We start from the raw sequence: 45,425 nt of genomic DNA on the forward strand, positions 1-45,425 counted from the left end.
CTCACTCCTTGTCGACCCATGTAAATCCAGTATAGCCCTCAGGTTGGCGCGATGGCTGATCAACATGAGTAATCAGGAAACATTTAGACCGCGAGAATGTCCGCCAGGTACATCTCATCCAACGCGGCTTTCTTCTGTTTTCGCCGAATTCCACCCTTGAAACGCTTCTCGCCTTTCAGGTAATTCAGGGCAATATGCCGGACCCTGGCGAGGTTTTCGGCTGCCTGACCTCGGTGAATTTTACAGGCATCTTCTCTAAGCGCGACGTCGAGTGACCAGTGAAGCTTATTCTCGACATACCAATGCTGGCGAGCCGCCTCAGCGAGTTTTTTAGCACTGAGTTCCGCCGAGCTGATGTAATAGCGGATCATCGGGGCCTCAGGGGCTTCGTCACCTTCCTGGCGGAAACTCATCACGACACCCACCGTTTTCAAGCCAAGCCATTCGTAACTAAGCTCTTGAAAAACTTCAGTAAGGTCGCTGGCAATGTGGTAGCGAGTCTCCTGACGACCTCGGTTCTTCTCATCCGTGACGTAGGCATCCCCTTCGAAGTTGACCACCGTCGTCATGGGGAATGCTGCCTCAAAGGCGTCTGCCAACGCTGGTTGATTTTCCTTCACTGACAGCAGGTAATCAGCACCCTGCTTCAGGATCTGCGTTGCGATCTTTTTCTGGCAGCCCATCGCATCAATCGTCACCAGGCAGCCTTGGAGGTTCAACAGCTTGAGCAGCTCAGGAATCGCCGTAATCTCATTCGACTTCTCCGCTGTCTTGACCTGACCCAGCACCACCCCATTGGCCGCACTGAACGCGCTGACCATGTGGATATCGCCCTTGTTCTTGCCTCGGCAATAGGAGCCGCGCAGGGTCTTGCCATCAATGGCGACCACCGCCCCATCGGTGACGTCATGGCAGGCTTTCATCCACTCCGCAAAGGCGGTCTGAAGTTGCTGAGCATTCACCAAGGCCATCACCCGCGCCAAGGTGTCGTGGCTCGAGATGCCGGCGCCAAAATCGCCGTACTCGCAAAGAAAATCCTGCTTTGCGTGGCCAAAGTCCTCTATCTCGTCCCAACCCTCGGCACCGCAGATCACCGCACAGACGGTCATAAACAGGATATCCGATAGCTGATGCTGTATTTTCCAAGCCTAGCGGAAGTCGGGAATGATCGATAAATGGTGCGTAAGTGACGGTGTCAGCATGGGGCCATCCATGAGCAAAAGACATTAGATGACCACAGCACCTCCTATGGGTAAAGCGCTACGAAGCCCGTCAAAGCGCGGTTTTTCATGCGTTTTCCCTGATGCCCAATCACAACCACAGGGCAACGTTGACATACTAGAAGATGGGTAGTGCTGGAAGGAAGTGACACGCTTCTACCACGCCGATACCCTCTCGACGACAAGGTCACTACCTGGCGTGAACAACTCACGTCGTGGGGCCTGACCTGCTGTGCGCGCTTCGCGATGATCTCAGTGTCTAAGCACACGGCACTCAACTCCGGCCAACTCGATTACCAGTGGTGGCGACCGCTCCTGGTGGACACTGAGGGCGGATCATCACCCGGTCTCGGGACAGATACCAGAGGGTGGATGGCGTGGCGTCATTCATCGAACCTCTGGTTTTTTCATTTACATAACCGGAACCACCCCCGTAAACGATGCACTCTGGCTCCGTCCCGGAATCATCGATGTCTACCTGCCTTCGACTTCACATGATCGTTAACCAGAACTCACTTTTTATGCTGGGTGATATATGGGGGATTTTTACAAACCTCACACGCTCTGCTCAGAGCTTGAATTTATCTCGAGATCTTCTCACTGCACAGGTAAATACGATGTGCCAGCATCGCCTCTTGGGTGAGGCCTTTTCTGGCCTTGCGTATGGTATCGATGTGGCGTGTCAGACTGGGTAGTGAACCTGTGTGATTCATCACCCGGCCCATCATCTCCATCTGAATGATGTAAAGCGATTCTCTGCCCTGTATGGTCAGTGCATCAGGGGCTTCAGGTGCCAACATCTCAACGGGGCAGCTAGGCCGCTGTTTCAAGTATTGAGCGGCTATATCGAGCCCTGCCATATCATAGTCACAGAAGAGCCCGAGTCTATGAGTCGACGTAAGAGCTGACACCAACTCAGAGACTCGGCGTGCCGAGCTGTCATGGCCTCGATAGACATAGAGGGTCGCCTCTCGATATTCCGATGGCAGAATCGCCTCCATACCTTCCAGGTTCTCCATCATTGCTCCGTTCTCCACTATCAGCACTCGCTGATAGCGGCTCAGGTCGAGCATATCCGGATCCTTCAGCGAGAGGTAGCTGTTGGGCAACAGACATATGTCCTGATGCGCTGCCGTGGTGAAGATCCGCCCATGGCTAGCCCCAACCCTCAAAAATCCGCTAAAGACTTGTCGGGTCGAGGTCTTTTCATTCTCGGCGTACCTGGCCACTGCTACCCGATCCTGACTCAGGTCCAGACTGAGAGGTGCATGGCGGGTGCGTCGATCATACTCATCTTGAAGGCGATCATAGTCGTCACCGCTCAGGTAGAGATACTGATCCCCTGCCATCTGCCCCACGCCCATCTCATCATGAGTCTCTTGCCAGTGTCGTGTCAGCTTGACGCGTGAGCGCCGGGTCTTGAGCGCATTCTGGAGGGCTTGTGTCGTAATCATGCCGCCTTGGCCTCCACACGCTTACGAAACGCCAAATCTCGCAGCAGATGATTGCCGGAATAGCCGGTGACTGGTTCCGTCACATAGCGCATAAGGAAGGCTTCCGTCTCATCCTTGTCCATCTCGTAGAACTGATTCATGAGCGTCAGCAGCCAGATCTCCATCGTGGTATCGATATCCAGAAATTCATAAAACCATCTGCCGGACACCTCCTCCTTAGCCTCCAGCGCTAGTGACAAATACGCAAAGAACTCCCTGGCCGAGGCCTGCTCAGGCTCCTCCTGGCTGCTAGTGTGTAGGGTGCCATGATCCTGGACATCGACCTTCACACACTTTGAGCCACTGTCCTCGCGCTCCTGTCCCTCTTTTTCGCTCTGGACCTTGAGGACGGCACGGGTCGCCAGCTCGATGAGCTTCTCTTCCTGACGCGGATCTTGCAGATCCGGGTGACCTTCCATCGCAATCGGCTCCACCCCCATCAGCGCGTCCACCGGACGATCCTCGACAGGGAAGCTCGGAGTGAAGTCCGGATTGTCCTCATAGTGGCTGATGAACGCATTTATCAGGCGATTCTGGCGCTGGTACTCGGCGCTCTTCTTCACCAGCTGAGTCAGGCTGCGCTTCAACTGGTGGATCGCATCCAGTACCTCACGGGACAGGATGTCAATCTCCCTGGCCAGCTGCTTATTGAGGAGGTTGACCAGGTAGGGATCGGCACCAGCCATCTCGGCCAGCTGATCGTAAGAGATGCTCTCAAAGAGAGTGTTCATCTTTTCAGCCTCGGAGAGAGCGAACTCATTTTCCTTGATCTTGATCTCGATATCGCTGATCGAGCGGAAGTCGTTGTAGACATACTCCGAGAAGCGGGTGGCCACCTGACGCATAGTGTCGATCAGCTGGTACACCACCTCCCGGACAAGGCGGTGGTACTTCTCTTCCTCGGTGGCGCTGTGCTTCCCCTTGGCTATGTTGTACTGACTGACGGCCTGATCCAGCTCCCTCCATTTATCGCCGACCTCACCGCTGGCCACCCGGCGACGATGGCTCTGCGTGATGAAATGGATGAAGTCAGCCAGAGCACTGGTGACAATCACCTCCTCTTCCTCGTCGTTGAGATGGAAAGCCAGGCGATGGGCGAGCAATGCGTTGGCCGCCTTCTCAGTTTCCTCCGATAGGTAGAGCTTGCCCTGCTGCTGTAGGCAGGCATCTAGGATCACATCGAGGTGGCGATGGATACTCTGAATCGCCTTTTTGGCATCATCAGGTCGTGACATCAGAACAGTGCTCCCTGGTCTTCCTGAGCGTGAGTCTCGTCCTCATCGGCCTCCTCGATCATGATGCCTTCCTGGCGCTGCACATAGGCCATCTGCTCCATGAGTAGTGACCATAGTGACGTAGCTTTCCATGAGGCCCCGGAGACGCCCTGTGGCACGAGGTAGCCCTTGTCTTCCAGACGCTGGAGAATACCCTCCAGCTGGGACTTGGTGTCGCGCCTCCCTCCGGCCTTGAGACGCCTGGCGATCTTCTCCACGTCCTGCTGAGAACTGACTGAGTCCTCGATGCTTTCCAGTAGGCTTGAGAGTGTCAACACATCTCCGGCGTGAATCGGGTAGTGGTCATGGCTCACCTTGCAGGTCAGCCTGAGCCAGTAGCAAAGTCCCTCCCACTCCCCGGCAGCCTTCTCAAATCGGGTCTGTACCCGACGACGGCGTCCTGCATCGGACAGATCCTGGTAGACCGCATAATAGCCAACGCCATCCTCGGTCTGAGCCAACTGGCGGCCCATCAGCATCAAGGTGTCATTTAGGATGCGGAACTGATGGGGATCGCAGATAAGGTCAAACCCCTTGCGGAAGGCGATCTCGCAGATCACGTCGCCCGCTAGCAGGCGCTCCATGGTCTCGGCAAAGGTGGTGTTGTAACTCATGCCCGCGCCTCCAGGGCCTTCAAGGCGTCAGCAAAGCGGGGGTTCAGGGGCTCAGACTCATCATCTATGACGATCATGGCGCCCTTCCCCTTGTCCAGCATAATGCGGTTATCGAAGCGTCGCAGCGTCTCCGGTGTCGCCTTGGGCTGGGCGCAGAAGATATGGATGTTGCGTCGTTGCATCATCGCGAACAGGCGTTGTATGTTTTGGGGGTCGATCTTGCTGAGTTCGTCAATCGGCCAGGTGATAGCGATCTTCTCATTAGGGCACAGGTAGCGGGTCAACGCACTGAAGATGATCAGTAGCGCCATCAGGGAGAGTCCTGCACTGCTCGAATCGGAAAAATCCTTGTCATTGCGTATGGGCACCGTGCGCTCGTTCTCGCGGAGCTGGATCTCGATATCGACCAGGTCATCCACGTTGCCGCTGCCTCCACGGGTATTTCGATAGGCCTCATCCAGCTGGCGAAGCTCTGCCATCAGCGCATCATCTGGAAGGCTGGTTTCATGGCGTGCTAGCCACCTAACCCACTGCTCAGCAAACGAAGTGAGTGGCTTCCATTGGTCATCCTGACTTATCAGTGACACCAGCTGTACTTGAATATCGCTGATCGCCGGGAAGTCATGCTCCGTGTTCAGCTTGGTCTTCAGCTCACGGGAAACGCTGTTGATTTTATTGTTGAGGTTTTTGAGAGTGCTGCGATATTTGACCATGCGATCGGCGATCGCTCTGACTTCCTGGGTCAATACGCGCTCAATCTCGGGGAGGCGGTCATTCATCAGGTCGGATAGCGCTTTCATCGACGCAATGGCCAGCTCAACGGAGTGACTTTCGAACGCGTCATCTTCAATCAGGCGCTGGTACATGTGCTGCCACGCTTGATGCACCTGGGTATTGGGGTGCTCGTTGATGATGCCCCGGCATTTATCCGAAACGCGGCGCAGGGCATCCGTCTTCTTGATGATTTCGCGGGACAGCATGTCCAGATGCTGGGCTACCTGCTCGCCTTCACCGAGATGCTGGGGGGCAATGAGAGGCTGGGTGTCGCCATGGTTCGGGACCCGTGCCAGTGCCAAGTCACCCTGCTCAATCAGGTTCCTCCATGCCTGTTCCTTGCGGGACAGATCATTGTTGTTCTTCTTGAGTTCGTTGCGCGCAGCCTTAAGCTGCGCTAGCGTCTTCTCGGACTCCTGGGTCAGGGTAACCAGCGCCTTCTCCTGACTGTCGATCTGTGACTCGACCTCGCGCAGCGACTGGGATTTGTTCTCCACGGCAGGGTACTGGTACCGGCGCCAGTGCTGGTACTGAGCGATCTCTTCCTTTTTGCTTTCCAGGAATTCGATGTCAGCTGCCGCCTCGTCGACGGCCTGCTTGGCAGCGTCGCGGACCTTGGTATCAATCCCCTTCTCTGCCAGCGCGTCATCCAGGGTGCGCTTGAGGGCCTTAAGGTGGGCCTCATGGCTCTCCTTGGCGGCCTGGATCAGCGCCTCTTTCTGCTCGATGGCATAGGTCTGGTGCGCCACCTCCTCGGACTGCTCCGCCTTTAGATCGATCCTCGCCTTCTGGGCCTGTTGCTCAAAAGCATTGCGGCGAGCTTTTTTCTGCTGGGTGGCCTGACTGATCTGATCAGTGACGTCCTTGATCTGATAGCAAATCGCCTGCTGGCGGCGATCCGCTGCCTCACGGTGGGTGACGGCCAGTGCCTGGTCGGCTTCCTTGAGGCTCTTGAGGCGTTCCTTTTCTGACGCCTGTCGATTGCCAAACACGACACGCTGCTGCACCTGTTCGGTGTGCACCTGGCGAGCCCGCTTGACCTCATCCGTTACCGTCCCGATCGAAGCCTTGCACAGGCGAACCGCCTGGGCGGCGTCGGAAAGAAGGCGATCCAGCTGAGATTCTTCCAGAGCCTCATCGGGCTTACTCAGAGCGGTCAGGTCGAGTTCAAGCCCAAACAGGGTCTTCTCCTCGCCTACCAGCTGAGGCTGAAGGTCCTTGCGTTGCAGGAGGTCCACGGCAATGACTTTGCCGAGGCTGTCGCCCCAGTCCGGGAAGTGCTCACGCAGGTAGGCCAGCAGCGTGCCGTCTTCGGCGTGACGACTCTTGAGCAGGGTGTCACGTGTGGCCTCCACGACTTTCAGGTCAGCTTCAGCCTGGGACAAACGGCGCTCTTCCTTGATCAGCTGCTCACTAGCGGCCTGAATGGCGGTCTGACAGGCCTGGAACTCATGGGTAGCTTTTTCGTAGACCTGCTCCGCATGCCTAATGGCATTCAGCGAGGAATCTCGCGTTGACGTTTCTTCGGGCGTGGGCTGACGAGCATTATCGAGGGAATCTGTCAGCTTGATGTTCTGCTCCTGAAGTAGCTGGATCTCTTCATCGATTTCATCGCTGACGCGCCGAGCCTCTTTCTCCAATTGCCGATTCAATGTCTGGATGTCTTCATCATGTTGTCGCTGGAGTACGCCCAGTACCCCGGCCAGCTTCTCCTTGTCATTCTGAAGTGGCTCCAGTCGACGGTGGAACCGCTCAAAGGCGGCGCTTCGTTGGTTATCGTAGGAGGCCTCGATCTCCTCGCCTTGCTTTCTCAGCACGTCGAGGGTCTCGCGCAAGGAGGTTAAGTGCTGGCGTAGCTGGGGCAGGTTCTCATAGCGGATCGCGATGTCATCGATCACCTTCTCTTCCCAGCGGTCACGCTCGTCATAGAGGGCGTTGATATCACGCTCCAGTGTCTCCTTCTCGCTCTTCAGCGTGGAGAGCTGACTTTTTGCCTGGCGCTGATGCTCATCGAACGTTTCCTCGTGCTCCTCGCGCTTGCGCTTGTTTTGGGATAGAAGCTCATTATTTTGGCTCATTCTTTCCTGCACCTGGCTGAGGTGCTCATTCATCGCGTGGAGGCGGCTGGCGATCTCATGGCGGGCCTCCATAACCTGGGTGTAAATATCGATACCGGCCATCAGATCGGAACGTGCCTGCCAAAAGGACCGAAGACTGTCGATATCCCGCCAGGTAGAGGCGTTGTCCGCGTTGGGGCGAGCCTCCTGAAGATGTACCTTGTCCCGAATCTGAGTGTCGATGATCATCTTCTTGAGTCGGGAGGTCAGCCGGTTGTTGTCCATGGTCACCGACGTCAGCTCATGCATGTGCTGAAGCTTGTCTTCCAGTCCGCCAAGACTGAAGCGACGAGCATCAACGCGTAGCGAAGCGGTTTTGTTGGAGCCCTTCTGGCGGCGCGTTAGGTGCGCAGTATTGCTGATCACGTCGCGATAGTGCGAGGTGCGCAGATGCTGTTGGCTGACGTAGGCACCCACATCCTTGAGGCCGTGACGAAGGATGCTCCAGACCTCCTCCTGGCGGGCATAGAGGTCATTGAGCGAGGAGTTGAAAATGGTGTCATCGGCACTCCCCAGCACAAAGCGATGGGCGTGCCCCTGACCGTCACCCGAGCGAGGCCGGTAGAAAACGGCGCAGCAGGTGTCACCGTTTAGCCGGTCGTACTCGAAGATCACCATGCTCTGGTAGTTGGGCAGGTAGTAATCCACGAAGCTGGACTTGTTGGCGCTGCGCTCCATTACCTTACTGGGCTCCTGCCCCAAAAAGATCGGGAGAAGCTTGAGCGCCGAGGTCTTGCCGACGCCGTTGTCGCCACCCAGGTTGGTGTGGCCCTCGCAAGGCAGCCGCGTCTTGAGGCCTTTCAGGTAGGAATTGAACAGGATAATTGCTTTCAGGCCGCTCATGGCTTGCTCCATAACGAAATGACGAAGCTGCTCCTTGTTTGCAGGCAGAGTACAGCCCATATAGAGGGTTTCATCATCGAGGACTTTATATCCACACCTTAACAGGATGGAGTATCAGCCCCGATTTCGAGATATTTAAGGGCCAAATACTTAATGGTCTTTCGAGGCTAAGCAGCTCTTGAATAGATATGCTTTGACTTTCACTTATAATATTCTTTCACTGAATTTGCCAAAGCGAAAAATTCACCTACCAACCCAAGTTCAATATGCCTTCCCCAATACAATTCATCACCATGCTTATACATTCTTCTAAAAACATTTTTGTGGAGCAACAAAATTGATTCAACAGCCTGTCTATCTTCTAACAATTCATGAGCACTAATATTAAGGTAATTCATCAGTCCGATTAGGTCGTTATTAATACCTGGTATTACCTCTAAAACTCTTTCTTGCTCATCATTTCTTGTTCGCCTTATAATTTCAACGTCGTCAAGTTCTCTGAATAGTTCTCTGACGTAAGCCACATCGCCGATCTTTTTTAAAACAGCACCAGTAACGTAAATATCATTACCCGCATTATGATATGGCGTGTCGCTAAATTCAGGTGTATGTATATCACACAATCGAGAAAGTCGGGATTTCTTATGGGTATACACACCTTCCCTCGCAACAGCAAGCTTCATATGTAAAGTTGATGTGTCGAATCTAACCTGACCAGTTGCCTTCACTCCTAATTTAGAAAGATCCCCTTTCAATGCATGCCCATAAATATATCTCGCACCACTAAACTGCGCCTGTACATAATCTTTAGTCTCTTTAAGAGTCATAAAGGTACTGTCGCCATAAACGAAATTTTCTTTATTATCGGGGACTCTATCTCCATTCCTAAGATTGTGATAATCGGATATGACTATATGCTCTACTTTTAGTCTAGACTTTGTAATATAGCCAATTCCGACTTCAGTTATTTTTGATTGGCAATGTTCAAAAGCCTCATGATCGATGCCAATTATTTCATGCCCATCTCCAAGCACTCCCTCGACTTCTTGAGCCAATGCTAAAACTCTAGCTCTATGGTCTTGCACTTTCACAAGCTCCAAAAAACTTGGTTTGCGAAGGCTTTTACGTCTCAATTTGTAATTTTTTACATATACTTCCTTCATTTTCCACAGCTCTCCTTGTTGGATTATTGAATTAAATAGCTAAATTCATGCTTAAACCATTCGAGCCTTTAGGAAGCCGTTGAACAATTCAGCATACGGGCTGTGAAGCTGCCTGAAAGCGACTTTTCTTATCCAACAACTTGTTTCAGGGCACCATGGAGTGGCCCCTAAGAGATAGCCGCCTCGCTTTGCGGCTGCCATGCCAGATTCAAGACACACTGGCCACGTCAACACATCCTTGGCGTGCTGTGGCCAATACCAAGTTGTCGAGGGCGGGCAAGGAGATCAGTTGCGGCTGGTACTTAGACACCCCCAAGGAGAATGACGCCTCACAAGAGCCTGAATCTGTTCCAATGAAAGAGCACGGATAAAAACCGGACAATCTGTAGTGATGAAAAGGGGGTGCGGCGTTTTTCTTGGACAACCTTCATTGGCGTTGACACCGATGAAGGAATGCATGTCTTGGCCCTCGAAGGTGGCATCTTCGAGCGCCTCGTCGGTGAGGGCATACCACTGTTGCAGGAAGTAGATCCGCAGCATGCGCTCCAAGCTGATGGGCGGTGGCTCCGCTGCATGCCAGGTTGGCGGAGTTAGATGGCGATAGCGAATCTTTCAGGTGTTGCCATGGCACCATGGCTTCCATGGCACCATGGCTTCCTTCTGGTCAATTAATTGTTCACTGCCGGTGATGATGTTCTTGTACTGATGCTCAGCCTGTGCGAACGAGATCTGCTTAATCGGGAGGCTCTGTCAGATGGTAGCAGAAGGCTGAGATTATAATCCGGCCGATGGCAATCAGGCAGCTCCGACGAAATTTATGGTGGATTTCCTTAGGGCCTGTTGACGTTTGATGGCAGAGGGAGGAAGGAAGACTTGGCAGGATAGAGGCAAGCTCGCAGACTACAGGTTCCAACACCAACAGACGGCGAGCCCACCATGCCCCGATTGATGCTCACTGATGAGCACTGGTCGAAGCTGGAGCCTATCCTGCTGCAACAAGGTATCTATCGCAAGGGCAACCTGCGAATGACGGTGGAAGGTATCCTCCATCGGATGCGAACCGGGTGTCAGTGGCGAGATCTTCCCGAGGCTTTCGGGCACTGGAACACCGTATACAAGCGCTTCAACGCCTGGTCGGCCGTCGGCAAGCTGTTCGCGGTATTCAGCGCCCTGGTGGAAGATCCTGATGTCGAATGGCTCTTCATCGACGGGACTTACATCAACGCCCACCAGCACAGCGCAGGCGCCTCAACCGACGAACCAGAAGCGATTGGCAAGAGCCGCGCGGGTAACACCAGCAAGATCCATCTGGTGGCCGATGCGTACGGATTACCGATTGCCTTTAGCCTCACAGGCGGCGAGGTGCATGACAGCAAGGAGGCCCCGGCATTGATCGCCGAACTGCCCTCAGGCGATGCGCTGATCGCTGACAAGGGCTATGACAGTGAGCCTACCCGAGAGCAGGTCGAGGAACAGGACATGCGGTCTGTCATTCCGAGAAAACGCCACTCGAAAAAGGGAAATGCCAACTTGGACAGCGGGTTATATCGCTACCGTCATCTGGTCGAGAATGCCTTTGCGCGGTTGAAACACTACCGGGGTATTGCCACACGTTACGATAAATTGAAGCGAAATTATGAAAGCATGGTGGCGTTGGCCTGCGGCGTCCTCTGGCTGTCAATGTGAAACGTCAACAGGCCCTAGGCGACGGCATTTTCCCGCAATCGCTTTGATTCAAAAAACTCTTCCGCAACAATTGTAGTTTTAAAATCGACTTCTTCACTACCAATTTCTTCAACAGCGGTTCGAATTGTATCAAGCCTTACACGGAAGAATTCCTTGCGGAGGTTAACTGCATTTACACGGTAACTTCTGAATTTTCGATGAAGTGCGGTTTCCATAGCAGGCGCATCATCGGAATAGATAATGGCATGTACATCAAAAGAGAATGGGACACTGGCATCACCTAATTCTTTTACTCTATCCATCGGATCCAGACGACGAGTCATGCCGATCTTGTACACATTTTCACCGAAAGATCCTATATTGCTAATGACATACACATGTCCACGGCGAGTTTGTTCGGCAAGGCTCTTCGCTCGCTGCTCTTTGGCTTCAGCTTCCGCAAGTCGCTCCTCTAGATCAAAGATTTTAGCTTCTACAAGGGCGCGCTCTTCGGCAGAACTTTGATCCAATTCCTGTCGAGCTTTTTCTAGAATATCACGGTAGAGTTTCTCTTCTTTCTGAGCTGTGACTAAAGCATCTCGGTATTCCTTTTCAGCTCGAACTTCTTCGCGCATTTGCTCACGAATGAGTTTCTGCTCTTCCTGCTCATCTTTTTTCTTGAGAGTGTATTGATACTGAACTCCACATTCTTCGTACTTTAATGTGACGTAATCAATACTAATACCACACCGTAATGATGCTACTAACTTCTCTAGGTCATTGGCCAACTTTTCGATTTGACTTAGGGTACGGTCAAAGTTTGAAGGACTGACCTTTCCAATCAACATATCGCATTCAATGTTGAAAGCCCTAATAATCATTTTCATTTGACCATCGACTATCTTCTTGTCAATGCGACTATCTCCCGTGAGATTGACATCCCCTTCCTGAGTAAAGGCCTCACCATTTTTTATCATTGATTTTTGTTTTTCTCGAAGCATCTTAATTTCGGCGGCGAAGCGCTCACCAGTTTCAAAAAGATACTCTGGCATTTCAAAGTGCCCATATTCTACATATTCATCCAAGCGGCTATAGAGATCTACCTTTGACATAAGCTCGTTGAGAGAAGACTCTTTTTCTTCTAAAACACTCTGGCGCTCGGCAATCAGAGATTCAATCCCGGTTAAAGTTTTTTTATCTTGGGTGAGTTGGGCTGCGATATTACCGGAATCATCACGAAGTGCCTGAAGATCTTTCGTGCCGGCGTCTATCTTTTGCAATATTTTTTTAGATTCCTCATACCGCTCAAGCACATCATTTAGCGCTTGTTCTACTTGCAGTTTTTCGTAATTAGCTGCGGTTATGGCTTCTCTTATAGTCTTATAATTTTGAATTTTTTTACTTGTTCTCTTGCTGGCTAGTAAAAATACAGCTACAACTGATATGATATATATCAATAGCGCCAAACCGATAGTAGTTACATCCATTTCTTACCTCATGTATTCGTTAATTATGTCTTTCTTTATTATGCGGCGTTCCTCGGCCCGATCATTAAAGCATTCCTTTGCTGTCTGAACTTCGTCTTTAATCACTTGAGCGTCCTCCCTGGCTCTGGCACGAAGTTCCTGTTCGGCTCGGCGCTGTCGAGCCTTGTGTTCTCTTTCGATTTCCCTGTTACGTCGCTGATTATCCCGTTCTGCTTGTTTTGCAGCTCGGTCGATAGACTTTGCTATTTTTACAACCGTCCTAAATCCACTTGATCGTCTAGCCATTATGATCCTTCATTTATTTGATTATAAGCTTTTAGTCTGCTTCGCACTAAACAACTTCTGATGACAATTATTTGATCAGCGATATCTCTTTGGGTCGTCCAGCCTAATTTGCTCGTACAATCGGTCTTGAAAGCATCCCCACCCAAAGAGCAGGCACGCTACCGCCAAGGGAGACCTGGTGTGAGAAAGCCATCCCTTTTGTGGAGGACTGTAGTGTCGCTATTTGGAGACGCTACAGTACCAGGTAGATACATACCTATGCAGTAGAGACTAACCATACTTTCTTCTACTTGCTAATGTTGATCTTAAGGTAGTTCTACTAAGCGCTCTATTGGTCAAGGCGTAGGGAGGGAGCTTGGATGAGAGAACTGGTCCCACACGACCGTAGGCCGCTGTGCCGGCTAGATGCAGGCCATTTCGGCCTTGTCAGGGATATTGCCTTGAAACAGAGGGTAGCTTGCACCGCAGTAGAGATTCTCGGCGACCAGCCTCGTCACTTTCCGACAGCCAACGGTGAGGGATCATGCCCAGTTCGTTCCCCAAGCTAGGCACAATGGCTCACCACAACGGCCTCGGCAGCTCCTAGCTCGGCACGATCACTCACCTGGAGAACCCGAATCACCTTCAGTTAGGCACTATCGCCCACGAGAATGGCACCGAGAGATGGACAACTAGGCACGATCCCTTACCAGGACCCCCACCACTCATCAGCTCGGCACAATCGCTCACCGGAACGGCTCCTGCCAATCACCCTGCCCCACGGTTTAGGCCGGTGACAATGTCTTCACTGGGGGTTCAAACCTTGGAGGTTCTTGGTGACATGAAACAGGAGCCAGGCCTTGGCGCGGGTGCTGGCCTTCCTTCTCGATCGCCAGCAGCAGCGTCTTCATAGGGCTGTCTTCCATCTTCTTGATGGTGCCGCGCTAGGCCGCGATGCAGCACCGGGAATCGGGGGCATCCTTCTGCTCGCCCAGGCGCTTGTCCATGCCAATTTAGCCAGCATCGCCCTATACCCGCTTATCGTCATCCTGGACCAGATGACCGGCCATGGTGACATCGGCGACATTGGCCGAAGTGTTTGTGACGATGGTGCCCTCACGCATGTACAGCCCCTTCTGCGTCAGGCTGGAATTTATCTCCCCAACACCCCGAGAGGCCGCCGGGACCAACCATCTCCTTTCAGAATGGTCGTTCGGCGAACTGGCGGTGCCTTGTATGTTCCCGCCTTGGCCCGGTGAAGCAAGTGATGTGAGGTTGGCTTCCAGTTGTCCCTGTTAGCCCGTCTCTGCCTGCCCATCGACGCTGACCGCGCCGTCCTTCCTCGTGCGTCAGTAAAGCTCGAGAAGCCAGGCTTTGTCGATGTGATGAGCAAGCGTGGTCAGGGGCACGTCCGGTCGACGTACCGCCAACTCCGTTATTCGCTGGCGTCGTATGAAGATGGGGTCAAAGCTCAATGTCTCTGTCATCGGTCCCTCCAGCGAGTCCATTGCCCGGTGCTCCCTTCGCCGGGACGACTTCCCCTGCTTCCTCACTACTATGGAGCACTCCGATTTCCTGCCACTGATCCCGCAGGCTCCGGTTTCCCTCGCCCAACGGCACCATCCCAGCGTCCGTTGATTCGCTCCCTGCTGGCGACGACGCCCCGCCAGCGGGCCTGGGCCGTTTTCTAGCTGCCCGCAGCCGATGCCTTGTCGATGGAGGTGGCAGGACCTCCCAGGTTCCTGGGGAGTCTCTATGCCGACATGCCTCGCTCTCAGACCCCGGCAGGTCGAATGACGCCAGGCCAGTCTCGGCGCCTCGTGTCGCCTTCCGCCTTATTCACGACGTCGGCACCTGCAACAGTCCCGCTTTCGGGGCTCAATCACGCGGCCTATCGGCTCGCTATCTACGCTTCGTCCGCACGGTCACCCGTACCGACGCAAGACTCGCTTCCAGTTGGTGGCCAGCCTTGACTGGGTGGGGTTGGCTACCCACAAGACTCCCAACACAATTTCCTCGGCTGCTTTCAGCCGATTCCCAAGTGACCAGGCTTCTCCTGGCGCACGAATATCCCGGGTTTAACTTTCGAGTTTCCACTCGTTTTCAGCGTAGGACTTGTCATCCAGATTCGTATCTAAACCCTCGAAGGTGCGACGTGCCGCCATATTCGTGATCTCGGTGCCTGCCCAGATGCGCCTCGCGCGATCCTTTTGGCAGAGCGGATTCGCATTTCACCGACGCCACCACGGCGATGACCAACGCTCACCTTGACCGCAGAGGCGCGTCCACGACGCAGTCGCCGGGAGACCGGCGGGGCCATACCCAGAGAGCCCGTTTTAGGCACCGTTGCGCTCGATACCGCACTCCGCGTCCAGGGCGGCATTCCTTTTCTCATTAACCGGAATGGTCAGCGCACCCTCGGCGGGCGCACCGAGGAGCACGGCAACCACCACGGTTTCCTCGTTACGGCTCGGGTTGAGTGCCGTGTGGACGGTGTCACCCGGATCCACTAGCGCGTCCCCGGGGCCGTATTCGCGATCCAAACAGTCTTCCGCAAAGATGAACACGAACTCGCCCTCGGTAACGGTGATCAGGACTGTGCCGGGGTGGGTATGCCAGGGGAACACGGCTCCTGGCTGAATGGTGAACCGCACCACCGTGAGATGCGATGCATCGTCAAACGAGATGGCCTGTTCCGGCAGCCCCTCCAGGTTCTGGGTGATCTTGACCGAGACATTACCGTCGAAGTCGTGCCGCTGGGTCAATGGCTCCGCCGCGATGGGCTTCGGTTCATTTGCCTCGACGGAGGCACTTACAATCAAAGCCACGAAGAGGGTGGCGCTTCCGACTAATTTTCGAATATGGATCATGAAACCTCTCCAGTTCGCTCTTGTTGAAACACTGCCACGGGCAGTTGCCGACTTCAGGAAATCTGGTCAATGCGCCAGTCTGTGGTAACTTTGGTGCCACCTTGCAGCGTCTGGAATACAATGCAGCAGTGCTCGGCACCGGCCATCAGGGTTTTGATGGTTCGCTGGCCGGTATCGGCGGGCACCTCCAGGCTTACATCGCAATGCAGGCGCTGGAATCCCACCGGCACACTTGCATCCACCATCAGGGCGCCGCGCACATCCACCTGTGCTTTGGCCATGACCTCGCTGTTCAGGATGGTCACGCCCAGACGCTCGGCCACCATGCGCAGCGTCGAATGCAGGCAGGCCGCTAGCCCGGCGCAAAGGTAGTCCCCGGGGTTCGGCGCGTCCTGGTCACCACCCACGGCGCTATGAATCCCATGTTGATGGTGAGGGCCCACGCTGTTGGCCATCTCGATGGCCCCGTGAACCGGGTCTTTCTTTTCGCTGGGCAGGGCCCTGGCGTGATCGGTGATCCAGGCGTCTTCAGGCACCTCCAGATAGTGCCTATTCAGGCTATCCTGGCGCTCTGTGAACGATGATATTTTCTCTGCGACTGACATGATTTCGCCTCCTGTGATGAGTGGCATGTCGTAGGTTCAGCCTACAAAGCGTAACCACGTTGCACATGAGTCAGATGTCCCGAGGGAGATCACGAATGTCAGGAAAACCGGGACGAATGTCCCGGGGATGGAGTGGTCAGCGAGTCAGTCGTCGCCAAAACCCGCATTGCGAGCTTCGACCACCAGTTCCGAGCGGGTGGAGATCGCCAGCTTGCCGCAGATATTGCTCACGTGGTTGCGCACGGTTTTTGGTGCCAGTGACAGCGTGCCGGCGATGTGGGCGTTCGAGCGCCCTTGAGCAATCTGCTCCAGAACCTCACATTCTCGGTGGGTCAGCTCATGAAACAGGGAAGGTTGGGGCAGGTCCCGTTGCGGGTTGTCATTGAGAAACCGCCGGATTTCTTCAATGAACGTTCGCCAGCCCGGATCCTTGGGTTGCAGGATGTGACTGCGGCCCTCGAGTGGCAGAAAACGACAGCCAGGAATCCGGCTTGCCAGATCCCGCCCGGCCTCAAAGGGCACCATGTTGTCGGCTTTGACGTGCGCTGCCAGGGTGGGTGTCTGCAACTTGGGCAACTGGCCGCGAATATCAATTTCATGGAAGCCGCGCCAGAGTCCGGCGGCGGTGGAGCTGTCCGCCGTCAGGCGTTGGAGATCGTCCCACCAGGTAATCTGATCGGGGGCATCGGAGGGCGACAGCAAGCGGGCAAACACTTCCCGGAAGGCGCCGGTCTTCCGGCCCCAGCCGATCTCGATCATGCGGGCCAGGGTTTCAGCTTCCTCGACGCGGTATTTTGACATTCCCTTAGAAAACGCACCGCATGAGTAGGCGTTGTAAAGAATCAGGTGGCTGACCCGCTCCGGGTGCCGCAGTGCATAGGTCACGGCAATCGCCGCTCCCTGGCAGACGCCCAGCATCGGGAATCGCCGCCAGCCCAGGCTGTCCACCACCGCCTCCACGTCGCGCACCCAAGCCTCCAGTGTCTGCCCATTCACGTCCCTGTCGGACAGGCCGGAACCGCGAATGTCAAAACGTGCCAGCGTATGATCGCGCGTCAACTCTCGCAGCCAGTGCCGCCATATCGGGCTGTCCCAATCATGCTCGATATGAGTCATCCAACCGCCCACGCGCAGCAGCGGCCTGCCCCGCCCGGCAGTTGCGTAGGCGATGCGCACATCATCCGTTGTGGTGCAGAAACCTATCCGCTGTCTCATACCAATAGCCCAATGCTTGTCTACTCGACGCCCAACGCCGCGCACACCGGCGCGAGCTTGCGAGCGTCCGGCAGCCGGAGGCTGCGTAGTGCTGCGCTTGGTTATGTGTTGATGCTGCCACCACTCTAATTCGACAGATTGAGCTGCCACGACACGCCGTATTTATCATTCAGCCAACCAAATTTTTGGCTAAAACCGTAATTATCCAAAGGCATTAGCTCTGAACCACCTTCGGCGAGGGCCCGAAATGCCTCCTCTATTTCGCCTATTGATTCACACTCCACGTACAATGACATGGAGGGTGTAAAGGTAAATTGGTGGTCAAGATGGCTGTCTAGCGCCATGAATTCGGTGCCATTTATCGTAAACCTAGCCATCTTGGCAGAACCTTCTGGTTCATCCTCGCCAGATTCGTAGCGCTGAATATCAATGATCTCTGAACCAGGGAATAGAGAGGTATAGAACTTGATCGCCTCCTCGGCTTTCCCAGCCTGCTCCCCGACAAACATGAGCGAGGTCTTAATGGATTTCATCTGTTCCTCCGTTCACGTTTGCACAACTGTTCAGCATTTCTTCGCCGTGCGGAGCATGGCGTATAAATGCCTGTTGGACTATGCCACCCATCAGGCTGCGAGACATTTCCTATAGGGTATTGTATTGGCTGGCGTGCGGCCTGACGCACCAGGTCGCATGCGTACGGATCTGTTGTGACGCATTCGGGAGTGATGTGGGTCATGATCCCAGCCTCCTCCGGGCCAATTTGCCCCAACGTAGCGCGCCCGCTGGTCAAAATCCATCATCGGGACGAGCATCGCCGCGACCCGCGAGCGGGCCGGATCGCCGAGTCCGTTGTGTGAGTAGCGCGTCAGCTCATGCTCGATAGCGTTGCTCCCTGTGGTTGGGGGGTCGGCTACGTTTGAGTCGCTGGGGCGTTAGGGTCCCGATCACCCGCAGTGTCGGCAAGTGTAGGTTGGCTCCGAGTCGTTGGAGGCAGTATCGGCCTCCGGTGCCTTCTCGACGACCGCCAGCGCCCGGCGGATCTGTGCCAGGCGTCGTCGCCGGCAGCGATTGGCCAGAAAGCCATAGTGTCGGACCCGCATCAGCCCCTTGGGGAGGACGTGGAGCAGGAAGCGGCGCACGAACTCTTCACCATCCAGGACGAGCCGTTTGTGTCGGTCACGATCACGATAGTCCTTGTCGCGCAGGGTCACTTGGTGGTCGTCCACGGCGAGGCTACGGGCATTGCTGATGGCGATCCGTCGCGTGTCGCGCGCCAGGTAGCGCACCACCGTGTCGGTGTATTCGAGCAGTCCATGCGGTAGACCACCCACTCGGTGGCCATCAGGGTGTTGAGCTGATTATCCACGTCACCGGGCCGGGTGACCCGGTGGAGTTCGCCGGCCTGGGCGGCCTGGCGCAGGGCGCTCACCAGGTTCCCGCGAAAGTGGCGCGACAGGGCCCGCACCAGGAACAGATAGTGGCTACGCGCCCCACGCCAGCCGCCATCTACACCTAGCCCTTAGCCAGCCCCTTTTAGCAAACCTCCCGGTAGCCAAAGAGGTTCTTGATGACACGAGCCGGGCCACCTTGGCGCGGGTACTGGCCCTGTTCTTCTCGAACGCCAGCAGCAACGTTTTCATGGGACTGTCTTCCAGCTTCTTGATGCAGCTGGCCATCTGGCGAATGACCTCACTGAACGGCGGGGAACGTCCCAATCACCTGATCCTGAATATCGAAGATCTACCGATCGAGGTGTTCAGCCACCAGAGATGCTCGTTCTATTACGGCCATGTCGGGGCGCGGGATCGACTCGCCGCTGATCACCTCGTGGGCCGAGACTGGCGACATTGTCAGCGGCCTCCTTCGCGGTAGATTTAACCTACAAAAGTCCGTAGGTTTAAACTTACTCTAACTCATCATCCGGTAAATCCATCAAACACCTTCACTTGCCACGAAAATTTTATTTGATATAGTTTCGCCTATTCATGGGAAGTTCGAGAAAATTGCAAGGAATACCACACTTCTCATATAGATAAAGTATTGTCATGGTGACACAGTCATTATAGAATACAGGCACAGTGAGAGAAAAAACCATGACTAAAGTTAAAATAGAAAAGATTGACGACAAAACAATTTCCGTGGAATGCCCATACCATCCAGACGCAATCGATATGTTTCGCACTACTGGAGGAAAATTCAATAAATTGTGGATTTTTGATGCAAGAGATGAGGATAGGGTAAAAGATATTCTTGTAGATGTCTTTGGCACACATGATTCGGAACAGTGTGAAACTATTGATATCCAGATGGCATTTGAAGAGGACGACTATGCAGCCAAAGAAGCGCTTTATTATGCGGGACGCCAAGTGGCGAGGGCGATGGGTCGGGATTCAGGGGCAAAACTAGGCGATGGCGTTGTTGTTATCGAAGGTCGGGCACCTCGGAGCGGTGGAAGCGCAAAGAATTGGACAACTGTTATCAGCGCAGGAACTGTTCTGGAAATTCGAGATATTCCCAAGCCCGCAGCTGATGAGCTAATCAATAATCCGCCTGAAGGGGTTGTTGTAAGCCTCGTGAGAGGCGCTTCCATCAGTATGGAATCTCTACAGCTCCGGCGCGCAGAGCTTCTTAGCGAATTAGCTGACACCGAATCATTAATCGCTTCAAAGGAGGCTGAATCTAAGCTGGATGAGCAAGAAGAGATGGATTGCGAAATGGGGATGTAACTACCTCCCCGCCCCTGCTGGAACAGCCTGGCAGGGTTTGAATTCATGTCGACAATAAATCAGCTGAACTCACCATACTCTATCTTACCAAGTACATCCCTAACCAGCTGACGATCCTTGAATGTGTCACACAGTGTCAGCGGTATTTCGCCAGCTAGCGCCGGTATGGGCGTGGTGAGCCATTCTCTAGCTATTTTCGTTTCGTCAAAAACCGTCTCGGCGTAGAGGATCAGACTCAGAGTATCGAGAACCGCCTCGCTGTGGCTACGGCTCAGGGCGGCACGTTTGTAATAGCTGGGTAGGTTACTGGAGGTGGTTTCCAATAGAACGACGAACAGCTCTCGCGCCTGTGGGGTATTGCCCAGGCGTGCCATGGCGGTGCGAATTACCTCTCCGGATATGCCCCGGCGTACTGCACGGATGTAAACGGCGCTGTCGTCGATGCTGGCGGTTGCCATTCCCTCCAGGATTAGTTCATGCGGCCTTCTAGCGCCTCGACGGCGAGCGCACACCACTGGTATGCACTCACACCTCAGCGCAGCAAAATCACTTTCTCGCCAGGGCCGTGGTCAATCATCCGCCCGATCGAACGGGCGGTGATAGCTTTTCACACTCCCCCGCAGCTGCTCCAGTGGGTCATCGAGTAAATTCTGGACAGCCTCCTCCCATTCTGGGCATCTGGGCATGTTGTCTCGAAGGGTTTCGTTGTACAGCTCATTTGCCGACTTTATGCTAGCACCTGCCTCGCGTATGCACCGCATTAACAGATTTGGCGTCGTTTCAACAAACACACTTGCTATGATTGCCGCTGACGATTCCGAAATTCCATCGACTCGAGTCGTGCCGCACCGGAGTGCAAGCGAAAAATCCTTTTCAGAAACGATGTCCCCATAGGGTACGTTCAGGTGTGTCACCGCTATGCTGAGTCCAGACATGTTACAGCCCTCACGAGATAGAAAATCACTTTTTTGAGTTACGGTACATTATCCATGCCGCCAGGGCGGTCAGCACTCCAACACCCAGAAGTGGCGAGGCTAACAAAATCATTTCGACGTATTCATTCATAGCCCCTCCCCATTCCCATGGTATCTCACTTGGTCACTCAAACCTGACTCGCGGCACAATGCGTATAGCATGAGATCCCAGCACGTCATTAGCAGCTGCGTAGACGGGTTCCGCTCCAGGCTTGGAGTACTGATTTAAAATCACTTCGACTTCAATCGTGCCGCCCTCTCCCTCGTTTACATCGCCGAAATCAACGTCGGGGTGGGCTTCAGCGATGATGCTTGCAAACTGATCGAGGGCCTGCCTTTCTCTCTTTGTCACCATCATTCTAGGTCATCCAGCTTTAGTCTATTAAACAACTATAACTGATAGATGGGGACACGCAAGCAAATCAATTAATGCCCATGATTGCAAAAGAGCCATGCTTATTTAATAGCTTCAGCCAGCAGCCTCTTTCGCTTCTCCAGCGGCATGTTTTCTATAGCTTGTCGAATGGCATCATCAAGGGTCTTCTCGCTCATGACGCCCTGTTGTCTTTCGCACCGAGAAAGGAAATCCTTTGGAACCTCCGTTTTCTTGGCTAGTTCAAAAAAACTTTTCCAGTCTATCTTCGCTCTGTGCTCAGTTTGAAGATATGGGCGAACCTCAAGAATCGGCATCCCGTTTCGCGTGATAATCATGGGCTCTGCCGCCTCTTCAACCTCGCGCAGCAGGCTAAGTGGGTGAGCTTCTATCTCGGATATGTCGACATGTCTTATCTTCATGTTCTATTCTCTGATTACTGATCTTTAAGACTTGCAGTATAGCTCATCTCAAAGGTTTGAATGACGTGAATAACGATGGCGGTGAACACGTCTAGGCAGTCACTCGATGGTCTTAGGTGGTGCAACGATATCTCCGATCAGGGACGGTTCCTGGTCGGAGATCTCGGGGTATTTTGCGATAGGTTACCTTTGCTGCTTAAGCATGAAGCGTATTGGCAGATTCGATTTTTCGGATAAAATCTATTCATGGCACCATGACATCCATCCGGGTCAGGAACCGCTCTTGGCGCATGACTTTCTTCTTGTTCTGGTGCTCAGCCTGAGCGAACGAGATCTGTTTGATCGGATGGCTCTATCAGACGGTAACGGGAGATAACAATTTACCCTGGCGGTGGCGATCAGGCAGCTACGGCGAGATTTATGCAGCGATTCCCTAGGGGCAGCGGATCAGCCATCCTAGCTGGCAGGATCAGGTACGCGTTACTACCTACCATAAGTGTGGGGCGACTACGGTGTCGAATCACATCGAACCCCTGGTTTTTTGCAATACTTAACTAGGGCCACTTCAGCAAGCGAGCGTCGTAGCCCTTTCCCGGCATCAACGACGCCGTATTTGCCTTCGATTTGGCATGATCACGCAGCAGAACAGTCAGGGTGGCCGGCGACTCAACACAATGTCTCCCAGAGCAGTTTTGGGATGGGTTAAATGCTCGTCAACTATGGAAAATATAACCTTTAAAAAAAGGTCGTCAAGTTAAGCATATCAAGTGGCAAAGGACATACTAAGCGTCTGCCACCTATCGTCCTTAGTGACTGGTTCTCAGCAAAATCACTTTTTCGATACTGCCTTGATAGCCCCTAAAGTCATTTTGGCCCCAAGGCCGCTTGTATGATGGCTGCAACAGCATTATGTGCAAGTCTAGTGACCTCCGAGTAGGCTCGCTGGCAAAGGCCCTACACAGACAATATCCAGATCAAGGCAATAATTGTCTGTAGTTTTTTTGCGCCTCCCCCCCACCCCTACTGATCAAATCAGGAAAGCAGGGAAATCGAGAGCTATAAGGTACAGACCCTATTGTAGATATTATCTAACCATCTGCTATTCCTTTCTAATAATCGATTGACATAGGGTCAATCGCATGAATAAAATAGACACACAACTTGCAGATACGTTATGCCACTTGAAGACCAACTTCAGCAGAATATAGCTGAGTACCTATCTAACGCTGGATTAGACAAATCTTTGCCTTCATTCACCGAACATGAGGCGATAGATTATTTATCTTGTGCCATTCAGTACGATGATTCTCAATGCAATGTCACTGATGCTCGAGAAGCAGCCTTAATTTTTAAGGCCATGATAGATTTTTTAAGATTGAGAAAGCATGCTGGAATCGCTTTCCATAGACAGCACATGTATTAATAGAAAATATCTTTATCCCGTCTTTTTAATCATTTTACACAAAGGAGAAGAAAATGAGTCATATGAGTATTGTTGGCAACAGCCTGAAGATTGAAGATATAAGCGACAATGTAGATTGTGAGACCCCGATCTATTACGGAACTGGGCATTTTATGGTTAACGGGAGACATGTGGGGAGCTTTGAAAGTTTCGTGTTTGCTAAAAAAGTGAAACATGAGGGCACGTCTGAAGTAGATTATGCTTACGAATTTGATAGCGATAATTTTTCTGTAAAGGTTAAAGATGAATGGATAGATTATCTAGATGAAGAAATTTCTGACTATGAACTTGATCTTTCACAGATTGTTTCAGAAGCGATGATTGACGAAATTGATATTCCAGAGGTGAGCGTCGCCGTAAATCCTCGCATATATACTGAGGAAGGATGGGTCAGCGGCTTCGTGGATGTCGATATCCTGATTGATCCTGGGAAGATGAATAGTGTGTGGGGATTTAACGAACTGGCATCGAGTTTCGAATGCGTGCCTTTTGAAATTGGTGAAAACGGCTTAGAATTTAGTGGCGATAATGATAGCCAGCTTAATGAGTGCCTTAGTGACTTTTTTGACAAATATACAATTAGCGATAGGGGGCAGGAGGTAGTTAGAAAGATGGTCATGGACAATGTTGAGCTGAAACTGAAAGAAATTGGCATTACAGATTACGAAAGCGCTATAAATTTTGATAGCAGTGAATATCGGGGAAGTGCTTTTAGTATATAAGCCGGAATCCAACTGGGCTTGTGAGCAATGAGAGGAGGTTGGGGGCGATTCAACACCCTGGCAACCACCTCTTTAGTACCACACATGGTTGGCCTCTTAAGCAAGACAAGCGTATTAGTCAACTGTCAGGCCAGTATCAAGACACACTGCGCTCCGTCAGCGTGTTTCTGGCATCACCCTGATAGGGTAGACAGTCGATGTCGAACAGAGGATACAGCTTTAAAGGGATCTTGGCCAGCCCCTTGTAGCGCACCTTCCGGGCACCGAAGAGGTTCTTGGTGACATGAAACGGGTGCTCGTCTTTGGGGCGGCTACTGGCCTTGGTCTTGTAGAATGCCAGGGGTAGCGTTTTCATGGGGCTGACGTCCAGCTTCTTGATGGGACCACGCTTAGAGTGCCCTTAAAACTTTCCCTTAAAACTCATTGGTTATCTATCTCCACGACTTAGGGTCATCATTAAATCCACTTAACTCAAGTTTTTCGAGAAAAGAAAACGTCCCCGGTGAACTTTCTTTAACTTCATCCCACAAACGTGAAAATGCTGGCTTATCTAAGTTCTCTATAATCCCATCTTTCCAGTCTTTCCACGTTTTTTTTCCGATACGACGATTTGCTCGAAGCGCAATCTGCTCATTAGACAAATCCAAATAGTTGAAAATCAGCTCTCGGATATCAGGCCACTGTTCCTGTGAAACCTCTTTCCCAATCAAACAGTCGACTGGGATATCCTTCGCCAATACCCGATATTGTTGCACCAGAGAATCTTCGAATTGTGTTTGGGCTAGCTTTTTGCTCAAGTGAAGTTGAACAACACCGAGTGCTACGCCAATTGCGGTCGCGATGGATGCAATTGTATTCCAGTTTATATCCATTACTAAATGACCCCATAAACTAGTAAGTATCCACGGCAAAGCCGAGAGCTTTATATTTTTATCCCCTCAAAGAGGCAAGAACCTGAGCCTGCTGAAGGCGGCTATCTTCACATGCCAAATCTTGAACTGATCATAATCCGCATCGGACTTTTGTTGGTTACGAATGTAGGCACAGACCATGTCTTAATCAAGTGCTACTGTCGAAATAAAGTTACCTCTTGCCCAGTAACTCTCGCTTCTCTCTTGTCCTCACTCCTGACCAGAGGGCTGGACATGGTGGCATCGGCCACGTTGGTCGAGGTGTCGGCGACACTGTGGGTCAGCTCGGAGACCGCAGCGACGCCGATAAGGGCCTTCATGCGGTATTACTATTGTTTCGCCCTCTTTGTCTACAATGTCATCGCCGCGCAAAGCGGACTGCGCTTAATCTAGGAAGTGATCTTCAACACCGCCGATGTCAGCATCTATCGCATCGGGACCACTTCGTTCAAGTGAATACCTCGGGCAGCACTACCCTCTCATACAGGAGCGCCCGTAGGCGCTCCTTCCAAGAATCAATCATCGTTAATATTCTAATCTCTAGTTTTGTGCGTCCTCCTCCAGGAATGCTTTCTCCTTCGGGCTGACCTGGAACACCACCACATGGGCTGGCTGGTCGGTCGTGTTCAACGCCCGCACCCGGGCATCCAGTGGTTCGGCTACCGCTTCTCCCGCTTTAATCGTCCTAGTCTCGCCCTCCACCTCGAGCGTCAACTCTCCTTCGACGACATAGACATAGACAGGGCTCGGATGGGTATGCCACGCAGCGGCGGTGTGCGGATCCATCGCCACCCGGACCACTCGCACAGATTGAGCGCCAGACTATCCATGCGACACTCGTGCCTTATTGGGCAGCGCGGCTGGGCCGAGACACGCTCAAAGCCTACCAAGCGTCGGCCCGAGGGGGATGGCTCGACTGCGAGTTGACCGACGACCGCGTTATGCTGGGCGGAAATGCTGTGACCTTTATGGAGGCAACGATTTCTCTGCCAGTTACGGAATAGCTGTCGTTCAGCCACAGTTACAGATTTTTTGTTGCAAAACGTGCCAAGGCGCGGGGTCCTAGCTGATTGAACACCTGGGACCCATACCTTTTGGAAAGAGGTAATGAAACCTTTAACTGCCGTTACCTATTGGTGAAGTTCAACTACAGTCATCGTGAAGACAAGCCTGGATTCGCCATCATTAGCGTACAGATGGGGTACGTCCGTCCTTGCTACGGCTGAACAGCCAGTTGGAACGACCAGCTCGGTTTGGCCGACTTCTATCCGCAACTTTCCTTGCTCTACGTGAAACAGCTCATGCGTTCCATTCGGATGGCTAAGTGCCTTGAATAGCTCTCCAGGCTGCATTTCCCAGCGCCACATCTCAATCATGTTGGGGCCGCTGGTACCTGCAAGCAGTCGGGCGGTGCCCCCCTCGGGGCCGGTCCATAGCGTCGGGATGTCCTTGCCTTCGATCAGGTACACCGCCGGGGGGCTGGCGACATTCACGATATCCGCTACTGATACGCCGAGCGCTGCTGCCACCTTGCATAGGATGGCGATACTGGGGTTGGCGAGCCCCTTCTCCATTTCGACCAGCATTCCCTTGCTGATGCCCGCACGGCGGGACAGCTCGTCGAGGGAAAGCTTCTGCTCTTTTCTATACGCTTTGAGCTTGGTGGCGACGGCCTGGCTGATGGAGTGCGCATCGGCGCCCGGATCGGTCGATATATTGACTTTATTGGTCATTGGTCACTATCATGGCATCAAATGGTCACTAAAGTGATTCTCCAATGTATGCTGTCTTGCCGTCAATCGATTCAGGGATATCCCGCATCGCACCGGGATTTCGTGCCCTTAGCATCAGCGTGGAGGCGGCGCAGATCGTCGACACGGGGGTCGCACCGGAGGCCCTGGCCCGGGCTTGCCGGTCATTAGCCGAGAAAGATGTTGCCTGGGCCGAGGCGCACACGTCAGCTTGGGCCGAGGTATTCCGTGCCTTCGGCGCCAAACCGCAGCGCACCCCCTGCTCCTCCGAGGCGCTGCGCAAGCGGGTACTGCGCGACGGCAGCCTACCGAGCATCGACCCCATAGTCGATCTGTATAACGCGATCAGCATCGAGTATGCCGTGCCGGTCGGTGGCGAGAATATGGCCGCCTATGTCGGTGAGCCCAGGTTGGTGTTTGCTGAGGGAACGGAATCGTTCGACACCATGAAGGATGGCGCGGTGGTCCACGATTCTCCCCGTAAAGGAGAGGTCGTGTGGCGGGATGATATCGGCGTGACCTGTCGACGCTGGAACTGGCGGCAAGGCACCAGAACCCGATTGAGTTCCGACGCGTCCCGTATGTGGTTCATCCTGGAAAGCCTACCCGCTATGCCGTTGGACGCGCTTCACGAGGCCGGAGACCGACTCGTTCAAGGGCTGCACTATATGATGCCCGAGGCCGTCATCGACGCCCGGCTGATCGGCATAGACCTCGGCAATACTCCCTAGGAGAAGGTCATGCTTCCCACGATCAGCTTTCTGATGGCAGCCACGCTGCTGGCCATCATCCCTGGCCCCGGTGTCGCTTATGTGGTGGCACGCACCGTCGCTGGCGGCAGGGCGGAAGGCATCGCCTCGACACTGGGTTTGTCCTTGGGCGGTCTGGTGCACGTGTTGGCCGCCGCCTTGGGCCTGTCATTGCTGATTGCCCAGTCGGCGATGGCTTTCATGGTCGTGAAGTACCTCGGAGCTGCTTATCTGGTCTATCTGGGTATCAAGATGATCTTGTCCAGTGAGGAGGCTTCAGGGTCATTTGCCGTCAGGCGAGCCGGTCCTGCCAAGGCATTTAGGGATGGCATCGTCGTCGAGACGCTGAACGTGAAGACCGCCATGTTCTTTCTGGCTTTTATTCCCCAATTCGTATCCCCTGAGCAGGCCATGGCCCCTCAGTTTATTCTGCTCGGGAGCATATGCGTCCTGCTGAACAGTACGGTGGACCTGGTTGCCGTCTTTGCCGCGAGCCGAATTGTCGGGTCGGGGGTTGCCAAGGCAGCCAAGGAGCGCCTCATGTCCCGGCTGTCAGGGGCCACCATGATGACCTTGGGAGTGCTAGTGGCGATTGCCAACCGTAAGGCCTGATCGGGAGGAACATGAGTCTTTCATCCAAGGCCATCGTCTTGTCATCCGTTCGCCGAGGAGAGTCGAACTATGTTTTCTGGCCTGAGTGCCTTTCCCTTGACCCCCATGAAGCATGGCATCGTCGACGAGGAAGCCTTTATACGACTGATTGAGCGCTTGGCTGATGCTGGCGTCGATTCCATCGGTGCGCTGGGGTCGACGGGGAATTACGCCTATCTCACCCGGCAGGAGCGGACATGCATTGCAAAGCTCGCGGTGAAACATGCCGGCGATGTCCCCGTCATCATTGGCATCAGCGCCTTGAGTACCCGAGAGGTATTGGCTCTAGCCGAAGATGCGCAGGCGGCGGGGGCGAGCGCTGTCCTACTGGCACCCATGTCGTATCAGACATTATCCGAGGATGAAGTCTGCGGACTGTATGAAACCGTGACACGCCAACTGTCAGTGCCGCTATGTGTCTACGACAACCCTGGCACCACCCATTTCGAATTCAGTGACGAGCTGCATGGGCGCATCGCCCAACTTCCCAACGTCGGCTCCATCAAGATTCCAGGCGTTCCAGCAGAACCTGATGCCGCCAGGGGGCGTGTCGAGCGTCTGCGAACGCTCATTCCGTCTCATGTCACGATCGGGGTCAGCGGTGACCCTTTGGCAGCCGCAGGCCTGAATGCCGGATGTGAGGCCTGGTATTCGGTGATTGGCGGCCTGTTTCCACAGACAGCCCTGGCCATCACCCGAGCCTCCCAAGCAGGCAATACCCAGGAAGCCTTGCGCCTTTCCAAAAGCTTGAACCCGCTATGGGCACTGTTTAGTCAACATCGCGGCAGCCTACGCGTGGTAGCCACGGCGGCGGAACTCAAGGGCTTGGCCGCGTCTCCCTGCTTACCGCTGCCACTTAAAGCGCTTGAAGGAACAGACCGACAGGCGCTTGCCAGGCAGTTGGATAAGCTTCAACTGCTCTGATGCGGAGTATGCAGTTTTATGTTCGAAAGCTATAGCACGGTGGCCGGTCAGTTTTTTGGCTTGGTATCGCTGGCACTCTGCGTCTGGGCCTTTTCTTGCAAGCAGGACGATCGGCTATTGATGCTGCTGCTCTCCGCTAACGTGGCCTTCGCCTTGCAGTTCATGTTTTTTGCTAGCTGGACTGCCGCTGCGTTGTCATTGCTGGTGATCGCGCGGATTGCACTCGCCCGCCGCTATCCCGGCAGTAAGGTAGCCATGGCAAGTGTGTTGGCGGCAAGCGGCGTGGCTGCCGTGCTCACTTGGCAGAGCTGGGCAGACCTGCCCGCCATCGTAGCGATGGTACTCGGTACGGTGGGCATGTTTCTGCTCCGAGGTATTGCAATGCGTGTCTCGCTAGGCCTGGCCGCACTAGCCTGGACACTCAGTCATATCCTGGCTGGCTCGGTCGGGGGGACACTGGCCGAAGCCCTCGTGATTTTAACTAATACCATTACCATTTATCGCCTCTACCGAGCTAAAAAGCGTTATCCGGGGGTCATCGATTAGCACCTGTCTGAAGGCATTTATCACATATCTCAGCTGTTCCTGGTTGCTTAAGAGTTAAAGAGAATGGCTGAGCAGGGAAGCTCTATCTACTATTTAATCGGGATACCCAAAAGCATAAACTGTTACCGGGAGTAAGTTTCATTTAAGCCAGCGAGTTGCACTAATGTAACATGATATATAGTGCGGTAATCGGTTGGGGCAACGACCAACGCTACGATAAGGTCGCACACGTAGCGAACCATTTTGACTTCTTGGCGATCCAGGAGCTGATGAACGAAGTGGCTCTCGAGCGACTCGAGGCTGAGGTCGAGGCGCTATCCGAGGAATCATGGTCATCGATGGCCAGCCATGCGCTCGGCCGCTTGTCTTACCGCGAACACTGCGCCTTCCTCTGGAGGGATAGCGCCCGTGGACTACGTGGATGGTGCGGTGGTGTTCTTCGACAGTGGCGACTCCTTCGCGCGTGAGCCCTACTCAGCCAGATTCCGTAGCCTCCACAACGGGCAAGTATTCGCCGTCGCCAACGTCCACTTGGTCTACGGGAGCAGCGTCGGCGACCGGCTTCCAGAGATCGAGGCGCTGGCGGACTACTGGGAGTGGCTAGGCGAGGCTTATCACGACACGCCACGCCTGCTCATGGGCGACTTCAACCTCATGCCCCACCATGACGCCTGGGAGTCCCTCCGCAATCAGGGCGTGATCCCAGCGATCACACAAGGGGCCATCGCGGTTTCAAACCATCTGGACACGCACAGGAACTTTGCAAAACTAAAGGAGTCGATTGATTAAATGCGAGTATTGCAATTCAGCGTGGCGCGAGGTGTCACAGCATGCGGACAAAGAGACGACCCATGGGAAAAATTGTGGTATGCGTTAAGTGCGGTCTGACTCCTGGTTGTGGTCCGCTTATTTGCCCGGCGAGCAAGAGAAGCCAACATACGTGGATCACGCTTGATTCAGGTTCGTTCTGCCTTCGATGTGGCGCGGGCCCAGGCGTCGGAAGTCCATGCCCCGCCACCTCAGATGGCAAACATAAATGGGACACTTATAAAGGACCCTGAAATCAGTCGGGTAGACCGGGCGATTGATCGTCCCGGCCCCCACAGAGCATGCACGATTAGCGCACTCTGCTCCTCATTCATCAGTTTCGCTGAAGGCTCAGCACTGCTGCTCAATCCGCGCAGCAGGCAGAGGCAGCAGCTGGAATAGCTGGTCCGCTTTTGCCCACGAGAAGTATGCTCGTTGGGATCGGCGTCTCAGCCATTTCACCCACACCAGCCGCACCCGATACAGGAACTGCTGGAGGGATTGCATGTTGCCCGGGATGCCATAGTAGGCGTAGTGTCCCTGCACTTTTCGCCTCAACAGCCAATGCTGCTCCCGGATCGGCAGGTGCCGTTTTCTGCGGCACCAGAACGCAATCCGCTTGAGACCCCGTCGAAACCTGTCCTTCGCCGTCTTGCGCTTGATGATCAGGCGTCCGTGACGTGACTTTCCCCAGTAGTGGGTAAAGCCCAGGAAGTCGAAGGTCTCGGCACGCTGCTCACGATGCGGACGGAACCGCACCAGCCGTGTCTTGGTCGGGTGCAGGGTGAGACCGAAGCGCGCGAAGCGCTTGGGCAACACCTCCATCACCTTGCGGACATCGGCTTCGTTGCTGAACGCCAGTACGGCATCATCGGCAAACCTCGCCGAGAATGCCCGTCCTTGCAGCACGAAGAAACAGGGCAGCGCTGTACAGCTGCGAACATGGCCGAGGCATTAGCTTAAAACACGAGCAAATTCTGTCTTGACCATGAGGTCCACTATAGATGACCCAGCCTCCGCCCATCGTCGACAGGCCATCCCACACCGTCTTGATCACCTAGTGCGCCGAGCGCCCCGGCCGGAAACCATACGAGTACTTCGTGAAGTCATGCTCGTAGAGCGGTTCCAGCAAGGCCACCACGGCACGTTGCAGGGCATTGTCTTCGAAGGTGGGGATACCGATCGGCCGTGTGGTGCGCCCATCCCCCTTGGGGATATGGACGCGCCGCACCGGCGGTGCCCGGTATCGACCGCTCTTGGCCTTCTCCAGCAACTGATGGATATTGGCCTCGAAGTCGTCCGCCGTCAGGCCATCAATCCCAACAGCGCCATCCCGGCGCGTCATCAGGTAGGCCGTCTTCAGCCATTGGGCATCGATATAATGCGCCAATGACGTGAAGGCACGCTGCGGGAAGCGCTCTGCCAGCGCTGCTATCCGCATTTGTTTCGTGGACATGACCTCAGGTTCCTGTGCACCTGTCATGTGTCCCTCCTGCGGGTCTGATGATTGGCCGCCCCTTCCCTCCAGCGGGTCCCGTCGAGCCGGTTCCCCGCCTTCGTCGGTACTATGGGCGACTCCGACTCCCGCCTTTCCGTCCGGCCGGCTCCTTGTGGTCGCCTGGCCGTACCCCCCCTGAGTGCCTGGTGTTCGTTTCGGTACCGCCAGGCACGACAGCACCGGACCGGGAGCTATCGGGACAGGTGGCTCCGACACCTGTGCTTTCACCTTTCGGGGGAGAAAGGCGGGCCTCCCAGGTTCCTGGGAAACCACTATATGGACATGCCCTGCTCTTTGACACCGGCGGCCCTTTCCCACCAAGCCTGTACGGTAGGTCAGTGTTGCCTTCCAGGACCGTAAGCCTGTCGGCGGCCACGACTAGGGTGCTTTCGGTGCTCAATCACACGGCCTATCCACTCGCTGCGTACGCTTCGCAGTGGCGGTTACCCGACATCAAGCAACACTCGCTACCGGCTAGTGGCTAGCCTTGGCCGGGTGGGACTTGCACCCACTGGGTTTCACTTCGTCCTTTCCGTCGCACCTTCGCGCGACTTCCCGGACGACCAGGCTTCGCCTTGCGCACTACGATTTCACCCATAGTGAATGGCCTCTTGGAATCGTGCTCTTCCGGGAACTAACTGATTTATGTAGATTTTTTCCATTCGCTTACTTCGTTTTCAGCATTTCCCATGTATATCCTGACCCTGTCGCTCTCCCTCTTGGGAAATCATCGACTAAACTAAACTTATAGCAGACAGTACTCCCCCAGAAAATGATCTTTAAATGGCAAGACACCATCTTGATTGATTTTAATTGAAGGTGAGCTACGCCGTCAAAACCGAGAGGGTCAAAGTCCATGTACTGGCATGAATTCGAGCAAACAGAAGACTCTGAAGATGCTGAATACTTACGTCAAGCCAAAGAGAGAGTTCTTGTAGAGGTAAACCGTTCACTATTAGAAAGTAGACTTGAAGCCAAACCTTCCACGACAAATATCGCTTTTCGCAAGATCGTCAGCCATGAATCGATCTCCCTTTGTGTATTCAGAGTAGAGCTGAGAATCGACGATAGGAACCAGGATCGCATTCATCGAGAGATTCTCAGTTCAGACAGATATCAAGGTTTCTACCTGTACATTATCGACATGCCGGGGAAAACGAAAATACTCGACTGGACCCCCGGACAAACCAGCGAGATCATGAAGGATCTCGCTAGAAATCGAGCCGATCCAGTGGAATGCATGTTCCTCACTCGCTTCATGACGCTTGAGCAGCACGGCCGCGTCGGCAACCGACAGATCGAAAAATTATTCATCGACCCTGAGGGAATTGAGGCACTCAGGACCGAAACCTTGAGCAACTCCAGTAATACCCCCTTTGACACCTTGTTGAACGGTTCAGTACCTGGCGTTGATGACGACATTGATGATTTCACCACTAGCCCAGAGAAAGCTAAACAATCAATCGAATCAATAAAGGAAAAACACCTCCAGGGCGTAAAAGATGCGAATAGTACTCTCAAGTCAATATACGAAATTATAAAGGAATGTCTGGATTCACAGAGGAAAGCCACATCTAGTTTTGAAGGTATTATGAATACCGACAATCGTCATAGGAGAATAGTCTTTACCTATGCGTGCGCCATTGATGAAGCTATTACCATAAGACAATATAGTCTGCCAAGTCTGAAAAATGCGTATGAAAAAGAAAAACTTGTTGACGGTGAATCGAAGATCATTGATCGGTACTTGGTGGATAGCCTGATCAACCAAAGTCGAAGTGAAGTCAGAGAGGTTCCAGGAGGTATAAGAATACTCTGCATACAGAAAGACAAGGTCAACATCGATAACTCAAAGCTACTGGACAAGATCTACCAGGATAATGGTATAGGGGGGTCAGGCACCATCCTTATCGCCAATTATGTTACCGGGAAAGGCAAGATCCGGCTGAGTGAAGGCGCTTCTCGTTCAATCCTCTTCGAGGACGTCGACTTCCATGGTGAGGTGGTGCTCGATGGAGCCAACTTTCGCGGCTCGGTGACGTTTCGCAGGTGTCGCTTTTTTGCACGGCTCTCCGCCAAGGATACCTCGATAGAGGGGTCACTCATCATACAAAGATGCATACTGCATGACAGTGGCAGCCCGCGTTTCTCCCACAATGAGGAAATGGGTGCGAGAAAATCAGCGCTATTGGCGCATGGGCTTTCAGTAGCCAAGAGTTTCTTCATTACCTCCAGCACGATATTCGGAAGAGTGAAAGGGCAGTGGCTAAGGGTAGGTAACATCCTTGATCTGAGAGACACTCGCATATTCGGCAATCAGAACAATGTCGGGACTGGAACGGGTACTAACCAAGACCTTGTCAAGCTAGGCTACGCCAGAGTTGGCGGCCCCGTCGTGTTGACGAGTAGCTTGGATAATTTTAGCGGGACCCTGCTTCGAAGCTACATAGGGGGAAACTGCCTGCTTCCTGGACTGAAAGCCGATAGCCTGCACGTAGGTGGTTTATATATCGCAGGCAATCTTGATTTTGAAGCGGCTAGGATTCAATCGACGATTGCTATTGAAAAGCTAACGTTACCCGGCATCCCTTCCTCCGGTTGGCTAACGCATATAGGGGGAAATCTGATTCTCAACTACGCACATTGCGAGTTGCTGAAGATGGACGATATCCATATTCGAGGTAAAATGATACTCGAGGAAGCCGAGATCGAGCACTCCTGTCAGATGGATACTTCATATGAGAGTGGAGGACGTTGCATCATTCATGATGATGCCATTTTCGATGGCGCCAGTATCAAGGGCGAGATATCGATGCAAGGTGCTTACATAGGAGGAGATTTAAGTCTAATTACGGGAAGTTTCGGTAGAATATATGCTAACGCGACTTGGGTAAATATATTTACACATCCAAATCATCAAATCGAAATATTGAGAAGCGAGGTCAAAAAGAATATTTATCTCGCAGACTGTACAACAGGATCATTGGCTCTAGTCGGTATACATGTTGGCGAAAGCATAATCACTAATAACTTAAATATTGACGGTCGAATCCGCTTCTGGGGCCCTAAACGAAAGGAACTAATGAGAGACAAATCCTTAAAGCACCCCGAAAATAACATTTTTATATGCAAGATTGTTCATCGTATTAGTTCTTTAAAAGCAGAAATACAGGGCTCTATCGATCTGAAAAATTCCCGCATTTCAGGCGGCATCGATTTTTCCAAAACAACAACAACAAAAATCATGCTTGATGGCTCCACTTTGAGTGGTGACCTTAACTTCTACACGGAGGATAGTAACGAGACATCAGCAATTGTTGTAGACAGTGTTTCGCTCGAGAGTACAAAAATCAAGGGAAAACTGGATGCCCGGGGATTAAAAATCACAAACGGAAGCCTTGAGGCCAAGGATGCAACGGTTGAAGGTAGCGTGATATGCGCAGAGCTAACAGACAGTGAAAGAAAAAGGCTGACCACGGAGTCAGGCAACATCAACATGGAAGGGATTAACTCATACTCCTTGGTTATTTCCGATTGTTGCCTGGGCAATAACATTACATCAAATAACAGCAAGAATGAAGCGAGGACAATTAATGTATCACGCGCCAGTCTCGGCCAGTTAACCGTTTATGGCTTGTGGAAAAAACAAGACTTCAATGCCAACTTAAACTTTTACGCGGCCAAGATTAACGATTGGAACCTTGTTGAATATAAAAATAACAAAGAAGAAGAAAACCATGAGCTTTGTTTTCCTCTATTGGCGGCTACTGATAAATATTTTGACGCAAGGAACTACCTCGATATTGAAAACCGTCTTCATGCAATTGGCAAGACAAGATTGAGCAACCGGGTTTACAGGGAGATGGGAGTTCGAATTAACCATGAAAATACAAGATACAAGCTGTCAAAACAAGCCACTTCATCAACTTCAAAAGGACACAACCTTAAGCATAGCATAAACCACTTAGTCAGTAATGAGCCCACCGGAATATATAAATCAAGAAATAACTCTTCATCCCCGTGTCAGCGAAACTCGATACTTTCTCATGCATCGCATAGCAAAAAAGTTACATTAATTTCATTAATATCTAATATTTTATTTTTTATAGTTACACCTTTAGTAACTTTTGGGGTATATATCCTAAAGTTGTTGTATAAATCAGTCTGTGGCGTCTACTCCGGTAATTTTTTAAAGTCAATCAAGGAAACCAATTTCATTACATTAAACGCTTTGAGTAGAGATAGCGACGGATTTCTTTTCAATTGGATTTTCACTCATGGCCGTACAAAGCCTGGGTTGATGTTTCTTTGGCTATTTTTGCTGTCGCTGCCAGCCATTATTATAGCTTGCGACCATAGAAATATCCTCGCTCCAAATGAAACAGTCTCAGCTCAAGGAGACACTAGCCATGGCACTTATAGAGTATCAACAATAAAAAAAAGTGATGACTGTCCGGTTACCCATCATGTTAATGAGCAAGATTGGAATATTTTTAAAAGCTTAGGTATCGCGGCCACCTATGCCGTACCCTTTTATCAATCCGCCAAGATAGACAAAGCAAAATTCCGAATGACAGGCTGTACTTATGTGTGGGGTGGCACAATAACGTGGGCATCACCCCATGACATTCCCCAGACATTCTCTATGTTACAATTCGCGTTGTGGATACTGATTGCAGCCAACCTGCCGGCCATCATTCGCCATAGAAATTAATCTGCTTTAGAAACCGTTGAACTATGCTGTTCTGGGTGGCTTAAGAGCCAAAACTGCCCGACCATCGTTTCAGCGATCCATATTTGACTACCTCAGATGGTCAGTTTTACCCGACAGCCGGGTTATCCGGCTGCCAGTCCAGATTCAAGAGACCCCACTAGTGTGTCCCTAGCAGGACGATACCGGCACCAGATCGGCCACGGTAAACAGACTGAAAAAAACAGAGGCCAACCCCTTGTAACACACCTCCCGATAGCCGAAGGGGGTTCTTGGTGACATGAAACGGGTGCTGGCTTTGCTCTCACGGACATCGGCAAACAGCGTCTCGGCGTCACGTTGTTCTGTCCTACCCCCAGCGCCTTTGAGCTGGAGCAGGCCATCAACGATGCCGTGCTGCGCCATTACTGGCACCTGCGCAACATGGCGAGCGCCTCAACTGAAGCATGACCAGATACTGCAAGGCCACGCTGATTCAGGGTATGTCACCAGGATCCGCCTACGATGCCTCGAAGGGCAGCAGCAGATCATCTAGGGCGTGAGCGATCGAGGCAACGCCCTGAAGGCACGCCTCCACCAAGCGGGGAGTAAAATCATGTTAAATCAGTTGGATGAGATTTAATTGATACTCGAGGTGGCTCAAACGCGAAGTCTGCTATGTCAGGCATAGCCAGTGAGTCGGCAATGCTCCGACGTCTTGTTAGGTTCTGATATTCTTCGATGCTCAATAGCACATGAGTGGGTTTACCTTGATCTGTGATGAACACGGGACCATTTCTGCACGCGTTCATTACGCGTGTAAGGTCTTGACTCGGTATGGTGGTTATGGTCATGTCAATAGCACCTACACAAATTTAGTCATTGAGGCGGGAAGGGTATCGGCGCTGGTTCTCCTACTTTTATATTTTATCTATTGGCTCGCCATAAATCCAATTCCCCCTCGTCCCTCGGGTCTCCATCACGGGTATGATAGGGCCGAATTCAGCGATCAGAGAATTGATTAATTCCCGTTCATTATCGTCAAGCATGTGAGCGTTTGGCATATACGACCATCGATAAGCATAAAAACGCCAAGTATCTTCCCGTGTCATTACTGTACCTCGACGATCCCAGCAAATTATATTGAGCCACTTATACTCTGTTGTATTGATCATTGTACTCTATCGCTCTGTCCTTGGCATTGATGGTGAGTCGGTAAGAAGTCACTACTTTGTGACGATGCCAAATAATGACGACGAGCCAAGATCTTTCAAGTATGGTACCAGTGAAGATGTCCGCCAAGGCATAGTCCATACTCCTTTCTATCAGCTTTTTCTTGAAGAGTATGGTTTGAAATACACTTGAGGGGCCAGCTGGGTGAATGCTATAGAGGTATTGCTATGAGGATCCGGGCAAGCCAAAAAGGAGATAACCTGAAAAAAGTATTCGGTGATAGACTGGTGGCGCGGAAATGAATGCTGAGAGAAACACCCGCCCTGTCGGGCTCCAGGCTTGTTAATGTAATGTGTTCCAGGCATTTAAGCGTGCGGAGATGACAATTATGGACAGGCAAGAGGCGATCAGGAAGCTCATAGCGATCCAGAACCGGCCAGCCGAATACAATTCATGGCTTCAAGAATCGACTGTGGATCAACATAAGCAGCACGTTGATGCCGATAAAGTGCTTTGCGAATTGCTGACCAGCTTGGGATATGAGGATGTTGTAGAAGAATACCGCAAAATAGACAAATGGTATTCATGATTCACTGCGTCCGACAAGGAAATGATCTGGAGGTCCGCATCGATGCATAGCGTCTGGTGATCCGTGAGCACTACCATCGCCCTCGCCTCTTTACGCTAGATCCCATGCGCAGCGTGTTCTTCAAGCGCCGCTGCACTCTCTTCCACCTGCAATACCAGCTACACATGAGGACAGGATGGCTGAGCATGGCCACGCATGCTGAGCGAGTACTGCATGAGGCCAAGAACATGAAGGATGGCGACACGTGCGAGGTCGCCGTCTAGATGTCTTGCTATTTTCCGTGAGTATCCATAGCAACCAAGCAGTCGGTATCATTAGGATCTACCCCATAACGGATAGGGCTTTTCGTAACAACGTGTGGAAGGGTACCGACTTACAATCAGCGTCGAGAGCCTCTAAGACATCCTCAACATCAAAGCTTCAGCTGGATGTTCCGGTTTCATTACCGATCTCCTGGGTAATGGCTATACTTGAATAGAGTAGCAAAATAGCCAGACCAAAACCCAAACTGATGTGAGATATCGTTATGAAGATTGCCGTCACCATCGATGATGATCTGGTTCAACGAGTCATGGAGGTAGCTAATCGGGGACTGGAAACCCCGTCAGACCTGATTCGGGAGGCCATGCAGACGTATGTTCGCGTGCAGGCCGCGCGACAGCTAGCAGACATGGGCGGTGAGATGCATGAGAAAAAGCAAATTCCGCGCAGAGACGAGAATCGCGACCTCAACAAATTGATTATTAAATGTGTCGACAAAAAAGAAGGGAGCAGGGAATTCGCATTGTTCTACATGCTTGATGGTGAGCCCGTCTGGAAAGCAATGCTGGGAAATGAGCAGGTCTTTGCGCCCCTAGGTGAGTCATGCGGTGAGTTTCAGGGGAGAGGAACCAGCGCAGAGGAGGCTGTCGAAAGCCTGTACCGCAATCTACTCAGCGGAATCCTGAACAAAGACTACGACTGGCTGCTAGTAGTGCATCAAACCCCATGGTTAAACGACTTCGCTGCTGAGGAGCACGAGTATACGTGGGATGATGAAGATCAATTGTATAGTGACTTAATGACCTGGATGCAATCAAAAGAAAATCCTGCGTTAAAGGGATAGCAGAGGAGGAGTAAACCACCTGTAGCATGCTCGCCCCGCGTGGCTTTCTTTGTTGTCTTCTATAACCATAGATATAATAATGACATTCTTCCATATCCTCTGCTAGAGTTATTAGTACACACTTAAATCGGACCCCGTAATGAAACAGCATATAACCATTAATGCTGGATCAGGTTGGGAAGAGACCGCTCAGCGTCATCGCGACAAAGCCTGTATCGTCCGAGAGTGGGAATTGGTCGGCATTGACCTTGACGGAAAGAAAGTGCATTTCCTTTACGGTACAGTCGTTAGCGACTACAAGCACCGCTGGCAGTACGGCGATTATGTTTTTACCAGTGGCGTTGATAGCTTTGACAAAGAGACGGGGCTGGTAAAGACCAAAAACTCACTTTACTGCCTTGAAGGTGACGGTGAGGAGGTTTTCGCTACCATCAAAGAAGCTGCGAAAATGCGAGCAATAGGCCAGTCCCTGCATACCATCAGGGCCATCGAGCGTGACGTAGGCGAAATCGATTTGCCGTGACTGGGCTCCCTGGTGACATTGCTCCCTGCGCTGTGAGGCGCCCAGGAGTCGGAGCGGACGGCTCCCTATGCCTTCAATCATACCTCAGCGCAGCAAAGTCACTTTCTCGCCAGGACCGTGGTCAATCATACGCCGGATCGAACGGGCGCTGGTAGCTTTTCACGCTTCCCCGCAGCTGCTCCAGAGGGTCATCAAGTAAATTTTGCACAGCCTCTTCCCATTCGGGGCATCTGGGCATGTTGTCTCGGAGAGTTTCGTTATAAAGCTCATTTGCCGACTTTATGCTAGCACCTGCCTCGCGAATGCACCGCATTAACAGATTTGGTGTCGTCTCGACAAACGTACTTGCTATAATTGCCGCTGACGATTCCGAAATTCCATCGACCTGTGTTGTGCCGTTACGCAGAGCAAGCGCAAAATCCTTCTCTGAAACGATGTCCCCATAGGGTACGTTCAGGTGTGTCACAGCTATGCTGAGTCCAGACATGTTACAGCCCTCACGAGAGTGAAAATCACTTTTTTGAGTAGCGGTACATTACCCGTGCCGCAACGACCACTAACACTCCAACGCCAAGGAGAAGCTATCAAAATCATTTCGACGTACTGGTCCATCTAAGCTCCCCGCTAGTTAACGCTTCTGATTGATAAATGGTCCTGCTTTTTCAATGGCTTCACTCAGCAGCTTCTTTCGCTTCTCCAGCGGCATGTTTTCAATCGCTTGTCGGATGGCATCATCAAGGATTTTGTCGTTCATGACACCTGGCTCTCTTTCACAGCGCGAAAGAAAATCATCCGGCACCTCGGTTTTCTTGGCTAGTTCAAAAAAGCCTTTCCAGTCTTTCTTCACTCTGTGCTCAGCGTGGTGATGCGGGCGAACTTCCAGAATCGGCGTCCCGTTCCGCGTGATAATCATAGGCTCTCCCCCTTCTTCCACTTCACTTAACAATTTAGATGGAGACGCCACTATCTCTGATATGTCGGCATGTCTTAATTTCATGTACTATACTCTGGTTATTATGCTTGAAGTATAGCTCATCTCAGAGGTTTAGGATGACGTGAAGAACGATATAAATGACCTGTTAGAGTCTATACCCGGTTCGGTTAGGAGACGCATTGCTAAGCTATCTCTAGGGAATCGCTGAACAATTCAGCATCTCTCTGTGAGACTGTTTGAGAGCGATTTTTCTGCTCCAACAGCTTGCTCCAGGCCACCATAAAGCGGCCTCTATGGATGGCAGCCTTGCTATCCGGCTGACACGCCATCTTCAAGGCGCATTGGTCCCGTCAGTCATCGGGTGGCCAATAACAGGATGCCGAGGGCGAACAGGGCAAACAATTGCGCCTGGTTCTTGCCTACACCCTGATGCCGAACCTTCCGGTAGCCGAAGAGGTTCTTGGTGACATGAAACGGGTGCATGACCTTGGAAAGGATGCTTGCCTTGGTCTTGTCGAACGCCAGTATCAGCGTTTTCATGGGGCTATCTTCCATCTTCTTGATGGTGCCGCGCTTGGCCGCGATGCAGCACCGGGAGTCCGGGGCATCGTTCTCTTCGTCAAGATGCTTCCACATGCCGGTGTAGACCGCGTCGTCGTATACCCGTCTCGCATACTCTTGGACCAAGGCACCGGCCATGGTGACATAGGCAACGTTGGCCGAGGTGGCAGCGACACTGTAGGTCAGTCCATTGGCCGCATCGACGCCGATATGGGCTTTCACCCCGAAGAACCATTGATGCCCTTCTTGGTCTGCTTCATCTCCGAGTCGCGTTGCTTGGCCTGGTTCTTGGTGGAGGGCGCGGCCGCCACGATGGTGCCCTCGCGCATGAATAGGCCCTGCTCGACTAAGCTGGCGTTGATCTCCTCGAAGATCCGCTGGGTCAGCGCATGCTTCTCCAGCAAGTGGCAGAAGCGCAGCAGCGTGGTGGCATCCGGCACGCGCTCGGTGGCTAGGTCGATACCGATGAAATCGCGCATAGCCTGGCTATCGTAGATGGCATCTTGCAGCGCCTCGTCGGCCAGAGCGTACCACTGCTGGAGAAAGTAGATGCGCAGCATGCGCTCACGTCCGATCTGCGGCCGGCCCCGCTTGCCGGCGGCGTTCCGTTCGGGAAGTAGGACGGCGACAGCGCGTCAATCAGCCGTTGCCAGGGCACCAGGGCCTCCATCTGGGCCAGGAACCGCTCGCGGCGAGTGACCCTGTTCTGGTGCCCAGCCGGGCGAACGAGATCTGCTTCATCGGGTGGCTCTGTCGGACAGTGGTAGAATGACAATATGTATACCCCGCCGGTGGTGTTAAGGCAGCTTCGGCGGGATTTATGCAGCGTTTCCTTAGCTCGAGGATGAGGAGACTTCTCCCATGAACATTACTCGGGTTGGCTTTGGTATCACGAAGTCTGTCTTTCATGTCCATGGTTTGGATCGCCATGGTCAGGCTCATTCCGAACCGGTCGGTACACGCTGCTTGGCATTGTGCATGCCGCGATACAATAGCGTGGTGGTGCCATATTGACTCGCCCCACCGACGACAGCCGCGACATCGCCCATGCTGCCGTATGCGACCTCGACGCCATCTTCCACTAGGGCTACCGTCATGAGAAGGCCGGCAAGATGATGCTCGAACTCAACGTCGATGTGTGCCAAGCCAGGTATCAGCAGTGGCCTTTGCGGATTGCCATGGAATCACGATGAGATACCACCATTCCGAGCTATTCTTAAGGGATAAACTTGAACCGCCGCCGGAGAAGCATTGATGAACGTGAACGCAACGGTTTTCCTGCGTGCGCTGGATAGCGTGATGACGCTGGAAGACACGCAGACGCTTGGGGCGGAGGGGGTTAACGCGATCAGCCAGAGCTTGGGTCTTTCTCTAGAAACGATTCCGGCTCTGATGGAGACCTTGAAGCGGGAAGGCTTGGTGGATCTCCAGTGGGGCGGGACGGTGTCTCTTACCGCCAAGGGGCGGGATCTCGCCGAGGGAAAGACCAAAGGCAGGGCTATTCAGATAGAAGGGGGCGTTGGCCAGGGGGCCATTGTCGTAGTCGATAGCCCAGGGGCCGTCGCGCGTGCAGAGGCTATGGGGTCAGGTGCCCAGCGGGTCGAGTATCGCGCCAACACCGGCCTGGCCGTGGCTGATCTCGTCGCACTGCTGAATGAGGTGCGGCGGCTGACTCCCCAACTGGAGTCTGAAGCCCAACCGGTAGCGCAGGAACTTGGTGCCGCCCTCGAAGACACCCTGAAGGAGGCGAAGCAACCTACCCCCGACAAGGCGAGCTTGGAACAGCATCTGGAACGTGCTACCGGCCTCATGGAGCGCCTGAGAAAGATCTCGGAGGCGGTATTAAAGCTCGTGCCGGTCCTGGAAGGGATCAGGCGGCTATGCTTTCCCTGATGACCAGGTGTGATCCATGCGCTTTTATCAGCCGCTGACGCTAGGGGTCGAGCGGCGGCGAGTATCGCACTCCGCAGAGGATGAACCCGCCGGTGCAGGCCCGCGAAGTAGCGCCTCTCGTAGCTGGGATGAAGGGTTATCTTCCCCCTCGATCGAGTACGAAGAGCATCCCGCCGCCGAGGTGCTTAACACCCTCCAGCGAGCCCCTCCCAGTCACCGATTCTGGCTGATCCGGGGCGAGCCGGGGGCGGGCAAGAGCACCCTATTAGCCCAGTGGTTCTCAACCTGGGTTCCGGCCAACCCGGCCGTCAGATTCGGGATGACCGTGCCCGTCTTGTTCCGGCTCAGCGAGCTGGACCAAGACGACCTCAAGCTGGACCCAGACGGCCTGGCGGACCGTTTGTGGCGGCGCGGGGCCACGCTGGCCCAGGCGTGGCTGGGGCAGGACGCGGCAGCCCTTTACCGGCTGGCGTGGGTACGGCATTTCCAGCCGATCTGGCTGCTGGATGGCCTCGATGAAGTGAGCCCAGACTTGTTGAACGAACGCCTTTATGAGGCGCTTGCTGCCCTGCCGGGCCTGAAGTTCGTGAGCTGCCGCACCGCCGTGTATGCCGCACTGCGACAGGATGCCGACGCCTACAAGGAATCCCCTCGTGACTACCTGATCCTGAGCCTCAAACCGACCGAGCAGCGCAGCTTTCTGGAGCAAGCGCTGGAGGGTAACAGCGAGTTGGCAGGCGTTCTTCACGACAGGCTCCAGGCCAGCCCCCAGCTACGGCTCCTGTCCGGTAACCCACTGATGCTGACTTTGATCGTCGAACTTGCTGAGCCCGACCGGCTGGAACTGCCCACCACAAGGGCGGCGTTTTACCGAGGGGCCATCACACGCCTCTGGGAACGCAAAAAGCCGCCTGGTCACGATATCCGCTACTTGAGCGATTTGCGCGATCGGGTGCTGACCGAACTAGCCGAGGCGATGGGTCTCGAGGATCTGGAATGGGACTCGACCGAGCTGACCGCCTTGTGTCGTTCCATCGCCGGTGACGACTGTTCGCTTCTGCTCGATGCCCTGGAACGCACCAATCTCCTGGTCATCGATCGGCACAGGGAAACAGTGCGCTTTTTCCACTTCACCTTCCAGGAATACTATCTGGCGCGGGCGTTGCAGTCGCAAGGTCTGCGGATCGCCCTGCAACGCCATTGGGCTGACGCTCGCTATGACGAAGCCCTGGCCTTGTTGAGCGCGGTATTGTTCGAGCAAGGCCAAGTCGACAATATCGTCCAAGGTATTCAGTGGTTGATCGATCAGAGACGAGCGCACCGTAAACGCCCAACCGTACTTTGGCAGCGCGGGCGCAGCCCACTGCGGACCGCATTGCACCTGTTAACGCGTTCGGGAATACCGTTGAGTCGGCTTCCAGAGGCCGAAAACGCCCTGTTGAGTGCCGTCGAAAGATCCCGGTTGTGTTGCAAAGCCCTGGCTGCTGATCCGGGAACGCCACTAGATCTTTTGTCTCGCCTGGCCGCCGATTCTGAGTGGCACGTGTCCTGGGAGGTTGCGGCCAACCCGAATACGCCGCCCGAGGTTCTTACGCACCTGTCCACCGACCCGGGGCCGTACGTGCGCCCGAAGGTTGCAGCGAACCCGAATGCACCGCCTGAACTCCTGGCGCACCTGGCCACCGACTTGGAGCCGTGCGTGCGCCAAAGTGTTGCGGAAAACCCGAATGCGCCGTCCGAACTCCTGGAGCACCTGGCCTCCGACTTGGAGCCGTGCGTGCGCCAAAGTGTTGCGGAAAACCCGAATGCGCCGTCCGAACTCCTGGAGCACCTGGCC

At 53.2% G+C, this 45,425-nt stretch carries 38 protein-coding genes and 8 pseudogenes; 15 read left to right on the plus strand and 31 right to left on the minus strand.

Translation table 11 applies throughout. The features are described 5' to 3' along the window. Positions 1 to 83: 83 nt before the first annotated feature. From KG088_RS17135 to KG088_RS20080, 7 genes and pseudogenes are all read right to left on the minus strand, one after another. A pseudogene (locus tag KG088_RS17135) lies at positions 84 to 1,202 on the minus strand (ISAs1 family transposase). A gap of 599 nt (positions 1,203 to 1,801) precedes the next feature. Further along, positions 1,802 to 2,674, minus strand: coding sequence for a DUF7281 domain-containing protein (locus KG088_RS17140; protein ID WP_213827494.1), 873 nt, complete (start codon positions 2,672 to 2,674; stop codon positions 1,802 to 1,804). After that, positions 2,671 to 3,948: a hypothetical protein gene (locus KG088_RS17145; protein ID WP_213827496.1), complete on the minus strand. Its 1,278-nt coding sequence runs from the start codon at positions 3,946 to 3,948 to the stop codon at positions 2,671 to 2,673. Before KG088_RS17145 ends, KG088_RS17140 begins: the two co-directional genes overlap by 4 nt. Beyond that, a complete protein-coding gene (locus KG088_RS17150) occupies positions 3,948 to 4,601 on the minus strand; it encodes a hypothetical protein (protein ID WP_213827498.1) in 654 nt (217 codons plus the stop codon). The genes KG088_RS17145 and KG088_RS17150 overlap by 1 nt, the downstream gene beginning before the upstream one ends. Beyond that, complete coding sequence (locus KG088_RS17155) at positions 4,598 to 8,335, minus strand: ATP-binding protein (protein ID WP_213827500.1); 3,738 nt, start codon at positions 8,333 to 8,335, stop codon at positions 4,598 to 4,600. The genes KG088_RS17150 and KG088_RS17155 overlap by 4 nt, the downstream gene beginning before the upstream one ends. Positions 8,336 to 8,535: 200 nt before the next feature. Continuing rightward, positions 8,536 to 9,498 (minus strand): hypothetical protein, encoded by a 963-nt coding sequence (locus KG088_RS17160; protein WP_213827502.1) that lies wholly within the window; start codon positions 9,496 to 9,498, stop codon positions 8,536 to 8,538. Positions 9,499 to 9,936: 438 nt separating this feature from the next. Beyond that, positions 9,937 to 10,059 (minus strand): annotated as a pseudogene (locus KG088_RS20080) (transposase); the annotation flags it as partial. Between the two features lie 375 nt (positions 10,060 to 10,434). Here KG088_RS20080 and KG088_RS17170 point away from each other — a divergent pair. Further along, on the plus strand, positions 10,435 to 11,184 hold the full coding sequence (locus tag KG088_RS17170; protein ID WP_213827506.1) for an IS5 family transposase: 750 nt from the start codon (positions 10,435 to 10,437) through the stop codon (positions 11,182 to 11,184). A 14-nt stretch (positions 11,185 to 11,198) separates the two neighbouring features. Here KG088_RS17170 and KG088_RS17175 read toward each other — a convergent pair whose 3' ends face one another. The 9 genes and pseudogenes from KG088_RS17175 to KG088_RS17220 all read right to left on the minus strand — a co-directional run. Further along, positions 11,199 to 12,650 (minus strand): DUF4041 domain-containing protein, encoded by a 1,452-nt coding sequence (locus tag KG088_RS17175; protein ID WP_213827508.1) that lies wholly within the window; start codon positions 12,648 to 12,650, stop codon positions 11,199 to 11,201. 1,084 nt (positions 12,651 to 13,734) lie between these two features. Further along, positions 13,735 to 14,074: pseudogene (locus KG088_RS17180) on the minus strand (IS5/IS1182 family transposase); the annotation flags it as partial. Positions 14,075 to 14,263: 189 nt separating this feature from the next. Then, entirely contained in the window at positions 14,264 to 14,401 is a 138-nt protein-coding gene (locus KG088_RS17185) for a hypothetical protein (protein ID WP_213827510.1), read from the minus strand. 849 nt (positions 14,402 to 15,250) lie between these two features. Continuing rightward, positions 15,251 to 15,784, minus strand: coding sequence for a cupin domain-containing protein (locus tag KG088_RS17190; protein WP_213827512.1), 534 nt, complete (start codon positions 15,782 to 15,784; stop codon positions 15,251 to 15,253). A gap of 53 nt (positions 15,785 to 15,837) precedes the next feature. Beyond that, positions 15,838 to 16,389 (minus strand): OsmC family protein, encoded by a 552-nt coding sequence (locus KG088_RS17195; protein ID WP_213827513.1) that lies wholly within the window; start codon positions 16,387 to 16,389, stop codon positions 15,838 to 15,840. Positions 16,390 to 16,533: 144 nt separating this feature from the next. Then, entirely contained in the window at positions 16,534 to 17,565 is a 1,032-nt protein-coding gene (locus KG088_RS17200; protein ID WP_213827515.1) for an alpha/beta fold hydrolase, read from the minus strand. A 164-nt stretch (positions 17,566 to 17,729) separates the two neighbouring features. After that, positions 17,730 to 18,137 (minus strand): VOC family protein, encoded by a 408-nt coding sequence (locus KG088_RS17205; protein ID WP_213827517.1) that lies wholly within the window; start codon positions 18,135 to 18,137, stop codon positions 17,730 to 17,732. 337 nt (positions 18,138 to 18,474) lie between these two features. Then, positions 18,475 to 19,111: pseudogene (locus tag KG088_RS20185) on the minus strand (IS91 family transposase); the annotation flags it as partial. A 32-nt stretch (positions 19,112 to 19,143) separates the two neighbouring features. After that, positions 19,144 to 19,268: pseudogene (locus KG088_RS17220) on the minus strand (IS5/IS1182 family transposase); the annotation flags it as partial. A 4-nt stretch (positions 19,269 to 19,272) separates the two neighbouring features. Here KG088_RS17220 and KG088_RS19710 point away from each other — a divergent pair. Then, a pseudogene (locus KG088_RS19710) lies at positions 19,273 to 19,471 on the plus strand (IS1380 family transposase); the annotation flags it as partial. Between the two features lie 226 nt (positions 19,472 to 19,697). After that, on the plus strand, positions 19,698 to 20,330 hold the full coding sequence (locus KG088_RS17225; protein ID WP_213827524.1) for a hypothetical protein: 633 nt from the start codon (positions 19,698 to 19,700) through the stop codon (positions 20,328 to 20,330). A 59-nt stretch (positions 20,331 to 20,389) separates the two neighbouring features. On the opposite strand, the gene KG088_RS17230 is transcribed toward KG088_RS17225, so the two are convergent. The 3 genes from KG088_RS17230 to KG088_RS17240 form a co-directional block, all read right to left on the minus strand. Continuing rightward, positions 20,390 to 20,788 carry an MbcA/ParS/Xre antitoxin family protein gene (locus KG088_RS17230; RefSeq protein ID WP_213827526.1) on the minus strand — a complete coding sequence of 133 codons (399 nt, stop codon included), beginning with the start codon at positions 20,786 to 20,788 and terminating at the stop codon, positions 20,390 to 20,392. Positions 20,789 to 21,428: 640 nt separating this feature from the next. Continuing rightward, positions 21,429 to 21,662: a hypothetical protein gene (locus tag KG088_RS17235; RefSeq protein WP_213827528.1), complete on the minus strand. Its 234-nt coding sequence runs from the start codon at positions 21,660 to 21,662 to the stop codon at positions 21,429 to 21,431. A gap of 98 nt (positions 21,663 to 21,760) precedes the next feature. After that, positions 21,761 to 22,099, minus strand: coding sequence for a hypothetical protein (locus KG088_RS17240; protein ID WP_213827530.1), 339 nt, complete (start codon positions 22,097 to 22,099; stop codon positions 21,761 to 21,763). A gap of 1,476 nt (positions 22,100 to 23,575) precedes the next feature. Here KG088_RS17240 and KG088_RS17245 point away from each other — a divergent pair. After that, positions 23,576 to 24,283, plus strand: coding sequence for a hypothetical protein (locus tag KG088_RS17245; RefSeq protein ID WP_213827532.1), 708 nt, complete (start codon positions 23,576 to 23,578; stop codon positions 24,281 to 24,283). A gap of 125 nt (positions 24,284 to 24,408) precedes the next feature. On the opposite strand, the pseudogene KG088_RS20090 reads toward KG088_RS17245, so the two are convergent. From KG088_RS20090 to KG088_RS17265, 4 genes and pseudogenes are all read right to left on the minus strand, one after another. After that, positions 24,409 to 24,677 (minus strand): annotated as a pseudogene (locus KG088_RS20090) (IS5/IS1182 family transposase); the annotation flags it as partial. Between the two features lie 37 nt (positions 24,678 to 24,714). Next, entirely contained in the window at positions 24,715 to 25,155 is a 441-nt protein-coding gene (locus tag KG088_RS17255; protein ID WP_213827535.1) for a hypothetical protein, read from the minus strand. A 579-nt stretch (positions 25,156 to 25,734) separates the two neighbouring features. Next, positions 25,735 to 25,980: a cupin domain-containing protein gene (locus KG088_RS17260; protein WP_213827537.1), complete on the minus strand. Its 246-nt coding sequence runs from the start codon at positions 25,978 to 25,980 to the stop codon at positions 25,735 to 25,737. Between the two features lie 344 nt (positions 25,981 to 26,324). Next, positions 26,325 to 26,927 (minus strand): helix-turn-helix domain-containing protein, encoded by a 603-nt coding sequence (locus KG088_RS17265; protein WP_213827539.1) that lies wholly within the window; start codon positions 26,925 to 26,927, stop codon positions 26,325 to 26,327. Positions 26,928 to 26,971: 44 nt separating this feature from the next. On the opposite strand from KG088_RS17265, the gene KG088_RS17270 reads away from it, so the two are divergent. The 5 genes from KG088_RS17270 to KG088_RS17290 all read left to right on the plus strand — a co-directional run bounded on the left by KG088_RS17270 (position 26,972) and on the right by KG088_RS17290 (position 30,604). Continuing rightward, positions 26,972 to 27,676, plus strand: a complete 705-nt coding sequence (locus KG088_RS17270; protein WP_213827541.1) for a B3/B4 domain-containing protein — start codon at positions 26,972 to 26,974, stop codon at positions 27,674 to 27,676. Positions 27,677 to 27,709: 33 nt separating this feature from the next. Continuing rightward, the gene (locus KG088_RS17275; RefSeq protein ID WP_213827543.1) at positions 27,710 to 28,306 is read left to right on the plus strand and encodes a LysE family translocator; all 597 of its coding nucleotides are present in this window, start codon (positions 27,710 to 27,712) and stop codon (positions 28,304 to 28,306) included. A gap of 69 nt (positions 28,307 to 28,375) precedes the next feature. Next, positions 28,376 to 29,269, plus strand: coding sequence for a dihydrodipicolinate synthase family protein (locus KG088_RS17280; protein ID WP_213827544.1), 894 nt, complete (start codon positions 28,376 to 28,378; stop codon positions 29,267 to 29,269). 18 nt (positions 29,270 to 29,287) lie between these two features. Beyond that, positions 29,288 to 29,815 (plus strand): YgjV family protein, encoded by a 528-nt coding sequence (locus tag KG088_RS17285; RefSeq protein ID WP_213827546.1) that lies wholly within the window; start codon positions 29,288 to 29,290, stop codon positions 29,813 to 29,815. 408 nt (positions 29,816 to 30,223) lie between these two features. Next, a complete protein-coding gene (locus KG088_RS17290) occupies positions 30,224 to 30,604 on the plus strand; it encodes an exonuclease/endonuclease/phosphatase family protein (RefSeq protein ID WP_213827548.1) in 381 nt (126 codons plus the stop codon). Between the two features lie 369 nt (positions 30,605 to 30,973). Here the strand turns inward: KG088_RS17290 and KG088_RS17295 are convergent, their stop codons facing one another. Next, positions 30,974 to 31,531, minus strand: coding sequence for a reverse transcriptase domain-containing protein (locus KG088_RS17295; protein ID WP_213827551.1), 558 nt, complete (start codon positions 31,529 to 31,531; stop codon positions 30,974 to 30,976). A gap of 148 nt (positions 31,532 to 31,679) precedes the next feature. After that, the gene (locus KG088_RS17300) at positions 31,680 to 32,078 is read right to left on the minus strand and encodes a reverse transcriptase domain-containing protein (RefSeq protein WP_213827553.1); all 399 of its coding nucleotides are present in this window, start codon (positions 32,076 to 32,078) and stop codon (positions 31,680 to 31,682) included. Between the two features lie 898 nt (positions 32,079 to 32,976). Between KG088_RS17300 and KG088_RS17305 the strand changes: the two genes are divergently transcribed. Further along, positions 32,977 to 36,834: a pentapeptide repeat-containing protein gene (locus KG088_RS17305; RefSeq protein ID WP_213827555.1), complete on the plus strand. Its 3,858-nt coding sequence runs from the start codon at positions 32,977 to 32,979 to the stop codon at positions 36,832 to 36,834. 168 nt (positions 36,835 to 37,002) lie between these two features. Here KG088_RS17305 and KG088_RS17310 read toward each other — a convergent pair whose 3' ends face one another. Continuing rightward, complete coding sequence (locus KG088_RS17310; RefSeq protein WP_213827557.1) at positions 37,003 to 37,236, minus strand: hypothetical protein; 234 nt, start codon at positions 37,234 to 37,236, stop codon at positions 37,003 to 37,005. Positions 37,237 to 37,424: 188 nt separating this feature from the next. Then, the gene (locus tag KG088_RS17315) at positions 37,425 to 37,664 is read right to left on the minus strand and encodes a type II toxin-antitoxin system Phd/YefM family antitoxin (protein WP_213827559.1); all 240 of its coding nucleotides are present in this window, start codon (positions 37,662 to 37,664) and stop codon (positions 37,425 to 37,427) included. Between the two features lie 707 nt (positions 37,665 to 38,371). Between KG088_RS17315 and KG088_RS17320 the strand changes: the two genes are divergently transcribed. The 3 genes from KG088_RS17320 to KG088_RS17330 all read left to right on the plus strand — a co-directional run bounded on the left by KG088_RS17320 (position 38,372) and on the right by KG088_RS17330 (position 40,200). Beyond that, entirely contained in the window at positions 38,372 to 38,572 is a 201-nt protein-coding gene (locus KG088_RS17320; RefSeq protein ID WP_213827560.1) for a hypothetical protein, read from the plus strand. Positions 38,573 to 39,098: 526 nt separating this feature from the next. Continuing rightward, positions 39,099 to 39,677, plus strand: coding sequence for a type II toxin-antitoxin system VapB family antitoxin (locus KG088_RS17325; RefSeq protein WP_213827561.1), 579 nt, complete (start codon positions 39,099 to 39,101; stop codon positions 39,675 to 39,677). A 139-nt stretch (positions 39,678 to 39,816) separates the two neighbouring features. After that, the gene (locus tag KG088_RS17330) at positions 39,817 to 40,200 is read left to right on the plus strand and encodes a DUF6957 family protein (RefSeq protein WP_213827562.1); all 384 of its coding nucleotides are present in this window, start codon (positions 39,817 to 39,819) and stop codon (positions 40,198 to 40,200) included. A gap of 121 nt (positions 40,201 to 40,321) precedes the next feature. Here KG088_RS17330 and KG088_RS17335 read toward each other — a convergent pair whose 3' ends face one another. The 4 genes and pseudogenes from KG088_RS17335 to KG088_RS17350 form a co-directional block, all read right to left on the minus strand. Further along, positions 40,322 to 40,687 carry a hypothetical protein gene (locus tag KG088_RS17335; protein WP_213827563.1) on the minus strand — a complete coding sequence of 122 codons (366 nt, stop codon included), beginning with the start codon at positions 40,685 to 40,687 and terminating at the stop codon, positions 40,322 to 40,324. 141 nt (positions 40,688 to 40,828) lie between these two features. Further along, a complete protein-coding gene (locus KG088_RS17340) occupies positions 40,829 to 41,197 on the minus strand; it encodes a type II toxin-antitoxin system Phd/YefM family antitoxin (RefSeq protein WP_213827564.1) in 369 nt (122 codons plus the stop codon). Between the two features lie 291 nt (positions 41,198 to 41,488). Next, positions 41,489 to 42,436 (minus strand): annotated as a pseudogene (locus tag KG088_RS17345) (IS5 family transposase). Positions 42,437 to 42,633: 197 nt separating this feature from the next. Further along, positions 42,634 to 42,840, minus strand: coding sequence for a hypothetical protein (locus KG088_RS17350; protein WP_213827565.1), 207 nt, complete (start codon positions 42,838 to 42,840; stop codon positions 42,634 to 42,636). A gap of 109 nt (positions 42,841 to 42,949) precedes the next feature. Here KG088_RS17350 and KG088_RS17355 point away from each other — a divergent pair, with 109 nt between their 5' ends. Together KG088_RS17355 and KG088_RS17360 are read left to right on the plus strand one after the other, a co-directional pair. Then, complete coding sequence (locus tag KG088_RS17355; RefSeq protein WP_213827566.1) at positions 42,950 to 43,588, plus strand: helix-turn-helix domain-containing protein; 639 nt, start codon at positions 42,950 to 42,952, stop codon at positions 43,586 to 43,588. Between the two features lie 16 nt (positions 43,589 to 43,604). Continuing rightward, positions 43,605 to 45,425: NACHT domain-containing protein (locus KG088_RS17360; protein ID WP_213827568.1), on the plus strand; the 1,821-nt coding region annotated here is incomplete at its 3' end.

This window comes from Halomonas jincaotanensis (genome assembly GCF_018448785.1).
GTDB lineage: Bacteria > Pseudomonadota > Gammaproteobacteria > Pseudomonadales > Halomonadaceae > Halomonas > Halomonas jincaotanensis.

Bases quoted from the DNA above. Each gene is read 5' to 3' on its own strand.
- KG088_RS17140 (WP_213827494.1), bottom strand. From the start codon at position 2,674: ATGATTACGACACAAGCCCTCCAGAATGCGCTCAAGACCCGGCGCTCA.
- KG088_RS17145 (WP_213827496.1), bottom strand. From the start codon at position 3,948: ATGTCACGACCTGATGATGCCAAAAAGGCGATTCAGAGTATCCATCGC.
- KG088_RS17150 (WP_213827498.1), bottom strand. From the start codon at position 4,601: ATGAGTTACAACACCACCTTTGCCGAGACCATGGAGCGCCTGCTAGCG.
- KG088_RS17155 (WP_213827500.1), bottom strand. From the start codon at position 8,335: ATGAGCGGCCTGAAAGCAATTATCCTGTTCAATTCCTACCTGAAAGGC.
- KG088_RS17160 (WP_213827502.1), bottom strand. From the start codon at position 9,498: ATGAAGGAAGTATATGTAAAAAATTACAAATTGAGACGTAAAAGCCTT.
- KG088_RS17170 (WP_213827506.1), top strand. From the start codon at position 10,435: ATGCCCCGATTGATGCTCACTGATGAGCACTGGTCGAAGCTGGAGCCT.
- KG088_RS17175 (WP_213827508.1), bottom strand. From the start codon at position 12,650: ATGGATGTAACTACTATCGGTTTGGCGCTATTGATATATATCATATCA.
- KG088_RS17185 (WP_213827510.1), bottom strand. From the start codon at position 14,401: ATGACAGAGACATTGAGCTTTGACCCCATCTTCATACGACGCCAGCGA.
- KG088_RS17190 (WP_213827512.1), bottom strand. From the start codon at position 15,784: ATGATCCATATTCGAAAATTAGTCGGAAGCGCCACCCTCTTCGTGGCT.
- KG088_RS17195 (WP_213827513.1), bottom strand. From the start codon at position 16,389: ATGTCAGTCGCAGAGAAAATATCATCGTTCACAGAGCGCCAGGATAGC.
- KG088_RS17205 (WP_213827517.1), bottom strand. From the start codon at position 18,137: ATGAAATCCATTAAGACCTCGCTCATGTTTGTCGGGGAGCAGGCTGGG.
- KG088_RS17225 (WP_213827524.1), top strand. From the start codon at position 19,698: ATGACTAAAGTTAAAATAGAAAAGATTGACGACAAAACAATTTCCGTG.
- KG088_RS17230 (WP_213827526.1), bottom strand. From the start codon at position 20,788: ATGGCAACCGCCAGCATCGACGACAGCGCCGTTTACATCCGTGCAGTA.
- KG088_RS17235 (WP_213827528.1), bottom strand. From the start codon at position 21,662: ATGATGGTGACAAAGAGAGAAAGGCAGGCCCTCGATCAGTTTGCAAGC.
- KG088_RS17240 (WP_213827530.1), bottom strand. From the start codon at position 22,099: ATGAAGATAAGACATGTCGACATATCCGAGATAGAAGCTCACCCACTT.
- KG088_RS17245 (WP_213827532.1), top strand. From the start codon at position 23,576: ATGAGTCATATGAGTATTGTTGGCAACAGCCTGAAGATTGAAGATATA.
- KG088_RS17255 (WP_213827535.1), bottom strand. From the start codon at position 25,155: ATGGATATAAACTGGAATACAATTGCATCCATCGCGACCGCAATTGGC.
- KG088_RS17260 (WP_213827537.1), bottom strand. From the start codon at position 25,980: ATGGATCCGCACACCGCCGCTGCGTGGCATACCCATCCGAGCCCTGTC.
- KG088_RS17265 (WP_213827539.1), bottom strand. From the start codon at position 26,927: ATGACCAATAAAGTCAATATATCGACCGATCCGGGCGCCGATGCGCAC.
- KG088_RS17270 (WP_213827541.1), top strand. From the start codon at position 26,972: ATGTATGCTGTCTTGCCGTCAATCGATTCAGGGATATCCCGCATCGCA.
- KG088_RS17275 (WP_213827543.1), top strand. From the start codon at position 27,710: ATGGCAGCCACGCTGCTGGCCATCATCCCTGGCCCCGGTGTCGCTTAT.
- KG088_RS17280 (WP_213827544.1), top strand. From the start codon at position 28,376: ATGTTTTCTGGCCTGAGTGCCTTTCCCTTGACCCCCATGAAGCATGGC.
- KG088_RS17285 (WP_213827546.1), top strand. From the start codon at position 29,288: ATGTTCGAAAGCTATAGCACGGTGGCCGGTCAGTTTTTTGGCTTGGTA.
- KG088_RS17300 (WP_213827553.1), bottom strand. From the start codon at position 32,078: ATGTCCACGAAACAAATGCGGATAGCAGCGCTGGCAGAGCGCTTCCCG.
- KG088_RS17305 (WP_213827555.1), top strand. From the start codon at position 32,977: ATGTACTGGCATGAATTCGAGCAAACAGAAGACTCTGAAGATGCTGAA.
- KG088_RS17310 (WP_213827557.1), bottom strand. From the start codon at position 37,236: ATGGCGCAGCACGGCATCGTTGATGGCCTGCTCCAGCTCAAAGGCGCT.
- KG088_RS17315 (WP_213827559.1), bottom strand. From the start codon at position 37,664: ATGACCATAACCACCATACCGAGTCAAGACCTTACACGCGTAATGAAC.
- KG088_RS17320 (WP_213827560.1), top strand. From the start codon at position 38,372: ATGGACAGGCAAGAGGCGATCAGGAAGCTCATAGCGATCCAGAACCGG.
- KG088_RS17325 (WP_213827561.1), top strand. From the start codon at position 39,099: ATGAAGATTGCCGTCACCATCGATGATGATCTGGTTCAACGAGTCATG.
- KG088_RS17330 (WP_213827562.1), top strand. From the start codon at position 39,817: ATGAAACAGCATATAACCATTAATGCTGGATCAGGTTGGGAAGAGACC.
- KG088_RS17335 (WP_213827563.1), bottom strand. From the start codon at position 40,687: ATGTCTGGACTCAGCATAGCTGTGACACACCTGAACGTACCCTATGGG.
- KG088_RS17340 (WP_213827564.1), bottom strand. From the start codon at position 41,197: ATGAAATTAAGACATGCCGACATATCAGAGATAGTGGCGTCTCCATCT.
- KG088_RS17355 (WP_213827566.1), top strand. From the start codon at position 42,950: ATGAACGTGAACGCAACGGTTTTCCTGCGTGCGCTGGATAGCGTGATG.